This is a genomic window from Ruegeria sp. CDSB117, from assembly GCF_059611005.1.
Genome location: NZ_JBXWOS010000007.1, coordinates 55,704 through 110,439, shown reverse-complemented (window position 1 = coordinate 110,439; position 54,736 = coordinate 55,704). Strand labels below are relative to the sequence as shown.

General features: G+C 57.9%; 60 protein-coding genes (2 of these 60 only partly in view). 26 read left to right on the top strand and 34 right to left on the bottom strand.

What is annotated here, in order from left to right; all coding sequences use genetic code 11:
• The 4 genes in view from AC2FJC_RS10095 to AC2FJC_RS10080 are tightly spaced (at most 15 nt apart) and all read right to left on the bottom strand, a layout consistent with a single transcriptional unit that may run on beyond the window.
• Positions 1 to 1,159: the beginning of a GcvT family protein gene (locus tag AC2FJC_RS10095; protein ID WP_496739403.1), read on the bottom strand. 1,292 nt of this gene lie to the left of the window's left edge; 1,159 of the gene's 2,451 nt are visible here — the first part of the coding sequence; it begins with the start codon at positions 1,157 to 1,159; its stop codon lies beyond the left edge, outside the window.
• A 15-nt stretch (positions 1,160 to 1,174) separates the two neighbouring features.
• Positions 1,175 to 1,555: a GFA family protein gene (locus tag AC2FJC_RS10090; RefSeq protein ID WP_496739402.1), complete on the bottom strand. Its 381-nt coding sequence runs from the start codon at positions 1,553 to 1,555 to the stop codon at positions 1,175 to 1,177.
• Positions 1,556 to 1,559: 4 nt separating this feature from the next.
• Positions 1,560 to 2,183, bottom strand: a complete 624-nt coding sequence (locus tag AC2FJC_RS10085) for a LysE family translocator (protein ID WP_496739401.1) — start codon at positions 2,181 to 2,183, stop codon at positions 1,560 to 1,562.
• Positions 2,183 to 2,752, bottom strand: a complete 570-nt coding sequence (locus tag AC2FJC_RS10080; protein ID WP_472724551.1) for a helix-turn-helix domain-containing protein — start codon at positions 2,750 to 2,752, stop codon at positions 2,183 to 2,185. The genes AC2FJC_RS10085 and AC2FJC_RS10080 overlap by 1 nt, the downstream gene beginning before the upstream one ends.
• A gap of 96 nt (positions 2,753 to 2,848) precedes the next feature.
• Here AC2FJC_RS10080 and AC2FJC_RS10075 point away from each other — a divergent pair, with 96 nt between their 5' ends.
• Both AC2FJC_RS10075 and AC2FJC_RS10070 read left to right on the top strand, forming a co-directional pair.
• Complete coding sequence (locus AC2FJC_RS10075) at positions 2,849 to 3,151, top strand: DUF1294 domain-containing protein (protein ID WP_496739400.1); 303 nt, start codon at positions 2,849 to 2,851, stop codon at positions 3,149 to 3,151.
• 111 nt (positions 3,152 to 3,262) lie between these two features.
• Positions 3,263 to 3,652 carry an SHOCT domain-containing protein gene (locus AC2FJC_RS10070; protein WP_058279764.1) on the top strand — a complete coding sequence of 130 codons (390 nt, stop codon included), beginning with the start codon at positions 3,263 to 3,265 and terminating at the stop codon, positions 3,650 to 3,652.
• A 50-nt stretch (positions 3,653 to 3,702) separates the two neighbouring features.
• Here the strand turns inward: AC2FJC_RS10070 and AC2FJC_RS10065 are convergent, their stop codons facing one another.
• Together AC2FJC_RS10065 and AC2FJC_RS10060 are read right to left on the bottom strand one after the other, a co-directional pair.
• On the bottom strand, positions 3,703 to 4,155 hold the full coding sequence (locus AC2FJC_RS10065; RefSeq protein WP_496739399.1) for a GAF domain-containing protein: 453 nt from the start codon (positions 4,153 to 4,155) through the stop codon (positions 3,703 to 3,705).
• A 53-nt stretch (positions 4,156 to 4,208) separates the two neighbouring features.
• Positions 4,209 to 5,381, bottom strand: a complete 1,173-nt coding sequence (locus AC2FJC_RS10060; RefSeq protein ID WP_496739398.1) for a thiolase family protein — start codon at positions 5,379 to 5,381, stop codon at positions 4,209 to 4,211.
• Positions 5,382 to 5,483: 102 nt separating this feature from the next.
• On the opposite strand from AC2FJC_RS10060, the gene AC2FJC_RS10055 reads away from it, so the two are divergent.
• The 3 genes from AC2FJC_RS10055 to AC2FJC_RS10045 all read left to right on the top strand — a co-directional run bounded on the left by AC2FJC_RS10055 (position 5,484) and on the right by AC2FJC_RS10045 (position 8,086).
• On the top strand, positions 5,484 to 5,822 hold the full coding sequence (locus AC2FJC_RS10055) for an STAS domain-containing protein (protein ID WP_480792036.1): 339 nt from the start codon (positions 5,484 to 5,486) through the stop codon (positions 5,820 to 5,822).
• 28 nt (positions 5,823 to 5,850) lie between these two features.
• On the top strand, positions 5,851 to 6,312 hold the full coding sequence (locus AC2FJC_RS10050; protein WP_496739397.1) for an ATP-binding protein: 462 nt from the start codon (positions 5,851 to 5,853) through the stop codon (positions 6,310 to 6,312).
• 196 nt (positions 6,313 to 6,508) lie between these two features.
• The gene (locus AC2FJC_RS10045; protein ID WP_496739396.1) at positions 6,509 to 8,086 is read left to right on the top strand and encodes a gamma-glutamyltransferase family protein; all 1,578 of its coding nucleotides are present in this window, start codon (positions 6,509 to 6,511) and stop codon (positions 8,084 to 8,086) included.
• A gap of 34 nt (positions 8,087 to 8,120) precedes the next feature.
• Here the strand turns inward: AC2FJC_RS10045 and hspQ are convergent, their stop codons facing one another.
• Positions 8,121 to 8,447: a heat shock protein HspQ gene (hspQ, locus tag AC2FJC_RS10040; protein WP_058272652.1), complete on the bottom strand. Its 327-nt coding sequence runs from the start codon at positions 8,445 to 8,447 to the stop codon at positions 8,121 to 8,123.
• A gap of 80 nt (positions 8,448 to 8,527) precedes the next feature.
• On the opposite strand from hspQ, the gene AC2FJC_RS10035 reads away from it, so the two are divergent.
• Complete coding sequence (locus AC2FJC_RS10035; RefSeq protein WP_496739395.1) at positions 8,528 to 9,409, top strand: AEC family transporter; 882 nt, start codon at positions 8,528 to 8,530, stop codon at positions 9,407 to 9,409.
• 60 nt (positions 9,410 to 9,469) lie between these two features.
• Positions 9,470 to 10,051: a transglycosylase SLT domain-containing protein gene (locus tag AC2FJC_RS10030; protein WP_496726575.1), complete on the top strand. Its 582-nt coding sequence runs from the start codon at positions 9,470 to 9,472 to the stop codon at positions 10,049 to 10,051.
• Between the two features lie 12 nt (positions 10,052 to 10,063).
• Here the strand turns inward: AC2FJC_RS10030 and AC2FJC_RS10025 are convergent, their stop codons facing one another.
• From AC2FJC_RS10025 to AC2FJC_RS10010, 4 genes are all read right to left on the bottom strand, one after another.
• Positions 10,064 to 10,660 carry a LolA family protein gene (locus AC2FJC_RS10025; protein ID WP_282120310.1) on the bottom strand — a complete coding sequence of 199 codons (597 nt, stop codon included), beginning with the start codon at positions 10,658 to 10,660 and terminating at the stop codon, positions 10,064 to 10,066.
• A 40-nt stretch (positions 10,661 to 10,700) separates the two neighbouring features.
• A complete protein-coding gene (locus AC2FJC_RS10020; protein WP_496739394.1) occupies positions 10,701 to 13,598 on the bottom strand; it encodes a DNA translocase FtsK in 2,898 nt (965 codons plus the stop codon).
• A 14-nt stretch (positions 13,599 to 13,612) separates the two neighbouring features.
• Complete coding sequence (locus AC2FJC_RS10015) at positions 13,613 to 14,794, bottom strand: aminotransferase class I/II-fold pyridoxal phosphate-dependent enzyme (RefSeq protein WP_496739393.1); 1,182 nt, start codon at positions 14,792 to 14,794, stop codon at positions 13,613 to 13,615.
• A 108-nt stretch (positions 14,795 to 14,902) separates the two neighbouring features.
• Positions 14,903 to 16,231 (bottom strand): amidase, encoded by a 1,329-nt coding sequence (locus AC2FJC_RS10010; RefSeq protein ID WP_496739392.1) that lies wholly within the window; start codon positions 16,229 to 16,231, stop codon positions 14,903 to 14,905.
• Between the two features lie 53 nt (positions 16,232 to 16,284).
• Between AC2FJC_RS10010 and AC2FJC_RS10005 the strand changes: the two genes are divergently transcribed.
• Complete coding sequence (locus AC2FJC_RS10005) at positions 16,285 to 17,547, top strand: FAD-dependent monooxygenase (protein ID WP_496739391.1); 1,263 nt, start codon at positions 16,285 to 16,287, stop codon at positions 17,545 to 17,547.
• Here AC2FJC_RS10005 and AC2FJC_RS10000 read toward each other — a convergent pair.
• The 4 genes from AC2FJC_RS10000 to AC2FJC_RS09985 form a co-directional block, all read right to left on the bottom strand.
• Positions 17,544 to 17,729: a Trm112 family protein gene (locus AC2FJC_RS10000; RefSeq protein WP_058272562.1), complete on the bottom strand. Its 186-nt coding sequence runs from the start codon at positions 17,727 to 17,729 to the stop codon at positions 17,544 to 17,546. The two genes, AC2FJC_RS10005 and AC2FJC_RS10000, sit on opposite strands and share 4 nt — an antisense overlap.
• Entirely contained in the window at positions 17,726 to 18,367 is a 642-nt protein-coding gene (locus AC2FJC_RS09995) for an LON peptidase substrate-binding domain-containing protein (RefSeq protein WP_496722019.1), read from the bottom strand. Before AC2FJC_RS09995 ends, AC2FJC_RS10000 begins: the two co-directional genes overlap by 4 nt.
• A gap of 27 nt (positions 18,368 to 18,394) precedes the next feature.
• Positions 18,395 to 19,312, bottom strand: a complete 918-nt coding sequence (trxA, locus tag AC2FJC_RS09990) for a thioredoxin (protein WP_282120316.1) — start codon at positions 19,310 to 19,312, stop codon at positions 18,395 to 18,397.
• A 76-nt stretch (positions 19,313 to 19,388) separates the two neighbouring features.
• Positions 19,389 to 20,177 (bottom strand): exodeoxyribonuclease III, encoded by a 789-nt coding sequence (locus tag AC2FJC_RS09985; protein ID WP_496739390.1) that lies wholly within the window; start codon positions 20,175 to 20,177, stop codon positions 19,389 to 19,391.
• 484 nt (positions 20,178 to 20,661) lie between these two features.
• On the opposite strand from AC2FJC_RS09985, the gene AC2FJC_RS09980 reads away from it, so the two are divergent.
• Positions 20,662 to 21,462 (top strand): methyltransferase domain-containing protein, encoded by an 801-nt coding sequence (locus AC2FJC_RS09980; protein ID WP_496739389.1) that lies wholly within the window; start codon positions 20,662 to 20,664, stop codon positions 21,460 to 21,462.
• A gap of 294 nt (positions 21,463 to 21,756) precedes the next feature.
• Here the strand turns inward: AC2FJC_RS09980 and AC2FJC_RS09975 are convergent, their stop codons facing one another.
• Positions 21,757 to 22,443, bottom strand: coding sequence for a response regulator transcription factor (locus AC2FJC_RS09975; protein WP_058272567.1), 687 nt, complete (start codon positions 22,441 to 22,443; stop codon positions 21,757 to 21,759).
• A gap of 161 nt (positions 22,444 to 22,604) precedes the next feature.
• Here AC2FJC_RS09975 and ribA point away from each other — a divergent pair, with 161 nt between their 5' ends.
• Complete coding sequence (gene ribA, locus AC2FJC_RS09970) at positions 22,605 to 23,699, top strand: GTP cyclohydrolase II (protein ID WP_496739388.1); 1,095 nt, start codon at positions 22,605 to 22,607, stop codon at positions 23,697 to 23,699.
• Positions 23,696 to 24,196, top strand: a complete 501-nt coding sequence (locus AC2FJC_RS09965; protein WP_496739387.1) for a L,D-transpeptidase family protein — start codon at positions 23,696 to 23,698, stop codon at positions 24,194 to 24,196. The genes ribA and AC2FJC_RS09965 overlap by 4 nt, the downstream gene beginning before the upstream one ends.
• Here AC2FJC_RS09965 and AC2FJC_RS09960 read toward each other — a convergent pair.
• Together AC2FJC_RS09960 and AC2FJC_RS09955 are read right to left on the bottom strand one after the other, a co-directional pair.
• Entirely contained in the window at positions 24,180 to 24,839 is a 660-nt protein-coding gene (locus AC2FJC_RS09960) for a YggS family pyridoxal phosphate-dependent enzyme (protein WP_496726563.1), read from the bottom strand. The two genes, AC2FJC_RS09965 and AC2FJC_RS09960, sit on opposite strands and share 17 nt — an antisense overlap.
• Before the next feature lie 102 nt (positions 24,840 to 24,941).
• Positions 24,942 to 25,970: a porin gene (locus AC2FJC_RS09955; protein ID WP_496739385.1), complete on the bottom strand. Its 1,029-nt coding sequence runs from the start codon at positions 25,968 to 25,970 to the stop codon at positions 24,942 to 24,944.
• 283 nt (positions 25,971 to 26,253) lie between these two features.
• Here AC2FJC_RS09955 and AC2FJC_RS09950 point away from each other — a divergent pair, with 283 nt between their 5' ends.
• From AC2FJC_RS09950 to holA, 4 genes are all read left to right on the top strand, one after another.
• A complete protein-coding gene (locus AC2FJC_RS09950) occupies positions 26,254 to 26,742 on the top strand; it encodes a DUF3576 domain-containing protein (RefSeq protein WP_496726561.1) in 489 nt (162 codons plus the stop codon).
• Positions 26,743 to 26,814: 72 nt separating this feature from the next.
• Positions 26,815 to 29,367, top strand: a complete 2,553-nt coding sequence (gene leuS / locus AC2FJC_RS09945) for a leucine--tRNA ligase (RefSeq protein WP_496739384.1) — start codon at positions 26,815 to 26,817, stop codon at positions 29,365 to 29,367.
• Positions 29,354 to 29,845, top strand: coding sequence for an LPS assembly lipoprotein LptE (gene lptE, locus AC2FJC_RS09940; RefSeq protein WP_496739383.1), 492 nt, complete (start codon positions 29,354 to 29,356; stop codon positions 29,843 to 29,845). The genes leuS and lptE overlap by 14 nt, the downstream gene beginning before the upstream one ends.
• Positions 29,842 to 30,870: a DNA polymerase III subunit delta gene (gene holA / locus AC2FJC_RS09935; protein WP_496739382.1), complete on the top strand. Its 1,029-nt coding sequence runs from the start codon at positions 29,842 to 29,844 to the stop codon at positions 30,868 to 30,870. The genes lptE and holA overlap by 4 nt, the downstream gene beginning before the upstream one ends.
• On the opposite strand, the gene AC2FJC_RS09930 is transcribed toward holA, so the two are convergent.
• Complete coding sequence (locus tag AC2FJC_RS09930; protein ID WP_496739381.1) at positions 30,867 to 32,051, bottom strand: TIGR03862 family flavoprotein; 1,185 nt, start codon at positions 32,049 to 32,051, stop codon at positions 30,867 to 30,869. The genes holA and AC2FJC_RS09930 overlap by 4 nt on opposite strands.
• Before the next feature lie 48 nt (positions 32,052 to 32,099).
• On the opposite strand from AC2FJC_RS09930, the gene AC2FJC_RS09925 reads away from it, so the two are divergent.
• A complete protein-coding gene (locus tag AC2FJC_RS09925; RefSeq protein WP_282120326.1) occupies positions 32,100 to 32,396 on the top strand; it encodes an HNH endonuclease in 297 nt (98 codons plus the stop codon).
• Here the strand turns inward: AC2FJC_RS09925 and AC2FJC_RS09920 are convergent, their stop codons facing one another.
• From AC2FJC_RS09920 to AC2FJC_RS09910, 3 genes are read right to left on the bottom strand one after another with little or no spacing between them, the layout of a single operon-like run.
• Positions 32,397 to 33,134: a VOC family protein gene (locus AC2FJC_RS09920; protein WP_496739380.1), complete on the bottom strand. Its 738-nt coding sequence runs from the start codon at positions 33,132 to 33,134 to the stop codon at positions 32,397 to 32,399.
• Positions 33,131 to 33,739 carry an enoyl-CoA hydratase/isomerase family protein gene (locus AC2FJC_RS09915; protein WP_496739379.1) on the bottom strand — a complete coding sequence of 203 codons (609 nt, stop codon included), beginning with the start codon at positions 33,737 to 33,739 and terminating at the stop codon, positions 33,131 to 33,133. The genes AC2FJC_RS09920 and AC2FJC_RS09915 overlap by 4 nt, the downstream gene beginning before the upstream one ends.
• On the bottom strand, positions 33,736 to 34,485 hold the full coding sequence (locus AC2FJC_RS09910; protein ID WP_496739457.1) for an SDR family oxidoreductase: 750 nt from the start codon (positions 34,483 to 34,485) through the stop codon (positions 33,736 to 33,738). The genes AC2FJC_RS09915 and AC2FJC_RS09910 overlap by 4 nt, the downstream gene beginning before the upstream one ends.
• A gap of 132 nt (positions 34,486 to 34,617) precedes the next feature.
• Between AC2FJC_RS09910 and AC2FJC_RS09905 the strand changes: the two genes are divergently transcribed.
• From AC2FJC_RS09905 to lpxK, 5 genes are all read left to right on the top strand, one after another.
• Positions 34,618 to 36,141, top strand: a complete 1,524-nt coding sequence (locus tag AC2FJC_RS09905) for a DUF2125 domain-containing protein (RefSeq protein WP_496739378.1) — start codon at positions 34,618 to 34,620, stop codon at positions 36,139 to 36,141.
• A 175-nt stretch (positions 36,142 to 36,316) separates the two neighbouring features.
• Complete coding sequence (locus AC2FJC_RS09900) at positions 36,317 to 37,663, top strand: TldD/PmbA family protein (RefSeq protein WP_496739377.1); 1,347 nt, start codon at positions 36,317 to 36,319, stop codon at positions 37,661 to 37,663.
• Positions 37,650 to 38,450 carry a 3'(2'),5'-bisphosphate nucleotidase CysQ gene (locus AC2FJC_RS09895; RefSeq protein WP_496739376.1) on the top strand — a complete coding sequence of 267 codons (801 nt, stop codon included), beginning with the start codon at positions 37,650 to 37,652 and terminating at the stop codon, positions 38,448 to 38,450. Before AC2FJC_RS09900 ends, AC2FJC_RS09895 begins: the two co-directional genes overlap by 14 nt.
• Positions 38,447 to 39,682 (top strand): 3-deoxy-D-manno-octulosonic acid transferase, encoded by a 1,236-nt coding sequence (locus tag AC2FJC_RS09890; RefSeq protein WP_496739375.1) that lies wholly within the window; start codon positions 38,447 to 38,449, stop codon positions 39,680 to 39,682. The genes AC2FJC_RS09895 and AC2FJC_RS09890 overlap by 4 nt, the downstream gene beginning before the upstream one ends.
• Complete coding sequence (gene lpxK / locus AC2FJC_RS09885; protein WP_496739374.1) at positions 39,669 to 40,667, top strand: tetraacyldisaccharide 4'-kinase; 999 nt, start codon at positions 39,669 to 39,671, stop codon at positions 40,665 to 40,667. The genes AC2FJC_RS09890 and lpxK overlap by 14 nt, the downstream gene beginning before the upstream one ends.
• Positions 40,668 to 40,705: 38 nt before the next feature.
• On the opposite strand, the gene AC2FJC_RS09880 is transcribed toward lpxK, so the two are convergent.
• Together AC2FJC_RS09880 and AC2FJC_RS09875 are read right to left on the bottom strand one after the other, a co-directional pair.
• Positions 40,706 to 41,368 (bottom strand): DsbA family protein, encoded by a 663-nt coding sequence (locus AC2FJC_RS09880; protein WP_496739373.1) that lies wholly within the window; start codon positions 41,366 to 41,368, stop codon positions 40,706 to 40,708.
• Between the two features lie 14 nt (positions 41,369 to 41,382).
• Complete coding sequence (locus AC2FJC_RS09875) at positions 41,383 to 41,889, bottom strand: DUF721 domain-containing protein (RefSeq protein WP_496739372.1); 507 nt, start codon at positions 41,887 to 41,889, stop codon at positions 41,383 to 41,385.
• Between the two features lie 81 nt (positions 41,890 to 41,970).
• On the opposite strand from AC2FJC_RS09875, the gene mutY reads away from it, so the two are divergent.
• Together mutY and AC2FJC_RS09865 are read left to right on the top strand one after the other, a co-directional pair.
• Positions 41,971 to 43,026, top strand: coding sequence for an A/G-specific adenine glycosylase (mutY, locus tag AC2FJC_RS09870; protein ID WP_496739371.1), 1,056 nt, complete (start codon positions 41,971 to 41,973; stop codon positions 43,024 to 43,026).
• A 59-nt stretch (positions 43,027 to 43,085) separates the two neighbouring features.
• A complete protein-coding gene (locus AC2FJC_RS09865) occupies positions 43,086 to 44,222 on the top strand; it encodes an alkane 1-monooxygenase (RefSeq protein ID WP_496739370.1) in 1,137 nt (378 codons plus the stop codon).
• An 84-nt stretch (positions 44,223 to 44,306) separates the two neighbouring features.
• Here the strand turns inward: AC2FJC_RS09865 and AC2FJC_RS09860 are convergent, their stop codons facing one another.
• The 4 genes from AC2FJC_RS09860 to AC2FJC_RS09845 form a co-directional block, all read right to left on the bottom strand.
• A complete protein-coding gene (locus AC2FJC_RS09860; protein WP_496739369.1) occupies positions 44,307 to 45,689 on the bottom strand; it encodes an adenylate/guanylate cyclase domain-containing protein in 1,383 nt (460 codons plus the stop codon).
• A gap of 144 nt (positions 45,690 to 45,833) precedes the next feature.
• Positions 45,834 to 46,937: a site-specific DNA-methyltransferase gene (locus AC2FJC_RS09855; protein WP_496726544.1), complete on the bottom strand. Its 1,104-nt coding sequence runs from the start codon at positions 46,935 to 46,937 to the stop codon at positions 45,834 to 45,836.
• 107 nt (positions 46,938 to 47,044) lie between these two features.
• Positions 47,045 to 47,662 carry a ribonuclease HII gene (gene rnhB, locus AC2FJC_RS09850; protein WP_496739368.1) on the bottom strand — a complete coding sequence of 206 codons (618 nt, stop codon included), beginning with the start codon at positions 47,660 to 47,662 and terminating at the stop codon, positions 47,045 to 47,047.
• Between the two features lie 111 nt (positions 47,663 to 47,773).
• Positions 47,774 to 48,241 carry a hypothetical protein gene (locus AC2FJC_RS09845; protein WP_058279727.1) on the bottom strand — a complete coding sequence of 156 codons (468 nt, stop codon included), beginning with the start codon at positions 48,239 to 48,241 and terminating at the stop codon, positions 47,774 to 47,776.
• Between the two features lie 177 nt (positions 48,242 to 48,418).
• On the opposite strand from AC2FJC_RS09845, the gene AC2FJC_RS09840 reads away from it, so the two are divergent.
• The 3 genes from AC2FJC_RS09840 (at position 48,419) to AC2FJC_RS09830 (ending at position 51,056) form a co-directional block, all read left to right on the top strand.
• The gene (locus AC2FJC_RS09840; RefSeq protein ID WP_496726541.1) at positions 48,419 to 48,703 is read left to right on the top strand and encodes a hypothetical protein; all 285 of its coding nucleotides are present in this window, start codon (positions 48,419 to 48,421) and stop codon (positions 48,701 to 48,703) included.
• Positions 48,675 to 49,376, top strand: a complete 702-nt coding sequence (locus tag AC2FJC_RS09835; protein WP_496739367.1) for a winged helix-turn-helix domain-containing protein — start codon at positions 48,675 to 48,677, stop codon at positions 49,374 to 49,376. The genes AC2FJC_RS09840 and AC2FJC_RS09835 overlap by 29 nt, the downstream gene beginning before the upstream one ends.
• 108 nt (positions 49,377 to 49,484) lie before the next feature.
• Positions 49,485 to 51,056 (top strand): DUF427 domain-containing protein, encoded by a 1,572-nt coding sequence (locus AC2FJC_RS09830; protein ID WP_496739366.1) that lies wholly within the window; start codon positions 49,485 to 49,487, stop codon positions 51,054 to 51,056.
• An 85-nt stretch (positions 51,057 to 51,141) separates the two neighbouring features.
• Here AC2FJC_RS09830 and AC2FJC_RS09825 read toward each other — a convergent pair whose 3' ends face one another.
• The 6 genes from AC2FJC_RS09825 to AC2FJC_RS09800 all read right to left on the bottom strand — a co-directional run.
• Complete coding sequence (locus tag AC2FJC_RS09825; protein WP_496739365.1) at positions 51,142 to 51,933, bottom strand: DUF1217 domain-containing protein; 792 nt, start codon at positions 51,931 to 51,933, stop codon at positions 51,142 to 51,144.
• Positions 51,933 to 52,331 carry a flagellar biosynthesis repressor FlbT gene (gene flbT / locus AC2FJC_RS09820; protein WP_109310643.1) on the bottom strand — a complete coding sequence of 133 codons (399 nt, stop codon included), beginning with the start codon at positions 52,329 to 52,331 and terminating at the stop codon, positions 51,933 to 51,935. The genes AC2FJC_RS09825 and flbT overlap by 1 nt, the downstream gene beginning before the upstream one ends.
• Complete coding sequence (gene flaF / locus AC2FJC_RS09815; RefSeq protein WP_496739364.1) at positions 52,331 to 52,705, bottom strand: flagellar biosynthesis regulator FlaF; 375 nt, start codon at positions 52,703 to 52,705, stop codon at positions 52,331 to 52,333. The genes flbT and flaF overlap by 1 nt, the downstream gene beginning before the upstream one ends.
• Before the next feature lie 77 nt (positions 52,706 to 52,782).
• The gene (locus AC2FJC_RS09810) at positions 52,783 to 53,994 is read right to left on the bottom strand and encodes a flagellin N-terminal helical domain-containing protein (protein WP_170417286.1); all 1,212 of its coding nucleotides are present in this window, start codon (positions 53,992 to 53,994) and stop codon (positions 52,783 to 52,785) included.
• Between the two features lie 211 nt (positions 53,995 to 54,205).
• Positions 54,206 to 54,565, bottom strand: coding sequence for a flagellar biosynthesis protein FlgN (locus AC2FJC_RS09805; RefSeq protein WP_496739363.1), 360 nt, complete (start codon positions 54,563 to 54,565; stop codon positions 54,206 to 54,208).
• A protein-coding gene (locus tag AC2FJC_RS09800) for a rod-binding protein (protein WP_496726536.1) crosses the window boundary here: on the bottom strand, positions 54,549 to 54,736 show its 3' portion. It continues 94 nt past the right edge of the window; only the last 188 of its 282 coding nucleotides appear in the window; its start codon lies beyond the right edge, outside the window — the gene reads right to left on this strand; the stop codon is at positions 54,549 to 54,551. Before AC2FJC_RS09800 ends, AC2FJC_RS09805 begins: the two co-directional genes overlap by 17 nt.

The following is a 54,736-nucleotide window of genomic DNA, read 5'->3' as shown; positions in this document are numbered from 1 at the left end:
ATTCGGTCGCGCCATCGACGATCCATTCGGCCAGCACCTTGCCTGCACCACCGCCCTGAGCGATGCCAAAGGTGAATGTGTGTGCCTCGAACGCGTTTTTCACACCGGGCATTGGGCCGATCAGCGGCAGCCCGTCCGGCGCATAGGGGATCGGGCCGTTGATCACACGGCCAACTCCGGAGGTCGCCATCAACGGAACCCGCTCCATTGCGTCGGTAACGATGTCTTCGATGCGGTCCAGGTCGTCATTCCACAGCTGGAACGAGAAATCTTCGGGCATCGGGTCATCTTCGGTCATCCAATGGCCCTTGCAGTTGGGCTCATAAGGGCCGAGGTTGAAGCCGTGCTTCTCCTGCCGCAGGTAGTATGAGATATCCACGTCCCTCAGCAGAGGCAGCTTCTTGCCGCCATTCTCCTTTGACCATTCCTCGATCTCGGGGATCTCGTCGGTCAGCAGGTATTGATGGCTCATGACCATTGCGGGAACGGTACGGCCGCCGAAAGGCTTAAACCACTCGCCCACACGTTGTGCATAGTAACCAGCGGCATTGACCACATAATCACAGGCAATATCGCCCTTGTCGGTGTGCACGGTCCAGGTGCCGTCATCATGCTGGGTCACGCCGGTTGCAGGGCAGAAACGAATGATCTTCTGCCCCAAGTCCCGGGCACCCTTAGCCAGCGCCTGCGTCAACTGCGCCGGGTCGATATCGCCATCAGTCGGGTCATACAACACACCTTCAAGATCGTGCGTTTCCAGGAATGGATAGCGTTCCTTGGCCTCTTCCGGGGTCCACAACTCCATCGGGATACCCTGATACAGGCCCATCGACATCGCCCGCTCGAACTCCTGCATCCGTTCCTTGCTATGCGCCAGTCTGATCGAGCCGGACTGGTGATAGCTCATCGGGTAATCAACCTCTTCGCCCAGCCGCGAATATAGCTCGGTTGAATAGCGCTGCATGTTCATGATCGCCCAAGACGTAGAGAACGTCGGAACGTTACCCGCCGCGTGCCAGGTCGAACCTGCGGTCAGTTCGTTCTTTTCCAGCAGAACGCAGTCGGTCCAGCCTTTCTTGGCCAGATGGTACAGTGAGGAAGCCCCCACCACACCACCACCGATAACAACCACGCGGGCTTTTGTCGGAAAATCGCTCATTTGTCTTGATCCTTGTTACTGTGCCCGTTGGGGCAGATCGTCCGTGATGTCGTAGTAATCGCCCTTGTCGGCGACAAAGATATGCTTCGATAGCGTTAGACCCGTGGGCTCGCTGAGCGCACCCATGGAAATTGAAATCGTGTCCTCGTCATTGTGCTGCCAGAAGAGGAATGAACCGCACGACCGGCAGAACCCGCGACGGGCGGTGTCCGAGGCGCGGAACCAAGTCAGCGTATCGCTTGCGGTGAAGCTCAGTTTGTCCTGATGCGTCCAGGTCGAAGACCAGATATGGCCGGACTGTTTTCGGCACTGACCACAGTGGCAGGCCGAAGGCGGCGACAACTCTCCGTCAATCGTGAACGCGACTGCGCCGCAGAGGCAAGAACCGTTGTGCATCTGATTACCCCCTAGCTGCGGGCGTGGAGCTGGCACCCAGCAACACGCCATAGATTATGAAACAGGCGGCCATGACACGACGCACCCAAGTGTTGAAAACCGCTCCCAGCGCAGCCTTGCCCATCAGCGCGCCCAACACGGTGAACCCGGTATAGCTGAGCGTGGTGATAATCAGCGCCGTAGGCATGATGACGACCATCTGCTGCCAGATCGGAACATCAGGCTGCACAAACTGGGAAAAGGCAGCGAGGTACCCTGCCACGCTTTTAGGATTGATCGCAGCGACCGCCAATGCGTGCAGATACACATGGCGCGCGGGTCGTTCACTTGCCGGGGCCGGGCGCGTGGCATTCATCCAGCCGCGAACCCCAACCCAGATCAGGAACCCTGCCCCTACCAGTTTGGCGATAAAAAACCCGGTTGGGGATGCTGCGATCAACGCGGTCACACCCAGCGCTGACAGGACAAGAAACGTGCTGGCCTGCGTTAGAATCGCCAGCACGCCCAGCATCGCTTTGGGAAACGGCAGGCTCATCCCGTTTGAAATGCAATTGACCGCGTTCGGCCCCGGCGTGGTGACGAACACCACCCAAAACAGCGCGAATATGGTCCAGGCTTCAAAGCTCATCAGTACACCGGCGGAGCGATAACCCAGATGGCCACTGCGGGCTCATCATAGGGGTTCGACCATTGATAGGGTTCATGTTTGATCCGAAAGCTGTCGCCGGGGCCGACCGAAAACTGGCGCCCACTGATCGTCAGTTCCAACCGCCCTGACACCATGTACCCAACCTCCTGCGTTGGTCGGTTGGCCGGGGTTTGCATTTTCGATCGGGGCTTGAATGTGGAATGCACCATTTCGAAATCATCGGTCAGATCGGGCGACAGCAGTTCTTCGATCAACCCTTCCTCACCGGACCCCATCGGGCGGCGCGTTCCGGCGCGCACCACATACCCCTGCTCATCTGCCGGAGCGGAGGAATGCGCGAACAGCATCGACATCGGCACGCCCAGACATTCGGCAATCTGGCGCAGGTCGGAAATTGAGGGGTCGGACTTGTCGCGCTCGACTTGGCTAAGCCAACCAACAGAACGACCCAGACGTGCAGCGATCTCGGTCAGCGTCAACCCACGCGCCTTACGCAAAGCCCGAAGATCGGCTCCGAGTGTGGCGCTGTGCGGGGCTTGGCTGTTCACTGAACGCTCCGAAGTTTGGTGAAATTTTCTCCTCGTTTTTCACGATGCAATGATTCCGTGAAAAAACCAAGATTTTTTTCACTTGGGTCCACAACAATGTTTGGATATCCGTCCACCATGTGGATTGCGGTGATTTATCTGTGGGTCGTCAACACCCTGACTTTGCTTGCCTTTGGCTGGGATAAGCTGCGGGCAAGACGGCGGAAAAGGCGTATCCCGGAACGAAACCTATTGTGGTTAGCGGCGCTGGGCGGCAGTCCAGGCGCATTGCTGGGGCGGTGGATTTTCAGACACAAAACCCGCAAGCGGCTGTTTTCATACTACATCTTTGGGATATTCGGCATTCAAGCTGTGCTGGCCTATCTTCTAACGGTCATTGAATTACCCAGCCTGGCGTAGCGTAGTAAAACCATCAGAGAATTGACACTAACCAACCGGCAAACTGTCTGCTACAGTCCATGTTATCTGAATATGAATATTCTTAGGCATTCGCAAAGGGTTGGATGACAAATGGACAACGGTATCGGTTTCTTCGACATAGTCTGGTCAATCTTCTGGCTGTTCCTGATGGTGGCCTGGTTCTGGGTGATGATTTCGGTTGTGGCCGATGTCTTCCGATCCAAGGACCTAAGTGGCGGTGGAAAGGCAGTCTGGATCGCCTTTGTCATCCTGATTCCATGGATGGGCGTTCTGGCTTACTTGATCGTCCGCGGCGACAAGATGCACCAGCACAATGCCGAGGCCATGAGCCAGATCGAACAGGCGCAAAAGGACTATATCCGCTCGGTAGCCACAGTATCTGCTGCGGATGAGCTGGAACGACTTGCCGCGCTCAAGGAAAAAGGCGTTCTGACGGATGAGGAGTTTGCGGCGCAGAAAGCCAAGCTTCTGAGCACCTGACAGGAAGCACACACTAATCAAAATGGCCGGGGGTACGCCCTCGGCCATTGTTATTTGGCGAATACGCTGGACAGAATTCCGCTCAGTTGCCTTGCGTCTTGTTCATTGAACGCGTTGGGTTGATCACTGTCGATATCAAACACCGCAATGACGTCACCGGTGGCGTTGCGCACAGGCAGCACCACCTCGGATCTGGTCGAAGATGCGCAGGCGATATGGCCCGGAAACGCATCCACATCCGGCACCAACTGTACCTCGCCCGTACGGGCGGCAGCGCCACAGACACCGCGGTCGAACGGGATGACCAGACAGCCATGCCCACCTTGATAAGGTCCAATCTTCAAAAGCCCCGGCTCGGTGACACGATAAAACCCTGTCCAGTCAAAACGATCATCGGAATGATGCACCTCGCACGCGATGGTGGCCATCAGGGCCACGTCGTCGGTTTCACCCTCGGTCAGTGCGGCGATGGTCTTGGCGAGTGTATCGTAATCAGCTGTCATGTCGGAACTCGTGGCAGGGCTTTGCTCCGGAGTATTTGGAAAAAGGTGAAGCGTCAAACGCGTTCGATGGCTATCGCCGTGCCTTCGCCACCGCCGATGCAGATGGCCGCCACCCCGCGTTTCAGGTTTCGCTTTTCCAACGCGTTCAGCAGGGTGACCATGATCCGTGCACCCGACGCACCGATCGGATGCCCAAGTGCGCAAGCCCCGCCGTTCACGTTGACGATATCGCGGGGCAAGCCCATCTCGTGCATGAACGCCATCGGCACGACGGCAAAGGCTTCGTTGACCTCCCACAGGTCAACATCTTCTTTCGGCCAACCGATATTGGTCAGCAATTTTTGCGCGGCCGGGACTGGTGCGGTCGTAAACAGCGCTGGAGCCTGCGCGTGGCTGGCGTGGCCGACAATACGGGCGCGGACGCTCAGGCCCTGCGCCTGTGCCGCGTCCTCCGATGCCAGCACCAACGCGGCAGCACCATCTGAAATCGAAGAAGAATTTGCAGCCGTGACGGTGCCATCCTTTCGAAAGGCCGGCTTGAGCGTTGGGATTTTCTCGGGCCGCGCAGAAAGCGGCTGCTCATCCGCGGGCTGGGTGACTTCGCCCTTGCGAGTGCGGACCGAGACGGGAGTGATTTCATCCGCAAATGCACCATCTTCCTGTGCAGCCAGCGCATTCGACAAAGAACGCAGAGCGTATTCATCCTGCGCCTCGCGCGTGAACTGATAGGCCTCGGCGCAGTCTTCGGCGAATGTGCCCATCAGGCGACCTTTGTCATAGGCGTCCTCGAGCCCGTCCAGAAACATATGATCCATTGCCTGCGCATGACCCAATCGCGCGCCCTCGCGCATTTTGGGCAGAAGGTATGGCGCGTTCGTCATACTCTCCATCCCGCCTGCAATCACTGTGTCCGCGTGCCCCAATGCAATCTGATCGTAGGCCATCATGGCTGCTTTCATACCCGAGCCGCACATTTTGTTGAGCGTCGTGGCCGGAACGTCGTCGCCCAGCCCAGCTGCGAAACCGGCCTGACGGGCCGGTGCCTGGCCCTGCCCGGCAGGCAGGACGCACCCCATCAGAACTTCGTCGACGGTCTCTGTCCCTGCACCCTGCAGCGCGGCCTTGATCGCAACGCCGCCTAGATCGGCTGCTGTCACTGTATCGAACATCCCCTGAAACCCACCCATCGGGGTACGTGCTGCGCCAGCGATAACGACTTGTTTCATTTGGATGCTCCTCCGCTTCTCTACTGAGATGGATACCGAATGGTAAGAATTGCCGTCTAGCGTATTTCTACGAGTGATTTTTAGTTTAGAGAGCCCGCGCGCATGGCCCTGACCAGTAAAACAACAGACACAACGCAGATCATAACGGTGCATTCTGACCGTATCGATGCCGCAATGGCAATTCAGTTCAAGGAAGACATGCGCAATGAGGCCGACGGTGGCGCGCCGCGCGTTGTCCTGGACCTGACGGGTGTCGAATTCATCGATTCAAGCGGCCTGGGGGCCATCGTCGCGTCGATGAAGCAACTGGGCAGCGACCGCAGACTGGATCTAGCTGGGCTACACCCTTTTGTCGAAAAGGTGTTTCGGCTGACCCGTATGGATACGGTTTTCAATCTTTACCAGACCCTGGACGACGCCCTTGCACGGTCGGCGGAATGAATACACGGATTGAATAGGCGCGATGTCCATGGGGAATGGGAACTGCTTGGATCTGAGCTTTGCTGCCACGGAAACTGAAGCCAGCGCTGGCATCGCCCAGCTTAGCAAAGGGCTTGAGGTGCAGGGCCTGCCGTCACACAAGGCGAGCGATGTTAAAATCGCGCTGGCCGAGGCGATCAACAATGTGGTCGAGCATGCCTATGCGGGCGTCACTCCGGCCAAGGTCAGGGTGCATTGTCGGTTACATCAAAACTGGCTGGACATTTTGATCTCTGACACAGGGAATCCGTTGCCCGGCTTTCGCGTGCCGGATGGTGTGCCTGCGCCTTTGGGATCGACGCTCGATGAGTTACCCGAAGGCGGGTTTGGCTGGTTCCTGATCCATGAACTGACCAGCGACATTCGCTATGAGCATCGCAATGGCTGCAACCGGTTGTCACTGCGGTTTGACTTCCCAAACCGCTCCGCCGGACTCAAAAAGGCCACATAAAGGCCCCGATCGCACCATTGGCGCGCCGCAAACAAAGGGCAAAAAGATATCTGTAGCTCAGATAGCTTCCCTCGGCGCCTAGTGTCACAGCCCCCACCCAGTGAACGGCGCCGAGGATCTCCCTTCCCACTGATGTGACTAGACAATCCGTGACCGCGCTTTACGTTCGGCGTGTTCAAAAGGGGAAGGCAAAGCTATGCGGGATTTTCACACTCCGGGTCGGTCCGAAGTTTTGGCAACCGAAGGAATGTGCGCCACATCGCATCCTCTGGCCGCGCAGGTTGCCGTAAATATCCTGGAGCAAAGCGGAAATGCCATGGACGCCGCCATCGCAGGCGCTGTGCTGCTGGGCATTTGCGAGCCGCAGATGACGGGCATCGGTGGCGATTGCTTTGTCCTGTTCAACCGCGCAGGCGAAGATCAGATACGCGCCCTAAACGGGTCCGGACGCGCGCCGGCGGCGGCCAATGCGGACAAGTTGCGGGCCAAGGGGCTGGATACAGTGCCGTTGAACACACCCGATGCGGTAACAATTCCCGGTGCGATTGATGCCTTTTGCCATCTGGCAGAAACCGAGGGCAGGCTTGGGCTGGATGTGATACTGGCACCTGCCATTCACTATGCTGAAGCCGGTGTCCCGGTCGCACCCCGTGTCGCCTATGATTGGAAAACGGGGGCTGACACGCTGCAGGGGGCTGCACGCAGGCATTATCTGACTGACGGCAAAGCACCAAATGTAGGCCAGATCTTTCGCGCGCCGGGGCAGGCAGAGGTCCTGCGCCAGATTGCACGCAATGGCCGTGATGCCTTTTATTCCGGTGAAATTGCGCAGGATATGACCGACGCCCTGACGGCATTGGGCGGAGTTCACACGGCTCAGGATTTTCTGGCCACGCAATGCACAGAAACCCAGCCCCTCAGCGGAAGTTACAACGGCATTGATCTGGTCGAACACCCGCCAAACGGACAGGGTGCGACGTCGATCCTGCTTTTGAATATCCTGAAAAACTTTGACCTAGCGGGCCTTGATCCGTTTGGCCCAGAACTCATCCATCTTGAGGCCGAGGCCTCGAAACTCGCCTATGACGCGCGCAATCGGTTCATTGCGGACCCCGATCACACAACCCACGCTGAACGATTCCTCGACCAGAGCGTGGCGGACAAGCTGGCCGCGTTGATTGACCCCAAGCGCGCCATGCCAGCGGCGGCCCCACTAACCGAGTCCATTCATAAGGACACGGTCTATATCACGGTTGTTGACCGGGATCGGATGGCCGTTTCGCTGATCTATTCCATATTTCACAGCTTCGGGTCTGGCATCGCATCGGAAAAATACGGGATTTTGCTGCAAAACCGCGGCTCAGGCTTCAACCTGAGCGCCGGTCACCCAAACGAGCTTGGCCCGGGCAAACGCCCGATGCACACGATCATTCCCGGTATGCTCAAACAGGATGGCCGTGTGCTCATGCCATTTGGCGTGATGGGCGGAGCTTTTCAACCAACAGGCCATGCACGCCTATTGTCCAACCTCACTGATCATGGGTTGGGTTTGCAGGCCTCTGTGGACGCCCCGCGCGCCTTTGCAGACGGCGGCGTTCTGAAACTTGAACGCGGAATTCCGCCCAGAACATCTCAACAATTGAGCGATTTTGGACACAACGTTCAGGTTCCAGAAACGCCCCTTGGCGGAGCGCAAGCAATCCGAATCCGCACAGATGGTGTTCTGGAAGGCGCAAGTGACCCCAGAAAAGACGGTTGTGCGTTAGGTTACTGACCACCAGGGCGCGCAATCTGGCGCACCAAATCACTTAGTTCAAATTAAAGTGCAGCGGGTACGCGCCATTCTCGAAAGGACCGAACATGTCAGGAATATCAGGATGCTCCACCGGTTCCCCGGATTGGTCCGCAATCAGATTTTGTTCTGAAACATAAGCCACATAGAAGGATTGGTCGTTTTCTGCGAGCAGATGGTAAAACGGCTGATCCTTGATGGGCCGGCTGTCCTCGGGAATGGCCTGATACCACTCTTCTGTGTTGGAAAATTCCGGGTCCACGTCAAAAATCACCCCTCGGAAGGGATGCTTTTTGTGGCGGACCACCTGTCCCAGGCGGTACTTGGCATTTGTCTTCAGCATTATCTCAGCCCCCAGAGATCTTACTACCTCTTTCCGGGCCGGAATGCCAATCATTGATCGGAAATTAAAGGAAACAGTCTGTGAACATCTTACTGACAGTGTTCGAAATTGTGGCGCCGGTTTTTCTGCTGGCGGGCATTGGATTCACCTGGGTCAAACTTGGTTTTGAGTACCGTTTGGAGTTTGTGACGCGCCTTGCTGTGACGCTTGCCGTGCCCAGCCTGATCTTTGTGGCGCTGATGCAAACCGAGATCCCGGCAGGAGAGTTGACCCGCTTCACACTGGCCGCAATTGCGGGTTATATTGGCCTTGCCGTGGCCTTTGGCGTTTTCGTTCGACTTTCAAACCTGGACCGTCGGACTTACCTGTCGCCACTGATTTTTGGCAATACCGGAAATCTGGGCCTGCCGCTGTGCATTTTTGCGTTTGGTCAGGCAGGTCTGGGTTTTGCAGTCATTTTCCTGGCAATTACCGCCCTGTTTTCCTTCACCTATGGAATTTACCTCGTCGCTGGAAAGGGTGCATTCGGCAAAGTTGCGCGCGAACCGATGGTTTGGGCGACCCTGCTTGGGGCCTTATTCCTATGGCAAGACTGGGAAACGCCACTGTTCCTGACCAATACGCTAGAGCTGCTAGGCCAAATGGCCATCCCCATGATGTTGATTACAGTCGGCGTGGCAATTGCAAGGCTGACGACGCGCAAATTGGGTCAGGCGATCTGGCTGTCCGTCCTGAAGCTGCTGGTCTGTTTCGCGCTCGGCTGGGCAATAGCCCGCTTCTTTGATCTGGATTCCATCGCCTTTGGAGTACTGGTCCTGCAGATGTGCACCCCAGTCGCGGTTACATCGTACCTGCTGGCCGAGCGGTTTGACGCGGATTCGGACGCGGTTGCCGGGATGGTCATGGTATCAACGGTGCTGTCTGTGGGCGCTTTGCCCCTAATTCTAGCGATTGTTCTATAACGATTGTGATTTCCTAAACTCTCAATCTGCGCTAGAATAAAGAAAAAAGGCACGAGGCACATGAGCAGAATTTTCTTTGTACTCCTTGGGGTGCTGCTTTTGGCATCCTGTGGTGGCGGGTCCAAACAGCCACCGAGCAGACTGAACGACGCGTGCAGCATTGCGCGCGAACGGCCTGATTTTATCAAGGCGTTCAAAAGCACCGAACGGAAATGGGGCGTCCCGATTCACGTTCAGATGGCGACGATCTATCAGGAAAGCCGCTATAAACACGACGCACGTACGCCGCACCAATACGTTCTGGGTGTGATCCCGATGGGTCGTCAAAGCAGCGCCTACGGTTTCAGCCAAGCATTGGACGGCACATGGGATGAATACCGCAAGGAAACTGGCAAGCGCCGTGCCAAGCGGGACCGCATCCGCGATGCGTCAGATTTCATCGGCTGGTACATGAACAAAACCCATCAGCGGAACGGTATTCACCCCACAGATACGCGCAACCAGTATCTGGCCTATCACGAGGGGCACACCGGCTTTGCCCGCGGCAGCCATAACAGCAAATCCTGGCTGTTGAACGTCGCCAATGACGTGGATGCACGCGCCAAACTCTATCAGGCGCAGCTGGCCAATTGCCGCTACTGACAGGAGTGCGGGTCAGCGATTGCCTGACCCGCTTCTTTTTGATCTGGAAAACAGATCGTTGCTGAGATTTCCGCCGGTACTCAGCTGCCCCAGCAGAACGGTCGTCTGACTGCCGGCATTGTCGTGAATGACCCATTTGCGCAGCTCGATCGGGTCCCCCGTGAACATCAGTTCAATCCGGCCGGAATCGGGGTTCTTTGGGTCCCGAGCGGTAACAACCGTGGCCGTCCCGTCAAAATCATGGGCAACCACCATATTCGCCTGCCCCAGATTGACGTTGCGCGCCAGCACCAGCGACAACGGGGTACGTTTTAGCGGATACTGTTCGGGGGGCTGGTTAGATTTCGGATCAAAGATCTGCACCGTACCTGCGCGCGCCAGAACCACAGCGCTGTTGGGCGGGTCATATTCGAACCGCATCTTACCGGGGCGTTCTATCCACAGCTTTCCGGTGCTCAGCGAGCCGTCATCGTTGACTTGTGTGAACGTGGTCTCAACGGTTTTGAGGCCATTGAGGTAGTTTGAGATTTGGGACAACGGCAGCTTATCAGCCGCCCAGGCCGCAGGCGCGGCGAGTGTCAAAGCAAGGGCAAAGGCAATCTGTTTCATAAGTTCCCAGATAAGCGCTCTGCCCTTGTTATTAAATATCCTATTGTTCAGGTACGAGGATTTCGCGTTTCCCGACATGATTTGCCGACGAAACAACGCCTTCATCCTCCATTTGCTCAACAAGTCGCGCAGCTTTGTTATAGCCAATGGCAAGTTTCCGCTGAATGTACGAGGTCGAGCATTTGCGATCCTTAATCACGATCGCCACCGCCTGATCGTATAGCGCATCTTCCCCGTTGGTGTTGCCACCGGTGTTGAGGCCCAATACGGCATCGATGTTGTCGGCTTTATCCTCGGATGGGCCGTCCAGTACGGTGTTCACATAGTCCGGTGGGCCGAACTGTTTTAGGTGGTTGACGATTTCCTCGACTTCCTCGTCCGAAACAAACGGGCCGTGGCAACGGGTGATCTTGGCACCACCGGCCATGTATAGCATATCGCCCTGCCCCAGCAGTTGTTCGGCACCCATTTCACCAAGGATGGTGCGGCTGTCGACTTTCGAGGTCACCTGGAACGAAATCCGGGTTGGGAAGTTCGCCTTGATCGTACCGGTGATCACATCGACCGACGGGCGCTGTGTTGCCATGATCAGGTGAATGCCCGAGGCACGCGCCATCTGCGCCAGTCGCTGGATGCAGGCTTCGATCTCTTTGCCCGCGACCATCATCAGGTCAGCCATCTCGTCGACGATCACGACGATGTAGGGCATCGCCTCGGGCGCGAATTCCTCGGTCTCGAACGTTGGCTCGCCGGTTTCGTCGTCAAACCCGGTCTGTACGGTGCGACTGAACAATTCTCCTTTGGCCAGCGCGTCTTTTACGCGGCCATTGTAGCCCGCGATGTTGCGCACGCCCATCTTGGACATCTTGCGATAGCGGTCTTCCATCTCGCCCACGACCCATTTCAAGGCGACAACCGCCTTCTTCGGGTCGGTCACAACGGGCGACAGCAGATGCGGAATGCCGTCATAGACGGACAGTTCCAGCATCTTGGGGTCGATCATGATCAGGCGGCATTCGTCCGGCGTCAGCTTATACAGCAGCGACAGGATCATGGTGTTGATCGCGACCGACTTACCGGAACCGGTCGTCCCCGCAATCAGCAAGTGAGGCATCTTGGCCAGGTTTGCGACCATGGATTCGCCGCCGATATCTTTGCCCAGCGCCAGTGGCAGCGCGTGGTTGCCATCGCCGAAATCACGGCTGGCAAGGATTTCGCGCAGCACCACCATCTCGCGGTTTTCATTCGGCAATTCAATCCCGATCACCGAGCGCCCCGGCAGGGTCGAAACACGTGCCGACAGTGCCGACATCGAGCGCGCGATATCGTCGGCCAGACCGATAACCCGGCTGGCTTTCAGGCCCGGAGCGGGCTCTAGTTCGTACATGGTAACAACCGGGCCGGGGCGGACGCTGGTGATCTCACCCTTGACGCCATAATCGTCCAGCACGTTTTCCAGCATGCGCGCGTTTTCTTCCAAAGCCTCATCGCTAAGGTGATGACGTTGAATGCTGGAGGGGTTGGACAGCAGGCTCAGCGGCGGCAGCTCGAAGTCCGAATGCCGGTCTTCAAAGGACAGCCCAGGTTGCGCTTCGGCCTGTGCACGACGCGACGGCGCAGGCGCTCGGCGCACGGGCTGCGCCACCACGGGTTTGCGCGGTTCGGCCACTGGAATTTTCATCGCAGGAAGCGGGGTCGGTTCCGGCTCGGGTGCGTCTTCAAATACGGCCTCATCCTCATAGACGGGCTCGGGCGCAAAATCCTGATGCAGGGGTTCTTGCTGCCACTCGGGTTCGGGTTCTGCTGTCAGCATCGGCTCGGGTGGCAGTCCGTCCAAGGTCATCGGCGGCTCAGGCGGAAGCTCTTCCCCACCTCTGGGGTTCAGAATCAACGGGTCCGGTCCGCGGCCACGCCCCTTGGTCAAAGGCAGGGTTGGGTCGACTTCAGGTGCCATCTCACCGGTAACCACCTTACGGTTGCGCACGGCTGCGGAAATCTTGGACTTGATGCGATCTTCACCAGGCATTTCATCAAATCCGGCAACCGGGTCACGGTCGATCAGTTCCGGTTCCGGCATCGGATCCGGACGGCGGATCAGGCTGGGCATCCGTGCCAGAAGGCCAGGTTTGACGGGCTCGGGCTCTTCGAAATCCGGCTCTTCGAACATCGGATCGGCATAGGCCATATCATCGTCAAACACGGATTCAGCGGCCTCAGCGCGGGCGGCTTTACGCTCGTCCCACTGCGCCCGGCGATCGCGTGCGGCCTGCGCGGTGACTGATGCACTGCGACCCAGAAGGTTCATCAGCATGTCATAGGACATCACAAGACCCAGCAGGAAGGCGCGCAGACCCTTGCGCACGTCGGCCTTTGTGAACCCAAGAACGAATGTCCCTAATGCCAACATGCCAGCTGCCATCGCCAGCGACATCAGTTTGACCATGAAATGTGACGAAATCGGCAGCAGTGTCAGCAACGCACCCATTACGGTATCACCGAACAAGCCCCCCAGACCAAAGCTGTGGGTCGTGCGCCAGGCCTCGCCCGGTACCAAAGTCGCGGCGTAGACAGAAACGATGGCAATCCAGATCGGCGCAAAGATCAGGCGGGCCACTGCCCGTTCCTCACCAAAATGTCCGGCAAAGCGTATGCCCCAACCGATCAGCACCATTGCGATGCTCCAGCTGCCCCAGCCCACGATCATGAACAGTGGCGCGGCGATCGACGCACCGATCCGCCCCATCCAGTTCTGCACCGGCGCGTCTGTCGACACCATCCAGTTCGGATCAACCGGCGTGTAGGACCAGATCATCGCGGCTGAAGCCAGCCCAAGCAGGATCAGGGCGATCCCGATCAGTTCCTTGCTGCGCCGTTCGATGGCGGCCTGTGTCGTGCTGTCCAGCAATGGATCGCGGTTGCGCGCGTTATATGATGCCATTTTGCCCTCGTACCTCACGAATAGATGCAGTCGCGGAGCGTAGTCAGCCCCTGCCGCAACTCTGTTTTTGGGGCCACCATTGCGACCCGGATAAATTGTTCGCCCGGGTTTTGCCCCGGATCACCTTGAGAAAGATATGCACCAGGCAGAACCCGAACACCGGTTTCCTGCCACAGCCTTAGTGCGGTTTCCTCGCCATTTTCGACCGGCAGCCACAGGAAAAACCCGGCTTCAGGCGGCATATAGCCCTGCACGCCCGCGAAAACCTCATCCGCGATTGTGTATTTTTCCTGATACAGCGCGCGGTTCTCTAAAACATGCGCCTCATCTGCCCAAACTTTTGCGGCGGCAGCCTGCAAAGGTAGCGGTAAAGGCGCACCTGCGTAGTTGCGTAACTGCTTGACCCTCTTGATGGTCTCGGGACCACCCGCGATCAGACCCGAGCGCAGACCAGCCAGATTGGACCGCTTGGAAAGAGAATTGAACAAGGTGATCCGTTCCGGATCAGCCCCAAGTTCCTGTGCAACAGTCAGGACACCGACCGGTGCTATTTCGCGGTAAATCTCGGAATAACACTCATCCGCGAAGATGCGGAAATCATAGGTTTCGGCCAGTTGGATCAGTTCGACCCAATAGTCGCGCGAGGCGACTGCGCCCTGCGGATTGGCAGGCGAACAGATATAGGCCGCAACAGTGCGGTTCAGCACATCCGTAGGCAGGCTGGCATAGTCCGGCAAGTGACCAGTGGCGGCTGTTGCAGGCACAAAAAACGGCTCGGCCCGCACCGAAAGAGAGGCTACCATGTAAACCTGATAGAACGGGTTCGGGCACAGAATGGCAGGCTTTTCGCCATTCTTCTGCTCGGGGCACAGTGCCATCGCCGCGTTGTACAGGCCTTCGCGTGTGCCGTTCAACGCCATCACATTGGTGTCGGGGTCCATCGAAACGCCATAGCGGCGATCAATCCAGCCTGTAATCGCTGAGCGCAATTCGGGCGAACCTTCGTTTGGCGGGTATCCCTTAAACCCGGCCGCGTTTTCTGTGATCACATCGGTGACCCACGCCGGAAAATCATGCATCGGCGCACCAATGGTCATGTGAATCACTTCGCCACCCGGCTGGTGATGATCCAACAGGGTGCGCAGACGCGGGAATGCATATTCCGGTAGGTCCGAAAACCGTTCGGGGAAATTCATAACTACTGCCTCAATACCGGGATCATTTCGCCCCGTTTTAAGGACAGGTTACAGGCCGCACCCGGTTTCGTCCAGACAAAGAGGTGGCGAATCAGGGGATTGTGGCATTCAGGCCAACGCCACCTCGGCGGCTGATCCCAGCCGTAACAGGGCCTCTTCCGAGCCGGGATATCCCATCATCATCACGCCACACCCGGGCATTCCGGTCGGCAGTGTCAATGCAGCAAGTCCCATCAGATTGCCGATACGGGTGTTGCGTAGAGCCAGCAGGTTTTCCGTGACATAGTAGTCATGATCGTTCATCAACCGATCCAGATTCGGCGGCAGAATGGGCGCTGTGGGCGCAAGCACCGCATCAAACCCCGATGTTGCCGCATCCCATGCAGCCCTACAGGCTTTCAGCCTGGACCAGGCAGCGATGTAATCGGCACCCGTCGCGTTTTGACCCGACCGAAACCGTTCCAGAATCTCGGGATACATGGCATCGGGATTGGCTTCGATCACATCGCGCCACAACCCATAAGCTTCGGTCGTGTACAGAATGCCGGACAGCGCCATGGCGTCGTGCAGCTCGGGGACGTCCAGCGGAACGATCTCGGCGCCTGCCTCGGTGAGTTTTTGCAACCCATCCTCAAAGGCCTTGCGCGGTTCATCCCTCAGGTCGTCCTGCGCCACGGTCTGAAGATTGGCAAAGCGGCGGCCTTTCAGGCTGACACCGCGAAGATCCGGCGGAGAGCGCCCCTCCAGCAAGGCCAGCATATGAGCTGCGTCCTCGACTGAGCGGGTCAGTGGGCCAACAGTGTCAAACCGCAGACACAAGGGCACCGTTCCTTCAAGGCTGACACGCCCGGCGGTGGTTTTCAGCCCGACCAGATTGTTCCAGGCCGCTGGGATGCGCACTGATCCGCCCGTATCCGAACCGATCCCACAGGCGGCAAGGCCCCAGGCCACCGATGCGGCCGCGCCGGAAGAAGAGCCTCCGGATACGGCGTCTTCATCGTCAAGGCATGGGGGCGTGCCAGTGATCGGGTTCAGGCCAAGGCCTGAGAAGGCCAGCTCGCTCATATGCGTCTTACCCAGACAGACCGTGCCCATGGCGGTGGCGTTACGCACAACGACCGCGTCCATTTCGGGAACCCGGCCTTTCAGCAAGGCCGAGCCTGCCTCAGTCGCTGTGCCGGCGGTGTCGAACAGATCTTTCCAGCTGATCGGCACACCATCCAGCAGGGACCGCCGCAGGCCCAGATTGGCGCGCTCCTGCGCAGCCTGTGCCTCGGCCCTAGCACGATCATGCGTAACGCGGGCATAGATCCTGTCGCGGTGCGGATGCGCGTCGATGGCGGCCAGATAAGTTTCGGTCAATTCAACCGGATCGATCTGTCCCATGCCGATACCCCGCCCCAGATCACACGCCGTCATGGTCAGCCAGTCCTGCATCCCTGCCCCCTCTGGAAAAAGCACTTTGAGGGACGGTAGCGACAGGACCGCACATGGACAATCCCGAAAGGGCGCGCATATTGCAGGCCATGGAACACAACTCGGATATCCTGATCGTAGGCGGCGGCCTGAACGGCCCGGCCCTGGCACTGGCACTGGCCCAGACAGGGCATTCTGTCACCGTCATCGACGCATTGGCCGAAAAAGCCCGAAAAAACGCGGCTTTTGACGGGCGCGCCTATGCTCTGGCGCTGGCCTCGCAGCGGTTGTTGGATGCGGTTGGCGTCTGGGACAAAGTGGCAGAGCATGCCCAACCCATGCTTGAGATCAAGGTCACCGATGGGCATTCCGGTGCCGGCCCATCCCCGTTTTTCCTGCATTTTGACCATGCCGAGATTGAAGAAGGCCCGATGGGCTACATGGTCGAAGACCGCCACCTGCGCCGCGCGTTTTTGGACGCAATGGCCGAGCAAAGCGGCATCACACAGATCAGCGGCAAAACGGTTGTTGCACAAGCCACCAACGACACGGGCGCAACGCTGACGCTGGATGATGGCACGACCCTGACCGGCGGATTGTTGGTCGGCTGTGACGGGCGCCGCAGCGGCACAGCTGCACGCGCCGGGATCAAGCGCACCGGCTGGGATTACGGCCAAACCGCGCTGGTGTGTGCAATTGAGCATGACCTGCCCCACAATGGCGTGGCGCATCAGTTCTTCATGCCCCCCGGCCCCTTGGCGATTCTGCCGCTGACCGGCAATCGCAGCTCGATCGTCTGGAGCGAGCGCACCGCAATGGCGCAGCGCATCAACGCGATGCCCGAAACGGATTACCTGCAGGTCCTTCGCCCGCGTTTCGGGGACTTTCTGGGTGATATCCGTCTGCAGGGTGACCGATTCACCTATCCGCTGAACCTGACCATCGCCAATTCCTTCATCGGTGACCGTCTGGCGCTGGTAGGCGACGCCGCCCACGGCATGCACCCAATCGCAGGTCAGGGTTTGAATGCAGGTCTTCGCGACGTAGGCGCTTTGGCGGAAGTTCTGACACTGGCTGGACGGCGCGGCGAGGATATCGCATCAGTTCTGGTGCTGGAGCGCTATCAGGAATGGAGACGGTTCGACACGGCGGCGCTGGCCATGGCGACGGATGTGTTCAACAAGCTGTTTTCCAACGACAACCCGATTCTGCGCTTCGGGCGCGACATCGGGATGGAGATCGTTGGCTCAGTCCCTGGACTACGTCGCGGCTTTGTGCGTGAGGCGGCCGGGCTGACCGGAGACCTTCCGAAACTGCTGCAAGGGCGCGCGATTTAATCCAGCTGCCGGGCTTCGTCCACCAGCATCACCGGGATACCGTTGCGGATTGGAAAGGCAAGGTTGGCGGCCTTTGATACCAGTTCTTGCTTTTCGGCATCATAATGCAGCGTGGTGTGCGTTTGCGGGCAGATCAGCGCCTCAAGCATATGGCGGTCAAAGGGGTGTTCGGCTTCGGTCATTGCAGTTTTTCCTCGCTCGATCCGCCCCGCATGGCGAATTCAATCAATGTCACCAATGTCTCGCGGCGCGTGCGAAGGCAAGGTGCCTCAAGCAGCGCCTGTTTCTCTTCGGGATCGAAATCCAGCAGCATCGACAGGGAATTCACCAACAACTCGTCATCGGCATCCTTCAACGTGTCCCAGTCGGTCGAAAGCTGGCGCGAGGAAAAAAACCGTTCGAGCAAATCCAAAAACCGCGACCGATCGAACGCATTGTCCGCTTCGGCCTTGCCGAGATCGCGGTCAAACCCGTCCCATGAAACTGCACAGCGGCGATAAGGTGTAAACGCATCCAACTCGGACTTGATCCGAAAACGTGAGACGCCGGACAGTGTGATCAGGTACCGACCGTCTTCGGTTTCAGAGAACTGCGTCACACGCCCGGCACAGCCGATTTGATGCAGTTTGCTTTCGTTAGACTGACACGGATTCGGCTGGATCATGCCGATCAGCCGTTCAGGTGTTTTCAGCGCGTCGTCCAGCATTTGCAGGTAGCGCGGCTCAAAAATATGTAGCGGCAAGCGAGACCGGGGCAGCAAAAGCGCCCCGGGCAATGGGAAAACGGATACCGTCTCCGGCAGGTCAGCGGGATGCATCATGTACCCGAGTGTAGCCCTGATCAGGAATTAGGCAAATATCATCGAGCTGAGCTTGCGCCGTCCGTTCAGAACAATCGGATCATTGGCCTTCAGCGCGTCGAAAATGGTAAACAGTTGTGCCTTTGCGGCACCGTCATCCCACTCGCGGTCGCGACGGAACAGTTCCAGCAATTGCGTTACAGCCTCTTCAACTTCACCACTGGCGTGCAGCGCCTGTGCAAGATCGAACCGCGCCTGATGGTTGTCGGCATCTGCCTCAACCGCTGCTTTCAGTTCACCCACAGGACCAGCATCGGCAGCCTGTTTCGCCAGCTCCAGTTGGGCATGGGCGGCCTCAACCTCGGCCGAGGTTGAAATCTCTGCGGGTGCGCCATTCAAAATGGCCTCGGCCTGCTCCAGATCGCCTGCAGCAATATGGGCGCGCACCAGACCGCCATAAGCGGCGGCGTGGTTTGGATCTTCCCCCAGAATGGCGGAAAAGGTCTGCGCGGCATCCACAGCTGCGCCATCGGCCAGCATTTCTTCGGCGGCCAGAACAGCGTCATCCAGCTGCCCCCCGGGGCTTTCACCACCGGCGGCCTCAATCACTCGGTCCACAAACGCCTTGATCTCGGACCCTGGAACGGCACCCTGAAACCCGTCGACCGGTTGACCTTTGTAGAACGCGTATACGGTCGGGATCGACTGAACGCGCATTTGCGAGGCGATCATCTGTGCCTCATCCACATTGATCTTAACCATCTTCACCGCCCCTTTGGCGGCGGTCACAGCCTCTTCCAACAGCGGCCCAAGCGTTTTGCACGGACCACACCATGGGGCCCAGAAATCCACGATCACAGGGATTTCCTGCGAGGCCTCGACGACATCGGCCATAAAGGTGGCCTCGGATCCGTCCTTGATCAGATCGGCGGTATCGGGTCCGGCTGCGGCGTTCAGAAGGTCCATGGCATTCACTCTTTCGTTCGAATTTGGCCCCTATATGCAACTGCAAAGGGCAGAAACCAAGGGGAGAGTTGCAGGGTCAAAGGTCGAATGTCGCAAAGACTGGTGCGTGGTCGCTGGGTTTTTCCCACCCGCGCGCATCGCGCAGAACGCGGCTGGAGTGCCCTGCGTTCGAGATATCCTGCGTGGCCCAGACATGGTCCAGACGCCGCCCCTTGTCGGCTGCGTCCCAATCGCGGGCGCGATAAGACCACCAACTGTATAGCTGCCCGTCGGGGATGTCCTGACGGGTAATGTCCACCCATCCGCCTGCGTCCTGCGTTTCGGCCAGCGCCTCAACCTCGATCGGCGTGTGTGAGACGACCTTGAGAAGTTGCTTATGCGACCAGACGTCATCCTCGCGCGGGGCGATGTTCAAATCGCCAACCAGAATGGATTTTTCGGGCTTTTCGGTATGGAACCAGTCGCGCATATCTGTGAGGTAGTCGAGCTTCTGCCCGAACTTCTCGTTCTTTTCACGGTCCGGGATGTCGCCACCGGCTGGGACATAGAAATTGTGAATGGTGACACCATTTTCCAACCGCCCAGCGATGTGGCGGGCGTGACCGAGACCGGCGAAATCCTTGTCACCGACCTCTTCCATCGGCAGGCGCGATAGGATGGCGACGCCGTTATACCCCTTCTGGCCCCTTGCAACCATGTGGGTGTACCCCAGTTCGGCAAATCCTTCGGTCGGGATCTTCTCAACCGGAGACTTGCATTCTTGCAAACACAGAACGTCCGGTGCCTCTTCCTGCAGCAATTTCAGCACGATAGGCTCGCGCAAGCGGACCGAGTTAATGTTCCAGGTGGCAAGGGTAAAGGGCATGGGGGATTCCTCTGTCGCGGTTGGGCGGAGGTTAGCGTGGTGTGGATTGGGGTGCCATGGAAAAAGATCACCGAAGGGCGTGGGTTATTCGGTGGCAGTTAAGTGGGCGGAGCCGCCTTTGGTTTAACTGCACCCCTCCGAACCGCTTCCATCGGTTGTAGTATGGCGCATTGCTAGTCCCGACACTGCGACACGCAGATGCCACATCTTCGCCCACCGTCAATTTCAGCGCGATCTCCCATAGCAGATTCAAATATCTTTGTCCGGCTCGTGTCTTCGCGCCATCTGACTTTCGCTTGTCGCAGTTAGTCAAGTGGCACCGGTTCAGGGGCCTAAGAAAATATTCAGGGGCCTAAGAAAATACAAAGAGGGATAGATGGCAGAGCGAATGCTAAGTATCAGGTTTTTTTTGTTTAACTCGCCAAATGAGCGTGTATTAGGTTGAAGTTCTTCTGGCAGCCACAGCTTTCTAAGGGAGATCAAATTGACAGAGTATTTCGAAGATGAGCAAATCAGCTTCTGGCGCCAACAAAGCCACGATGAGTTGGCAGAAATAGCAGCTGCGCTACACGCACAACGTCGTCAAGCGGAACGAGTTGGGGCTGAAGTGGAAGTGGCTGCATCAAGGCGAACTCTCGCAGACATATTTATTTGTGGTACAGGTATAGAAGTCGGCGCCGGCACACGCCCGTATCCAATACCAAAGGATAGAGCGAAAATACAATACGGCGATGTTCGAAGCTCAGAGGAACTAGAGGAGTACTTTGGGGCAGCCGATTCACCAGACTCAAAAAATATCGATGCACAAACATATGATGGCATGAAAGACGGCTCTCTTGACTTCATAATTTCAGCACATGTTATCGAGCACTTGCAAGATCCTATTGGTTCAATCGAACAAGCTTTAAGAGTTCTAAGACTTGGCGGCGTGCATTTGATAACAGTTCCTGACATGCGGCATACATTTGATCATCGGCGCACGCCAACTTCGGTCGAACACCTGTTGAAGGATTGGTCGGATGGCGGCGCTTCGACAAAAGTTGCTGCGTACGAGGATTTCCTGCGTAGCGTTGCTATTCCTGAGAATTGGACGGAGGTTTCTCCAGACAATGTCGAAATAGAGGCAGTGCGGTTAGCTGCCGCAAATCACGACATTCATTTCCATGCATGGGATAGCGATGGATTTCGAGAGATGCTGGAGATGGTTAAGGCAGATATTGGATTTGAGATCCTGGCGCAGACTTCTGTGCTAAATGAAAATAGTTATGTGTTGAGGAAACGATAAGAAGCGCCTTGGAAAATTGATTTGTGAAATGCTCTGTGACTGCGGCACAAGAATGCAGTCGCACTAAACGGATGTTGGCATACCATCCGAATAACTTCTCAGATCGGCTGTTTCAGAAAACGGCTTTGGGCTCAATTCGGACCTCTGATCCCCACAACCCCCCAAAAAAGGCCGGGCCATAAGGCCCGGCAGTCCAACAGGGAGGTGCATGTCATAACCCGGACATGCGCGGGTTGGGAGTAATCTAATTACACATCCAGAGTATCACTTTGATCCACGTCAATCCACCCGGAGTTACGAGACCAAGCGATATCCGCCCGATTCTGTGACCAAAAGGCGCGCGTTCGATGGATCGGGTTCGATCTTTTGGCGCAGGCGGTATATGTGGGTTTCCAGCGTATGTGTGGTGACACCGGCGTTGTATCCCCAAACCTCGTGCAGCAGCACATCGCGCGCAACCACCCCATCGGCCGAGCGGTACAGGAACTTGAGAATGTTGGTTTCTTTTTCGGTCAGACGGATCTTGCGATCCTCTTCGGTGATCAACATCTTCATCGCAGGCTTGAAGGTATACGGCCCCAGCACAAAGACCGCATCCTCGGATTGCTCATGCTGACGTAGCTGCGCGCGGATGCGGGCCAGTAGGACCGGAAATTTGAACGGCTTAGAGACGTAATCATTGGCACCGGCATCCAAACCCAGAATGGTATCTGCGTCGCTGTCATGGCCGGTCAGCATCAGGATCGGGCTTTTGACGCCTTGTTTGCGCATCAGACGGCACAGCTCACGACCGTCCGTATCCGGCAGACCGACGTCCAGAATGACCAGATCGTAGATCGCCTCGCGTGCGCGCTCCATGGCGGATTGACCGTCTGCCGCTTCGAACACGTCGAAATCCTCGGTCATCACGAGTTGCTCGCTGAGCGCCTCGCGCAGATCTTCATCGTCATCCACCAGCAGGATTTTCTTGAGCTGAGCCATGTCCGGTCCTCCTAAGCCTTTTCCACCATTTGCGTGCGGAAGATGCAATCAACAAGATTTACTGCAATGGTCTCACGCCCTCGTGTCTGACGCAGAGGAATTGTTTCACTTTTTCTTCTGTTCGGGTTAGACGAAGACCAACACGTTATAGGGTAACATAGATGAGTCTTATCCCCGATATCTCGGAATTGCTGGCACGGGCCCGCGCGGATCTGCGTATGGGCGTTCCCGTCGTATTGACTGATGACAGCGGGTTCAGCGTCATTGCGATAGCGTCCGAGACATTAAGCGCACAACGGCTGGCCGATCTACGGAACTTCGAAGGTCAGCCTGTGGTCGCGATCACCGTAAGACGCGCGGAAACGCTGAAGGCACGCGCCTATGATGGCGACCTCGCACGAGTAATCATCCCATCGGACACCGACATCGCATGGGTTCAGGCGGTCGCCGACCCCTCGGATGATCTGAATACCCCGATGAAAGGCCCCCTGATGTCCGAGCGTCAGGGAAATGCCAACCTGCACCGTATTGCCATCGCTTTGACGAAGTCCGCACGCCTCTTGCCAGCTGCCGTGGTGGTTCCAATTGATGACGGTCGCGATTTTGCGGTGGCACATGGCCTGACCTGCATCGACCATACCCGCGCTGCGCCGCATCTGGCAGATCGAAGCGCCCTGCACGCGATTGCCGCCGCGCGCCTGCCAATGGAAGTGTCCGAGGCCGGTCGTCTGCATGTTTTCCGCCCCGAAGATGGCGGCGAAGAACACTATGCCGTAGAAATTGGGCGTCCGGACCGCAGCAAACCTGTGCTGGCCCGGTTGCATTCGGCCTGTTTCACGGGCGACTTGATGGGCAGCTTGAAATGCGATTGCGGACCCCAGCTACGTGGAGCGCTTGCCCAGATGGGGTCCGAAGGCGCGGGCGTGTTGCTGTATCTCAATCAGGAGGGACGCGGTATCGGCCTTGCCAACAAGATGCGGGCCTATTTCCTACAGGATCAGGGATTTGACACGGTCGAGGCCAATCACCGATTGGGATTCGAAGATGATGAACGTGATTTCCGACTGGGTTCGGACATTCTGAAAGAACTAGGATTTTCGTCGGTTCGGTTACTGACAAACAACCCGGCGAAAATCGCGATGATGGAAAAGACGGGCATCGCCGTGACTGAAAGAGTGCCGCTGAAAGTGGGTGAAACAGCCCATAATCGGGGATATCTGGCGACCAAAGCCGCGAAGTCAGGCCATCTGCTGTGACCCCTGAAGATCTGGTGCTTACGCCACGCGGCGTCCGGTTTGCCGGTCGACTCTTTCCCTGTTCGGTCGGAAAAGGCGGTCTGACAAATGACAAGCGCGAAGGCGATGGGGCCACGCCGATCGGGGTACACCATATTGTCGGTATGCTGTTTCGGCCGGACAGGCTCACAGCTCCGACCGCATGGTCCATCCCAATAGGCCCCGGAGATCTTTGGTCTGATGATAGCGCGGACGGTCAGTACAACCAGATGGTCTGCGCGCCCTACGCGCCCAGCCATGAAAAGCTGCGGCGCGCGGACCCCCTGTACGATCTTGTCCTGATCACAGACTGGAACTGGCCGAACTCGGTGCCGGGCCGCGGGTCCGCCATTTTCCTTCACCAGTGGAGACGCCCCGGCTACCCAACCGAGGGCTGCGTTGCGTTTCGCCGCGACCATTTGCATTGGATCGCGCGTAGAATTTCCCCCGGAACGCGTCTGATTATCCCGCAGGTTTGACTCGCTCGCCAAAGATGGCGGACCCCACACGCACATGGGTGGCGCCCAGTGCAATCGCCTGCTCGAAATCACCGCTCATCCCCATCGACAAGCCCTGTAACCCGTTGCGTTCGGCGATCTTGGCCAGCAACGCAAAATGCAGCGAGGGTTCCTCTTCAACCGGCGGGATTGCCATCAGACCCTGAACCGGCAAATCCAGTCCGCGACACTCGGCGATGAAGGCATCTGCGTCAACCGGCATGATCCCCGCTTTCTGCTCTTCTTCTCCGGTGTTGACCTGGATGAAAACATCAGGGCAGTGGCCAAGCTCTTGCGCCAACCGCGCAAGTGTTTTCGCCAGCTTGGGCCGGTCCACCGAGTGAATCGCGTTGAACAGCTCCATTGCCTGCCGGGCCTTGTTGGTTTGCAGCGGTCCGATCAGGTGCAGGTCAATCTCTGAGAATTTCTCTTTAAAGCCCGGCCATTTTTCGGCCGCTTCCTGCACGCGGTTTTCCCCGAAACAACGGTGGCCCTGGCTTAGCACAGCCTCAACACGTTCATTCGGCTGGACCTTTGAAACCGCGATCAGCTTTGTCGATCCCGCAAGTCGTCCGGCGGCGGATTCGGCCTTGGCGATGCGGGCAGTGATGTCGTGCAGCGACATGGAATTCCTTTCTCTGCTTTGAGGGCAGAAAAACACCAAGTCCGCGCAAAAGAAAAGGGCAGGTCCAAAGACCTGCCCTTAAACTTTGTGGTTCAGATCAACTTAGAAGTTGAACTGAGCACCGAAGTCAGCACGTACTTGGCTGTCGCCGTCGCCACGCTTCTGCTGGCCCAGACCACCGCGCAGCGATGCGCCGCCGCCCAGGTCGTACTTAACGCCGATACCATACTGCTGCAGGTCGTCATCCGCCGAACCGTCACCGTAAGCGGCGGTCAGAGTGGTTGCCGCGCCCAGGTTGTAGGCCAGCGACAGACCGTATGCGGTGCCGTTGCGAGCGTCGTTTACAACGTCATCGTCAGCTACAAACAGTGTGCCCGAGAAGTCACCGAATTCTGCGCCCAGGGTCAGAACGGCCAGCGACTGCTTTTCGCTCGCGCTGTTCACGTTCGCCTTGGTTTCACCATAGGCCAGCGCTGCGGTGATGTTGTTGAAGTTGTAGGTTACGCTAACGTCCCAGCGGTCTGCGTCCTGCGCAACACCGTCCAGAGCAACAGTTGCCTGGTCGTAAGATGCGCCGAAAGCGAAGTCGCCAACTGCGTACTGGAAGAACACAGCGTTCGCACCCGAACCGGTCGACGAGTAACCCAGGAAGCTGTAGTCAACGCCCGAGTACTGGCCGATGAAGCTTTCCAGGCCAGGCTCGTTACCGTAGTAGTTCGCCAGGTTGTCGAACGAACCCGCAACGTTGCCCGCGTCAACACGCAGACCACCGTAGATGACCGAGAAACGTGCGCCGTTCAGGCCAGCCGAGTTGGCTTCGCCGTTGCCGGCATTTTCGTCAGCCTGCAGACGAACACGAGCCGAGAACTCAACGCCGCCATCGGTTTCTGCGGTGCCGTCGATGTTCAGGCGGAAGCGCGAGACCAGGATGGTGTTGTCGGTGTCGACGGTCGCGGTGCCAGCGGCAGTAACTGCGCCAGTTGCCGGATCAACGGTGAAGTTGTCAACAGTGCCGGTACGGTCTTCAAGGTAGCCAATACCAAAACGACCGTAGCCGCTGAATTTAACGTCGGCCGCTGCAACGCTTGCGGTTGCAATCAGAGCGGTCGATGCGAAGAGAACTTTTTTCATCTTGTTTCCCTCGGTTTCAAAAGTTTTTCTACTCGACATATGCCTCAGCACATGTCTCAGCACGGGAACCGTTTCGCTCGGATTACCCCCAAAGCGCAAGCTTGCCTTAAATGTGAAGGGTGCATTGGCCCCAAATTGGTGCAAGGATGCCACAGTCGATATTTGGGGACTAAACTGCCGTCCACACTGACATGTGTAACAAGAATAGGGTTGTTGCTGAACAGGACCTTGTCTAGGAGTAACACTTAACAAAGTAGACCAAGTGAAACAGGACCAGTCGACAATGCGCCTGCAGACGATTTTCGGTTTGATCATAATAACTGCTGCCGTGTCGGCCTGCGGACAGAATCAGAGTGCGGCTCCTAATCCCGCATTGCTGTATACAGATAGCACACGTACAGAAGAACGAGAGCTGAACGATCCGGAGCGCACAACAATCTGGGACGTATTCAACCGCGGGAATGCCGAACAGATCGTCAATGTGAATCGGTATCTTTGGGCTGCCTCGCTGGATGTGCTGAATTTCCTCCCGATTCAGGAGGTTGATCCCTTTACCGGCGTGATCGTAACAGGTTACGGCACGCCGCCTGGTGGCGGACGCTCTTATCGCGCGACCGTGCATATAAGTGACCCGGCCCTGGCGGCGCGGTCGCTTTCGGTGGCACTGCAGACCAGCGGGGGCGCTCCGGTAAGCGCCGCGACGTCGCGGGCGGTCGAGGATGCGATCCTAAACCGCGCACGCCAGTTGCGCATTGCGGACAACAAACTCTAGCCACCCGCCGAAAATCACAATATTACCACGCCGGGTTCACGCCCGGCGTTTTCATTCACGAAGGACCGCACAATGTCGCGCTACTCGGCCACCGAAATCGAAGCAAAATGGCAAGAGGCCTGGGACAAGGCCGGGATCTTCACCGCCGACCACACGGCAGACAAGCCGAAATATTACGTGCTTGAGATGTTCCCTTACCCGTCGGGGCGAATCCATATGGGGCATGTGCGCAACTATACGATGGGCGACGTCATTGCGCGCCACAAACTGGCGACGGGGCACAACGTGCTGCACCCGATGGGCTGGGATGCTTTTGGAATGCCTGCGGAAAACGCCGCCATGGCTATTGGCGGCCACCCGAAAGACTGGACATACAGCAACATCGCCGACATGCGCGGGCAGATGATGCCGCTGGGCTTGTCGATCGATTGGTCCCGCGAATTCGCCACCTGTGACCCCGAATACTATGGCCAGCAACAGGCTCTGTTCCTTGATATGCTCGACGCCGGGTTGGTTTACCGCAAAAACGCCGTGGTGAACTGGGACCCGGTCGACATGACCGTTCTGGCCAATGAGCAGGTGGAAAATGGACGCGGTTGGCGCTCGGGCGCGCTGGTGGAACGGCACGAGCTGACGCAGTGGTTCTTCAAAATCTCGGACTATTCCGAAGAATTGCTGGATGCGCTTGATACGCTGGAGAACTGGCCTGCCAAAGTGCGGCTGATGCAGGAAAACTGGATCGGCAAGTCGCGCGGCCTGCAATTTGGCTTCGAACGTACTGATGGTGGTGAGCCCATCACCGTCTATACGACTCGGCCCGATACGCTGTTGGGCGCGTCCTTTGTTGGTATTTCGCCGGATCACCCGATTGCCAAGCAGCTTGAGGCCGAAAACCCCGAAGTTGCTGAGTTTGTTGCCGAATGCCGCAAGGGTGGCACCACGGAAGAGGCCATCGAGACTGCCGAGAAGCTGGGTTACGACACCGGCATTCGCGTGCGTCACCCGCTGGACCCGAATTGGGAACTGCCGGTCTGGATCGCCAACTTCATCCTGATGGATTATGGAACTGGCGCGATCTTTGCCTGCCCCGCGCATGACCAGCGTGATCTTGATTTCTGCCGCAAGTATGGCCTGCCGGTCATCGACACCTTCTTTGCACTGGATGACGATAAGCCGGTCGACAAGATCGCCTTTGTGCCGCCGAAAACTGAAAAAGTCCGCTGGGTGGACCACTTCGCAGGCCTGACCGAGGCCACGGGGGATGAGGCGATCAACGCCACCGTCGATTTCGCGGAAAAAGCAGGTTGGGGTGAAGGCGTCACCAAATATCGCCTGCGCGATTGGGGGCTCAGCCGTCAACGCTATTGGGGCTGCCCGATTCCGGTCGTGCATTGCGACAAATGTGGCACCGTGCCCGAGAAGAAAGAGAATCTGCCGATCGAATTGCCTTACGACGATGGCAACGGCAAACCCATCGACTTCTCGATCCCCGGCAACCCGCTGGACCGCCATGCCAATTGGCGTGACACCCCTTGCCCGTCTTGCGGCGCGCCTGCCAAACGCGAAACCGACACGATGGACACATTCGTCGATTCGTCGTGGTATTTCGCCCGTTTCACCGCGCCACGCGCTGACACACCCACCGATCTGGCCGAGGCCGAATACTGGATGAATGTCGACCAGTATATCGGCGGTATCGAGCACGCGATTCTGCACCTGCTCTATTCGCGCTTCTTCGCGCGGGCGATGAACATCACCGGACACCTGCCGAAGAAGGCCATTGAGCCGTTCAATGCCCTGTTCACGCAAGGCATGGTGACACATGAGATTTATCAGACACGCGACGCCAATGGCCGTCCGGTTTATCACCTGCCCGAAGATGTGAATGACGGAAAACTGGCCGACGGCACGGAGGTTGAGATTATCCCCTCGGCCAAAATGTCGAAATCAAAGAAAAACGTGGTCGACCCGGTCAGCATAATCTCGGCCTTCGGTGCGGATACCGCGCGTTGGTTCGTCCTGTCCGATTCGCCGCCAGAACGGGATGTGGAATGGACCGCATCCGGGGCCGAGGCTGCGTTCAAGCACCTTAGCCGTGTGCATCGGATCGCGACGGAAATCGCCGAATCGGATGTTCCGGCCAATGCCGAGGATGAAACCCTGCTGCGTGAGATGCACAAGGCCATCCATGACGTCACAGGCGGTGTCGAATCTTTCGGCTTCAACGCCTCAATCGCCAAGCTCTATGCTTTCACCAACACCCTGGCCAAATCCAAGGCGGGCACCGCAGCCAAACGCGAGGCCGCCAAAACGCTGGCACAGCTGATGTCGCCGATGACCCCGCACCTGTCCGAGGAGCTTTGGCAGCTGCTGGGTGGCGAAGGGCTGGTTGCCACGGCATCATGGCCGGTTGCGGATGCAGCTATGCTGGTGGACGACACCGTCACCCTGCCGATCCAGATCAACGGCAAGCGCCGCGCGGAAATCAGCGTGGCCAAAGATATGCCCAAGGACGAGGTTGAAAAAGTCGCGCTGAGCACCGAAGCTGTGCAAAAGGCGCTGGATGGCGCCACACCCAAGAAAGTAATCGTTGTACCGGGCCGGATTGTGAATGTCGTCGTTTAACCGCAGAACCTTGTTGCTGATGCCTTTGGCGCTTGCCGCCTGCGGGTTTGAACCTGTGTACGCTCCGGGCGGATCGGGCTCGGCGCTTTTTGGTCGCGTAGAAGTGTCGGCACCAAACACGGTCACCAGCTTTCTTCTGGTCGAAGATCTGGAACAAAAGCTAGGCCGTAGCGCAACATCCGGCAGTGAATACAGTCTGGACGTTTCCGTCGTGACCCAGACGGTGGCGGCATCGATCACCTCAACGAACGAAACCAACCGTCTTATCATCAACGGGACCGCCAACTATTCGCTTAGATCGAAAGCGACGGGGCAAGTTCTTGCCTCGGGCTCGGTGACGGACTTCGTGGGGTATTCGGCTGCCGGTTCCACCGTATCCACCCTGGCTGATGAGCGGGATGCAACGCAGCGCCTGATGGTGATTCTGTCCGATCAGATCATCAGTCGGCTGTACGCCACGCCGGACCTGTCCGCATGAAGCTGAGCCCGCGCGAGGCCGAGGGATATTTTTCGAGACCCGACGCGGACAAGACCGGGCTGTTGATCTACGGTGCGGATGCGATGCGCGTGGCGCTAAAGCGGCAACAGGTTTTGGCCGCTCTGCTGGGGGCAAACGCCGAAGAAGAGATGCGGCTGACCCGCCTACCCGGAAGCGATCTGCGTGGCGATCCGGCCTTGTTGCTGGATGCGGTCAAGGCGGTCGGGTTCTTTCCCGGGCCGCGCGCTGTATTCGTCGAAGACACAACCGACACGGCCGCCCCCGCAATCCTTGCCGCGCTGGAAGATTGGGTAGCTGGCGATGCCCAAATCATCGTCACCGCCGGGCAGCTCAAGGCCAGCTCCAAGATTCGCAAAGCGTTCGAATCGCACCGCTCGGCCTATGCGGTAGGTATCTATGACGACCCACCATCCCGGGCCGAAGTCGAACGAATACTTTCTGAGGCCGGTTTGCAAAACATCCCGCGCGATTCGATGGCCGCGATTGCTGAGCTGGCAACCGGTATAAGCCCCGGTGACTTTACCCAAACGATTGAGAAACTGTCGCTTTACAAGCGCGGTGACAGTTCCGAGCTGACCATTGAAGACGTCGAAGCCTGCGCGCCCCGCTCGACCGAGGCCGCACTGGATGATGTGCTGAACGTGGTTGCCGATGGTCGCGCGGGTGAAATCGGCCCGCTGATCCGACGTTTGCAATCACAGGGAACCAATGCGGTCAGCCTGTGCATCGGCGCGACAAGGCACTTCCGCACTTTGTACGCCTGCGCATCCGATCCGGGCGGAGCAGCACAGGGCATCGGAAAGCTGCGCCCCCCGGTTTATGGGAAACGGCGCGACCGCATTCTGCGTCAGGCCCAAGGGTGGGGTGCGCCAAAATTGCAAACTGCGTTGACGGTTCTGACAGATACGGACCTGTCGCTGCGCTCGGCCGGGCAAACGGCACCGGCCATGGCATTGGTCGAACGTGCCATGATCCGTTTGGCGATGCTGGCGCGGACCCGCTAACCGCTTTGATCCAACCAATATGCCGCCGAACGCCCAGCCCAACGGCCGGTCGCCAGGCAGGCTGTCAGAAGGTACCCCCCGGTCGGGGCCTCCCAATCCAGCATCTCGCCCGCGCAAAACACTCCGGGACATGCAGTAAGCATGAGCCACTCATTAAGCGCCGGACGTGGCACACCTCCTGCTGTGGAGATGGCCTCGTCCATCGGGCGCAGGCCCGAGTGTCTGATCTGCAGATGCTTGATCACGCTTACGTCTAGCGATGGAATCTGGCCATCGCGCTTGGACATTTCATGAAACAGGGCGACCTTTTGCGGAGACAGGTGCAGAGATTTCTTCAGCCACTGCGACAGGGTCGTTTTCGATTTCTTTGACGCAAAACGACTACGCAACGTATCGGCATCCAAATCCGGAACCAAATCGACAAAAAGCGGTGCTCTGTCACGCAAGGCCGGGGTCAGTGAGTACAATCCACCCCCTTCCAACCCTTTCGCCGAAACCGCAGCCTCGCCGCGACTTTCCAACTCTCCGGCCCTCCATCGCACCGATTTCAAAGCCGCGCCAAAATGCGGCTGCATATGGGGGCTCCATTCCACGGAAATGGCTGAGTTTGCGGGTGCGAAAGGTGTGAGGGGCACGCCTTTACCCGTCAGCACCGATGCCCATGCTCCGTCTGATCCCAACCGCGACCAGCTTGCCCCGCCCAGCGCAAGAACGGTCACATCGGGGAATAGCTTCTGCCTGCCATCAGCCGTGTCGAATACGGCTTGGGCACCTTCCCAACCAACCCACCGCCAGCGTGTTCTGACCTGAACGCCAGCCTCTGCCAGCCGTGCCAGCCACGCCCGCAACAGCGGAGAGGCCTTCATCGATGTCGGAAACACCCGCCCGGTCGAGCCTGTGAACAGCTCTTGCCCCAACCCTTGCGCCCATGTTTGCACGTCCGAGGCATCAAATTCGGCAATCATTGGTCGCAACCAGGTCGCAGCCTCACCATAGGATCCCAGCAAAGTCTCAAGCGGCTCGTCCTTGGTCAAATTCAGCCCGGACTTCCCGGCCATCAGGAATTTTCGCGCCACCGAAGGCTTGGCCTCGGCCACAACAACAGAATGCCCGGCTTTGGCCATTTCCTCGGCCGCCATCAGGCCTGCGGGTCCGCCGCCGATCACCAGTGCCTTTGCCATCCCTGCCCTCTTGCCTTTCGCGCCACCTGACGCAACCTTACCCTCGTCATGACGAACCGCGATCCGACCTGCCCGCTCTGCAACCGCCCGATCCCGGACGGGGGCGGAAGCCTGCACCATCTGATCCCAAAACTCAAAGGGGGCAAGGGCGGACCCACCGTCTTGCTGCACCAGATCTGCCATAAAGAGGTGCATGCGACCCTGACCGAGGCGGAATTGGCCCGTGAATTCAACAGCGTCGAGGCCCTGCGCGCCCATCCGAGGTTGGAGAAATTCCTGAATTGGGTTCGCAAACGCCCGCCCGGCTTTCGCTCGAAAGTTCCGGGCAAGCGTCGGGGTCGTTGATCAGCCGGGGTTTACCGGGTCGCCAAACGCATCCCGTGTCGGCGCGGCAAGCCCCTGAAACTCCAACCCGCGATAATCGGGAACATTGGAAAATTGTGCGCCGTCGACATGCTGGAACTCCAACGTTGTGTAAGGGCGTTTCCAAAGCCATTCGCGGTTTTCCACAGCCCAAGGGTCTGGTTTTGGCGGAACCTCGTCGGTGAACGCATAAAAATGCAAATCAAAGCCATACTGCCCGACGTCCTGCATCGAAAGCAGGCGCATACCCTGATCACGGCAGAATGCGTCCTCGGCTGCCATTTCCCCGGTGCGCAGGGTGATCTGACCGATACAGGCTTGTGCAAACGGCTCGTTCGGGTCTGCGGCATTTGCTGGCCGGTTGCCTTCGAAATCATGCTGAAGCAGCTCGATCACGAACCCCTCGGGGTCTTTGAGGTGAGACATGTACCCGATGTCCAAGAACTGTTTCGGGTCCGAGACCTCAACCCCCTTGCCCCGCAGGAACGCGGCGGCCAGATCAACGTCCGGTACGGTGATGCCGATCTTCCAATAGCGTTGTCCTGTGTCATGGGTGTATCCGCCGCCGCCGGGCATCAGCAGCAAATCGGCGTCCTGCCCCGAATAGCCGATGCGCAGGCTCACCCCCTGGGCCTGAACCGACATCCCAAGGACATCCGTATAGAATTTGCCCAGTTTTTCAGGATCGGCGACGCGCAGTCGCAAGCCAGACAGCCTCATCCGCACAGCCCGGCGATACCGGCAGCGATCTTGGGATCGGCGGCGGTGCTATCAGCGACCAGTTCACGCGCTGTCGGCATCAACGCGTCCGGCGCCACCACCCGGTCCACCAGACCAAAGGCATAGGCCTCATCCGCCGTGATCTTTTGACCGGCCATCAGGATCATCTTGGTGCGGGAGGGTCCGATCAGGGTCGACATGCGGGCGGGATCAGACGGTTGCGGCAGAAACCCCAGCTTCATTACGGGATAGAAAAACTTGGCGGACGGGACCGCAATGCGAATGTCACAGGCCAGCACCATCCCATTCGCGCCACCGGCCAGGGTGCCATTCAACGCGGCGACTGTAAGGCACGGCAGAGCGGCGATTGCGCCCGACAAACGCTCCCATACGTCTGAGGTTGCAAGACCCGCGCGCGCCTCATCCAGATCGGCACCGGCACTGAACACTTTGCCGGCCCCGGTCAGAATCAACGCGCGCGCCTCGGTGGCGGCTTCGGCAATCTCGGCCAGCTCAGTCAGCATCGCCCCTGTCAGCGCATTGGCTTTGCCCGGGTTGTTCAGGGTGACAATCCACAAGCCGTCTTCTTTGTTTAATTCGATCACGTCAGCCCAACCCTTTGTCGAATATCTTCACGCCGCAGCGAGATTTCGGTTCCCAAAAATTCATCCGTGTCTGCGGTACACATCCACAGCAGCGCCTTCGCCGGCCAGTCTGCAGGAATGTGATCGCTCCAGTCCAACTGACTGACAGCGTTGATGCCGCTGGTTTTGATGACCCGCTGCATGTCGGTCGCCACGGTTCCCGGTGACAGACCCATGGCGCGGATGCCGTGTATCGATTCCTCAAGGTGCAGGCATTCCGTCAGCATCTTGGCACCAGCCTTGGATGCGCAGTAATGGCTCCAGGCTTCGATCGGGTTCGAGGCCGCGCCGGATGATACGGTCAACACTGTGCCCCCGCCCGCCGCCCGCATAATGGGCAAGGCCGCGCGCATTCCGTAGAATACACCTTTGAGGTTGATATCGATCGCCTTGTCCCAAGCCGCAACATCCGCGTTCGAAAGATGGAAGATCGGATCGATGACACCGGCATTTCCGATCAGGACATCCAATCCGCCAAAGCGGTCGACGCAATCTGCCACAGCCTGTTCGACCTGCGCAAAATCACTGACGTCACATTCCAGCGCGATCACATTTTCGCCCAGCGCAGATGCCAATGCGGCGATCTGATCGCGACTGCGCGCGACCAGCGCCACGTTTGCGCCTGCTGCGGCAAAAACGCGCCCTGCCTCTGCCCCGATGCCGCGGCTGGCCCCGGTTATCAGTACGGTTTTCCCCTGCATTTGTATCCTCTACCTCTATCGGTTTGAAATTGTGTGAATGCTTACCGCGCGAAAGCGTAAAGGGTCCAGTCCTTGCCCCTTGACGCCCGACGCCACAAACACGACGATGCCCGCAAAATTATCTAGAAGGGTACTGTAATGTCCGTTTTCCTTCGCCGCAGTTGCGGTGCTGTTTTGGCTTATGCTGTTATCACACAAGGTGCACTTGCCGACCTGACCTCACAGGATGTCTGGAATGACTGGAAAACCTATCTGGGTCAGATGGGGTACACCGTTTCGGGCGACGAAACCGTTGCAGGAAATGTCACGACGATTGCCAACATGGCCATGTCCATGGACTTACCGGAAGAAGAGGCAACTTTTCAGATGGTCGTTCCAGAAATGACCCTGACGGAAAATGGCGACGGTACGGTGAGTATTGGTTTCCCCGAGAATTTTCCGATGACGATTTCCGGAGAGGGGGACGGCGAAAAGTTCTCGGTCAATGTCGATTATTCGCAGAGCGAGATGAACCTGGTCGTTTCAGGCTCGCCCGGCGAAATGACTTATGACTATTCGGCCGACACGATAGGCATCAAGCTGGATGGTCTGAATGTGGACGGCGAAAAGATGCCCGCTGATGCGCTGGCGCTCAGCCTGAACATGACAGATCTGGCCGGCAGCTCGGTCATGAAAATTGGTGAGAACCGTGACATAGATCAGAAGTTCACTGCGGGCGGGATGACCTATGATATGGCATTTCAGGACCCGGACAGCGGCGACACGGCTAGGGTTGACGGCTCGATGAGCCAGCTGGCGTTTGAAGGTACAAACGTTATCCCATCCGAATTCGACATCTCGGACCCGCAGGCCTTCTATAAGGCGGGCTTCTCGTTCTCGGGGCTGTTCACCTACGGATCCGGCCAGAACGCGATTGCAGGGACCAGCGAAGGCGAGGCATTCTCGGTCGGAAGCGAATCCCAAGGTGGCAAATTTGGCGCCAGCATCGACGCCGAGCGTCTTGCCTATGACATCGAGCAGAACAGCGCGAAAGTCGCAGTGACGACCGCCGACCTGCCCTTCCCGATTGAAATCGCGATGGAGAACGCCGGGTTCAAGTTTGAAATCCCGGTGCAGAAATCCGAGGAAATCCAACCGTTTGGATTCGCCATGAACCTGACCGACTTCACCATGTCGGATATCCTGTGGAGCATGTTCGACCCAGCAGGCGCCCTGCCGCGCGACCCGGCGACTATTGCGCTGGACACGACCGGGACCGCCAAGGTTCTGTTGAACATCTTTGATCCTACCGCAGTCGAAAACCTGGATGCATCTGATGCCGCACCGGGCGAGTTGCACTCGCTGAAGATCAACGAACTGCTGGTGTCTCTGGTCGGGGCCAAGCTGACCGGTGAAGGCGATTTCACCTTCGACAACTCCAACGTCTCAGAGTTCGACGGAATGCCCGCGCCGACCGGTGTTGCCAAGCTGAAACTGAATGGTGCCAACGCCCTGATCGACAAGTTGATCGAGATGGGGCTGGTGTCGGACAGCGATGCAATGGGCGCTCGGATGATGATGGGTCTGATGGCCGTACCGGGTGACGAGCCCGACACGCTGAATTCGGAAATCGAATTCACTGCGGATGGTCAGATTCTGGCGAACGGCCAGCGTATCAAGTAACACTTCGGGAAGGCGGCACCGCTGCCTTCCCAAACCTTCGCCCGTGGTGCGAACTCCGGCACCGGGCGCATCGTGCCGAATTCCCTTTCAATAGTTTGCTCAACCTAAAATAGCCGCAGGCCTTGCGAGACCGGCGGTCCAAGGCTAGGTCGAATGCACACAGACCGGAGGCCTCATGACCCGCACACCCGAAGAAATCAGCCATAACCTGCTGGACGCGGCCCGCAAAGCCGGAGCTGAAGCGGCGGATGCCATCGTTCTGGATGGCTCATCGGTATCGGTTGAAGTCCGCAGTGGCGCGCTGGAGCACGCGGAACGGTCCGAAGGCACCGACCTGGGACTGCGTGTGTTTCTGGGCAAGCGGCAGGCGATCGTCTCAAGTTCGGACAGTCGCCCCGAAACACTGACGGCGATGGCGCAACGTGCAGTGGCCATGGCAAACGAAGCTCCGGAAGATCCTTTTACAGGGTTGGCCACGCCCGACCAGCTTGCAAAAGACTGGGATATCGCGGCACTGGAACAATTCGACCCGACGCCCGAGCCATCGGCGGATGCGCTTTTGCAGGATGCACTGGCTGCCGAAGCTGCCGCTTTGGCAATTCAGGGTGTGTCCCAGGTATCGGACGCTGCGGCCGCCTATGGCACCCACCGCGTGCATCTGGCCGCCACAAATGGCTTTTCCGGCGGGTATTCTCGCAGCAGCCGCTCGACCTCTTGCGTGGCCATCTCTGGCGAAGGCACGGGGATGGAGCGTGATTACGACGGCGACAGCCGAACGTTTCAAAACGACCTGCGCAGCCCCGGTGAAATTGGCCGCACAGCAGGCGAACGCGCCGTTGCTCTGATTGGGGCACAAAAGCCCGCGACAGGCACGTTCCCTGTTCTGTTTGACGAGCGGATCTCGTCTTCGCTGATCGGTCATCTGTTGGCCGCCAGCAACGGCGCCGCCATTGCTCGTGGTGCGTCATGGCTGAAGGACAGTCTGGGAGAGCAGGTGTTGCCTGAACACTTGTCGCTTATCGAAGACCCGCACCGCCCACGTATCTCGGGCTCTCGTCCGTTTGACGCCGAAGGATTGCCAACACAGCGAAGGGCCGTCGTTGAAAACGGAGTGCTGACTGGTTGGACACTGGATTTGGCCAGCGCACGGAAATTGGGCATGGCTTCGACCGGAAATGCGGCGCGTGGCGTGTCTGGCCCGCCGTCGCCCAGCAACTGGAACCTGAGCTTGACCCAAGGCACGCACAGCCGGGACGATCTGCTGCGTGACATGGGAACCGGCCTGCTGGTGACCTCGATGATCGGATCGACGATCAACCCCAATACCGGCGACTACTCACGTGGGGCATCAGGCTTTTGGGTCGAAAACGGGGAAATCACCCACCCCGTCAACGAATGCACGATCGCTGGCAATCTGCGTGAAATGCTGAAACGGATTATTCCGGCAAATGACGCACGTACGTACTTGTCCCGCGTGGTGCCATCGATCCTGATCGAAGGAATGACACTTGCCGGCACCTGACCTGCAACTGCTGATTGACGCCGCATTAGAGGCCGGAAAGATCGCCACTCGGTTTTCGGGGACCACGGCGCAACGCTGGGATAAACCCGACGGAGCCGGCCCGGTGACCGAAGCAGATCTGGCCGTCAACGCGATGCTTGAGCAAATGCTGCCCGCAGCGCGTCCGGGGTATGGCTGGTTGAGCGAAGAGACCGAGGATTCAGCTGACAGGCTGTCGAAAGACCGTGTTTTCATCATTGATCCCATCGACGGCACCCGCAGCTTTGCCGAAGGCTCGCGGACCTGGGCCCATTCCTTGGCCATCGCCGAACAGGGCGAAGTGACGGCCGCTGTGATCTACCTGCCTTTGCGAAACCTGCTTTATGCCGCAGCAAAAGGTCAGGGTGCCACGCTCAACACCGAAAAGATCCGGGTCAGCGAACTCGGTGTGTTGGAAAGCGCCGAGGTGTTGGCCGCGAAACCCAACATGCAGCCGCAACACTGGCGTCAGGGGCAGGTACCCGAGTTCAAACGGAACTACCGGCCATCTCTGGCCTATCGCATGGCCCTTGTTGCACAAGGTCGATTTGACGGGATGATGACCCTCAGGCCCAGCTGGGAATGGGACATCGCCGCAGGTGATCTGATAATACGCGAAGCCCTCGGCAGGTGTTCGGACCGCGCGGGGCTGCCTCTGCGGTTCAACAATGAAACTCCGCGTCTGAACGGTGTGATCGCTGCGGGTTCAGGTGTTTATGGGCTACTGTCGGAACAACTCGAACCGGAAAGCCCTGGAATCGCACCATGAGCAAGCCACGCTCGTTAAGCCTTGCCGCCTATCGCGTGCTGTCCTGGGGTATGCAGAATACCGCCAGCAACGGCGATATTGCGCGCCCCGAGGGCGAGGTTCTGTGGTTGCACATAAATGCGTGGGAACGTCACCGCGCTATTGTTGATTTTTGCCAGCGGTTGCAGCAGACGCGCCCCAATCTGTCGGTGGTTCTGACCGCGCCACCCGATGCAGATCTGACAAGATGGGCCAGCAGCGGATACCCTTTGGTCAACCTGCCCGCCGAACAAACCGGGGCCGCGCGCGCGTTTCTGGACCATTGGCAGCCGGATATCGGAATTTGGGTCGGGGGCAGCCTGATGCCCAACCTGATCACACGCGCTGAGGAACGTGGGATTCCCATGATGCTGATCGAAGCACAGGCGGACGTGAAAATCGCGCGCGGCGGCCGCTGGCTGCCCGATATCACAAGATACACGATTGACTGTTTTCAGACGATCCTGTGTACGACACCGGAAATCGCCCGCCAAATTCGGCGATTGGGCATCGCTTCGAACAAGGTGCAAGAGGCACCGCCCCTTCATGTCAGCCCAAACCCGCGCCCATGGCCCGAGGACGAGTTGATCGAAGTAAACCATGCGCTGTCTGGCCGACCGGTCTGGTTGGCGGCGTGGGTCCAGGACAAAGAATTCATCTCGGTCCTCAGCGCCCATAGACAGGCAATGCGCATGCTGCCGCGTTTGGCATTGGTATTGCAAGTGGCCGACATTACAGAAGCCGGGCCGTTGCACCGGCGGCTTGAGGCGATGGATCTGCGATGCACCAACTGGGACGAAAGCGGAACGATCGAGGACATGACTCAAGTGATCCTGTCCGCCGTGCCCGAGGATCTGGGCCTGTGGCACCGTGTATCGCCGGTGACCTTCATGGGCAGCTCACTGGAACGCGGTGCCGGAGGCGCAGACCCGCTGGTCGCCACAGCGCTGGGCTCCGCCGTGATCCACGGCCCGTTTGTGCACAGCCAACAACAGCTATACGATCAGCTAGACCGGGCGGGGGCCGCGCGCACCGTCAGATCCGCCACCGAGCTGGGCGATGCAGTGGTGGAACTGTTGGCACCGGATCAGGCCGCCAATATGGCGCTGGCCGGGTGGCAGATCGTAACCGAAGGTGCGCCGCAAGCGGATCACCTGATCGACATGATTCAGGACTATCTGGATCAGCGGAGTGCAGACGATGCGAGCACCTGATTTCTGGAATACCGCCCCGGATCGGCTGGATTTGCGCGCTCGCATGCTGGCACCGCTTGGGCAGCTCTATGCCGGGGCAACGGCGCGTCGGGTCGCCTCGGAACCCGGTATTAACCCAGGCGTTCCTGTCATTTGCATTGGCAACCTGAACGCGGGCGGCACTGGCAAGACCCCAACCGTGATCTGGATGATCGAGCAATTGCGCGATGCCTGGCATGAGACACATGTGGTCACCCGCGGCCATGGCGGCTCGCTGGAAGGGCCGGTGCGCGTGGACCCCGGCAAGCATACCGCGGCGCAGGTCGGGGATGAGCCCCTGTTGCTGGCGGCTTTTGCCGATGTCTGGGTCGCCAAAGACCGCGCTGCTGGAGCAAAGGCAGCCGCCGCGGCGGGTGCCACAGTCATCGTGCTGGACGACGGCTTTCAAAACCCCTCGGTGGCCAAGGATTTCTCGGTCATTGTGGTGGACGCGGCACGCGGGTTCGGAAATGGACTGTGCTTACCGGCTGGCCCCCTCAGGGAACCGGTGGAAGTCGGGTTACAGCGCGCTGATCTGGTGCTGTCCCTTGGCGAAGCTGATGCCCAAATCGAGTTTGCCGAACGCTGGGGGAAAAAACTGTCCGTCCCACATGCGACCGGCGCGGTTGAGCCGCTGCAAACCGGCATGGATTGGAGCGATACGCCCGTTCTCGCCTTTGCAGGAATCGGACACCCCGAAAAGTTCTTTGCCACTTTGCGCCAACAAGGCGCGACCTTGCTGCGGGCCGAGGCATTGGATGATCACCAGCCGCTGACACCCGCCCTTATGACCCGTCTTGAAAACGAAGCCCGCTTGTTGCGCGCGCAAATGGTCACCACGGAAAAAGACGCCGTTCGCCTGCCCGCTACATTTCGCAGCAAGGTCATCACGCTTCCGGTTCGTCTGAAGGTCGATGAGGCGGACAAGGTCAGGCAGATGCTTCTGCAGATCGCCCCGTCGCCCTGAAGGACGACCGGCCCGGATTGAGCCGGTCGTAAAAGCAATTAGCTGCCCAGTTCGTCTTCGATCAGCTTTTTGAAGCCGTCATAGGACTGATTCTCTACCGGCTTGCCATTCACGATGAAGGACGGGGTCGCCTGAATACCATCGCGCTCGGCGTTTTCCTGATACCATGCGACCAGCGTCTGCGCCCGGGTGCCGTCCTGCAGGCAGGCTTCAAGCTGATCATTGTCGATACCAGCTAGACGCCCGATTTTACGCAGCTCGTCCACGATTTCAGCGGGACCACCGGCTTTGGTCCACTCGGACTGTCCTTCGTAGATCAGGTCGGAGATGCCAAAGAACTTTTCGGGCCCGCCGCAGCGCGCAACCATCGACGCCCACAGGCCATAACGGTCAAAGTAGACCTCGCGATAGATGAACTTCACCTTACCTGTGTCGATAAAATCCTTCTTGAGCTGCTTGTACGCTCCCGAGTGGAAATTCGCACAATGCGGGCAGGTATAGGACGCATATTCGATGATCTCGACTGGTGCGTCCTCGGCACCCAGAGTCATCTCGACGATGGTCGAGGTGTCCAGATTTGCCTCTTGCGCCTCGGCGCTGCTGATCAGCGGATAGGCGGGGTTGGAATTTGACTGCGACAGCCAATAACCGCCAGCGGCCACGGCGACGGCCGCACAAATTCCGGTTGCAATACGGCTCATTTCTCAGCCCTTTCTCAGCGTTTTTGCTTGGATAAAACGTTACGGCCCAGACGTTCAAGGGCTGCGCGCAGATCACCATCGTGAATTTCTTGCGCAGCGCGGTCTGCCTCGGCTGCTATTTCTGGTTCGATCTTGGGTTTCGCTTGTTTCGGCTTGTGGTCGAAACTGGCCTGCCCCTCGGCAAATCCTGTCGGAGCGGTCTGGGTGATGCGCACCCGGCTGATGGCGTTATAGCCATAAACCGCGTTCACCTTGCCGCGCAATTGTTCCTTCTGCATCTCCAGCATCGGGGCCTGCGGGCCGTTGGTCAGAACCGTCAGCGTGGCACCAATACCACCCTTCCCGTAACCCACTTTTACCGGTCGCGCGATAGCGGCCATATCCTGTCCAACGATCTCGGACCAATGGGTCAGCAGGCGTGATACGGCAAAGCCCCGGCTTTCACCGGCGCGCCTGATCTGGTCGTTCAGCAATGTCGCGGTGCGTTTGAACCCGCGGGTCGAAGAACGTCTGCGCTGCATCTGGTTTCCAACTCCTGCGCCGCTATTGTAAAGGGCAGAACAACAGGCGCCAGCGAAACCCGACAGGGAGATAGATAAAACTTGCGTGACTCCGGTGAATTTGACGTGAGCAGTGCGCTGCTGGATTGGTACGACCGCCATGCCCGCGAGATGCCTTGGCGCGTAGCCCCAGCCGATCGGGCTGCGGGCGTGATGCCCGACCCCTATCGCATATGGTTGTCCGAGGTCATGCTGCAGCAGACCACTGTTGCGGCTGTGCGCGACTATTTCGTGCGATTCACAACCCGCTGGCCAACGGTTGAAGCGCTGGCGGCGGCACCCGACGATCAGGTTATGGGGGAATGGGCGGGGCTTGGCTACTATGCTCGCGCCCGCAATTTGTTGAAATGCGCCCGGGTCGTGGCCGAACAGCATGGTGGAACGTTCCCCGATACCTACGACGCGCTCGTCAATTTGCCGGGGATCGGTCCCTACACCGCCGCAGCAATTTCCGCCATCGCCTTCGACCGGTCCGAAACCGTGTTGGACGGCAACGTGGAACGGGTTATGGCTCGCCTCTATGACATTCACGACCCTTTGCCCGGTTCAAAACCGCAACTGAAAAAGCATGCGGCTGCGCTTACGCCTATCACTCGACCGGGTGACTATGCGCAGGCGGTCATGGACTTGGGGGCAACAAACTGTACACCAAAATCTCCGGCCTGCGGTATCTGCCCGGTGCAAGCCGCCTGCGCCGCTCGCGCCGCTGGAACGCAATCCGATTTGCCACGCAAGACACCAAAAAAGCCCAAACCCACGCGATACGGCCATGTCTATATAGCCCAAGGCGATAACGGAGCCTTTCTGATGGAACGTCGTCCCGACAAGGGGCTGCTGGGTGGCATGCTGGGTTGGCCGGGATCAGAATGGTCAGACGGCCCGGCCGAAGCACCGCCCTTTCCCTGCGAATGGCAGGTGCTGCCGGGCGAGGTACGCCATACCTTTACCCACTTCCACCTGATCCTGCGCATCTGGACGGCCAAGCTGCCGGTCGGCTGGTCGCATGACGATCTGATTGTCATGGAAAAACACACTTTCCGACCCAGTGATCTGCCAACTGTTATGCGCAAGGCCTATGATCTCTGGCGCTCTACGTAACCCATTGTGTGGCATTGCCGGGTGGGGCTAGTCTGCCCACAGTTTCTCGGAGCGAAACGATGATCGCATCAGACAGTCTGTCACGCTGGCAAGCGGCATTGCCCTTCTGGATGTCCTTCCTGCTGATCCCCGTCATCTGGCTTACCGCCGTTGCCGGAGGCTGGTGGGTCTTGCTTGTGCCTCTTTCGACTTGGTGGGCGTTTGCAGTTCTGGATCGGCTAACGGGGCTGAACCTTGAAAATGCCGATCCGGACACGCCGGACGGCGGTCTCAAATGGTACATTCTGCTGACCAAGGCATGGGCCCCGATTCAGTTTCTCACGCTGTTTGGGTTGCTCTGGTACGCCACACATACCGATCACCTGTCTGTTTTTAGCAAGATTGGGTTGTTCTTCGGGATGGGTGTGATCTCGGGCACCATCGGGATTAACTACAGCCATGAACTGATGCACCAGAAAGGGCGGTCAGAACGTTGGCTGGGTGATATTCTACTAGCCATGGTGCTGTATTCTCACTTCCGGTCAGAACACCTGCTTGTACACCACCGCTATGTCGGGACGCCCCGCGATCCGGTCACTGCGCGGTATAACGAAGGATTTCACCGCTTCTATCCACGCGTCCTGTGGCAGTGCCTTCGCTCTGCTTTCCGCGCGGAGCAGGACAAACTGGCGCGCAAACAACGCCCTTGGATCGACCCGGCAAATCCGTTCTGGCGCTATTGGGCGTTGCAGACGGGCATGCTCGCGCTGGCCTTCGTGGTTGGCGGATGGTCGGGCGTCGCCCTGTTCCTGATACAGGCCGGCGTCGCCATTTGGCAGCTGGAGCTGGTGAACTACGTCGAACATTACGGCCTGACCCGCAAACACCTGGGCAAGGGCAAATACGAGCACGTCCAGCCGCGCCATTCCTGGAATGCCTCACAAAAAGCGTCGAATTGGCTGCTGATCAACCTACAGCGCCATTCCGACCACCACTACAAACCAAACCGGCGCTTTCCGTTGCTGCAGCATCACTCGGAAGATGCAGCCCCACAACTGCCCTACGGCTATCCGATCATGACGGTTGCTGCGATGATCCCACCGCTGTGGCGCCGCGTCATGAACCCCCGCGTCAGGGCATGGCGGCGTCAATATTATCCAGAAGTCACCGACTGGAAGCCGTACAACAAATCGCTCAACCCGTTGCCGCGGTCCTGACCGCAGCGCGCGCCAGCGCGCTGCCCGGCCCAACGGGATGACCCGCATCTTTGATGCGTGGCAGATCGGCGGGAGCCACCCGTCCTACCGCACCCAGATATCCATAGAGCCCTGAACCCCACGGACCGGCTGGTTCTCATGCCTCACGAAACCTGCTGTCAGGTCGGTAGCGTTGTTGCCTTCTTGTATCACCTGTGCCCGCACCGCATCACTCAGCACCACGCGCGCGCCCAGTTCCCGCGTCAGCGCCTCAAGTTTGGCAGAGACATTCACCGCATCCCCGATAACCGCAAATTCCAGTCGGTTCGCTCCGATGTCCCCCAAAACCACCGAACCGTAGTGAACACCGATCCCCACGTGAATCTCGGGCTCGCCCGCGCGCCGCCGTTCAATGTTCCAACGATCGATCACGCCCACCATATCACGGGCACAGGCGACCGCGTTGCTGGCATCCAATGGGGTCGGCACCGGTGTGCCGAAAGTCGCCATCAATCCGTCCCCCAGATATTTGTCCAACGTGCCATGATGGCGAAACACTTCGGTTTCCATTCGGGCGTGAAACCCGCGCAAAACTTCAATGACGTCATAGGGGTCGCGCCCGGCAGCGAATTTCGTGAACCCCACGATGTCGATGAACAAAACGGCGATGTCTTCTTTGCGAACCTGCTTGAGCGGCTCATCATTCTGGCTGAGCTCGTCCACAACGTTCGGAGAGAAATATCGCGACAGGTTTGCCCGTTCCCTTTCAAGCCCGGCATTTGTCATCAACAATCGATTGAGCCGCCGCATCGAGATACCAAGCGTAACCGCAACCATCAGGAATACGATCACCTGCTGAATACGCTGAGGGACCATAAAACTGTTGGGATCCAGCAGTTCCGCAACATCCGGATATCCGGCCAATGCCTCGTACACGCGCTCACTGATGCCCGGAATTGGCGTAGCCACCCACCAGGCGATGATCCAGCCTACCGTCCACATCGTCGCTGTCCATGTGCCGATTGCCACGACCGTGCGCCACGAATAGGCCAGAGTTCCCGCTGCCAGAATGATGAAGAAATACTGGAAGTTGTCGAACCGGTATTGCATTGCCAGCGGTCGAACATCATCGCTGAACGGGTTCGGCACGATCATCCCCAAAGTCATGATCAGCAAGTCGACGAAGATCAGCAAAAGCTCGACCCGTGACTGGCCCACGCTGCCAGCCCGCCGGATCAGCCAGCCATTGGCGCAAATCAATAACAGGATGAAGTGATACCACAGAACGTCCCAATGGGGGTTCAGGTAGATCAACAAAATGCCAGTCAGGCCCATCGCTACCCAGCGGGCGCGGACAGCCAGTTCCAACCCTTCGCGCTTGTGCCGTTCCAGCGCAGCCTCGGTGTACTTGTTGTCCAGATCATATTTGTCGGGCTGTGTCACAAAAAACCGCCCAAATCGGGTTTCGCTGGCTGTGGTATCCGACATTGCCAAGGTTCCTTCCGTGAGCAGCAGGACAAGGAATCTAATATCGGAACTGAATGAAGAATAAAACAAAAGACCCCGCCGAGATCGGCGGGGCAAGGCGTAGTGCCTTGTGTCAGGCCACAGGCACCGGCGGTATTCTTGAAATCAGTTGTGCATCTCGGACCGGATCTGCTGACGCAAAACGTCGATCGGCACCGTTTTGCCATCGCGTTTGAAGCACCAATAGGTCCAGCCATTGCATGAGGGCGCGTTTTCCAGATGCGCCCCGACCTGGTGGATCGAGCCTTTGACGTTGTCGCCCACCAGCGTTCCGTCCGCACGCACTTTGGCTTTGTGACGCTGATTCATGGAATAAAGCTCTTCACCCGGACGCAACATACCGCGTTCAACCAATTGGCCAAAGGGCACGCGCGGCTCAGCGCGTTTGCTTGCGCTGACTTCCAGCGCTTCCCGGTCGAATTTGCGGACTTTCGAGATACGCTTCTCGGCAACCTTGCGATAGCTTTCCTCGCGCTCAATCCCGATAAATTCGCGGCCCAGCATCTTGGCAACGGCACCGGTTGTGCCCGTCCCAAAAAACGGGTCCAGAATAACATCACCGGGGTTGGTCGAACCAATCAGGACACGGTGCAGCAGCGATTCCGGCTTTTGCGTCGGGTGCGCCTTGTCGCCGTTTTCATCCTTGAGGCGTTCATGTCCGGTGCAGATCGGCAGAACCCAGTCGCTGCGCATCTGCACGCCTTCGTTCAGCGCCTTCAGCGCTTCATAATTGAACGTGTACTTAGCACCCTCACGCTTTGAGGCCCAAATCATCGTCTCATGCGCATTGGTAAACCGCTTGCCACGGAAATTCGGCATCGGGTTCGATTTGCGCCAGACAACATCGTTCAGAATCCAGTATCCGGCGTCCTGCAGGGCTGTACCGACGCGAAAAATGTTGTGGTAGGACCCAATCACCCAAATCGCGCCATTGGGCTTGAGGAGACGATGCGCCGCTTTCAGCCATTCGCGGGTGAACTGATCATAAACACCAAAGCTTGAAAACTGATCCCAGTGATCGTCGACCGCATCAACCTGGCTGTTATCGGGGCGGTGCAACTGGCCTTTGAGTTGCAGATTATACGGCGGATCCGCGAAAATCAGATCAACCGACTCCGCAGGCAGACTGTTCATCACATCGATGCAGTCGCCAGACAGAATCGTGTTTAAAGGGAGCGTTTTCACGCCCTTTTTGGTGGTTGTTGTCATTTTACTGCCTCAAGTATCCACGGCGCTTTTGCGCTCATTTGGTTGAGACAAGGATGAGTCAAAGTCGATTCGCCGTCAATTTCTTTTTTGAATCAGCGGCTTACGATTTACTCTTGATACAAGATATTGTGTACCGGCTTGAATGAACGCCTATGATGTGGGGTCACACCAAGATTTCGCAGCGCTTCTCTGTGTTGTTTTGACGGATAGCCTGCGTTCTTCTCCCATCCGTAGCCGGGATGCTGTTGCGCCAAATCCACCATCAGTTGATCGCGCCAGTTTTTGGCAATGATAGAAGCCGCCGCAATCGACACCGAATGCGCATCCCCTTTGACAACTGCCTGCGCCGGGATCGTCAAACCGCGAGGGATCATGTTTCCGTCAATCAGCAGATAGTCCGGCGGAGGATCAAGGGCCGCAACCGCTCGTTCCATCGCCAGATGCGAGGCACGCAAGATGTTGTGTTCGTCAATCTCGGCAACCGAGGCTTCAGCTATCGCAAATTCAGCCCGGTCGCGAACCGCGATATCCAAAACAGCCCGTCGTTTCGCCGTCAGTTTCTTGGAATCGTTCAGCCCCTCGGGAATATCTTCGGGGTTCAGGATCACGGCGGCGGCAACCACAGGCCCGGCCAATGGCCCACGGCCCACCTCATCCACACCGGCAATGCGCAGATATCCTTGCGCCACTGCCGCCTGTTCAATCGAATAATCTGGCGTTGTCATACCAACCGAAAACCGCGTTTCGCGCCCCACCGCAAGACAAAAAAGAGAGGGCGGCTTGTGCCACCCTCTCCTGCGCGGCGCTTCTGTGGCACCGCTCCTGCTCGAAAGTGATTACTTGTAAACGACGCGGTATCCCTTCTGGCGCAGGCATGCGGGTTCATATGCCCGATTCACCTTATTGCCGTTCCAGAAACCGACCTTGCACTCTTGCGGCAGGCTGTTGGCATGTTTGTAGTGCTTCTTGAGGCATTTCGGAGCCAGAAGCGGGTGATTGTTCGAATAGGCGCTATACTTGCGCAGGCATTTCTGCGGCAGATCATACCGCGCGACGTGTTGCGGCAAGGGGCGCACTGGGTAACTGGGCTGGGCCACATAAGGCTGAGGCGTATAGGTCTGATGACGCGTCGTCCGGTCCTTGCGTTTTTCCTTGTTATAGTAGTGGACCCCGGCACCGATGATCGCGATGGCAGCAAGCCCGCCAAGGATGTCCTTGGCATCCGCCGCCCGCGCCTGCGAGGCTGAGACGCCGGTGATGGTGATAGCGGTGGCAACGATAAAAGCGATGAACTTCCGGTGCATGATGCGTGTCCTTCCTGGTGTTTCGGGGCGATCCGGCACAGACCGCAAACGTGATGCCCCAACACTGGGTCCGCACCCTTCGGACAAGCAATAACGGGCGGTTGTTATCCGATATCACGCCCCTCAAACCCCTTAGGTTATTGAATATCGTGCAAACCCATGCGCAGGATGCAGCCTATGAAACCGATCCTCTCTTCTCTGGCCGTTGCGGCCCTGATATCGCTTGGTACCGCCGCGTCGGCAGAGTGCTATGCGGACTACAAGGCCAAGCAGGACAACCCCCTGCGGCTGCATTATGGCGTGATGCAGGTTTCGGCCTGTGACAAAGGCCAGGCCCAACAAGAAGTCGCGCAACGCCTTAGCGCGTCGGGCTGGACCTTGTTGAACGTCATGTCTGTCTTTGGGCCGGAAGGATTGGATAAAAGGAAGGCCAATGCCGGACAATTCTATCTCCGTTACTGATACCCGGCGTTCTGGTACTAGACTGGTTGGCGCAGGCATCGCGGCGATCATCCTGATTCTCGTCACTGCCGCCATCTTTTTGTTCTGGACCCTGCCGGACGCCAACGCCTTTAACGCGCGCGTTGAACGGCTGTTTGTCGAAAGCGATCTGACCTCGCAGACTGAAATTCGCCTATTGGAGATATTGGCTCAGTCCGGCACCGCCTTTGCCGATACACTGTCCAGCTATCGTATGGTGATATTTGTATTGCTTGTCTTTGCCAGCGCCATGCTTGTGACGGCGCTGGTTTTTCTGGTGATGCTGGTGATGCTGAACCGCCGGATGGCGCAAATTGAACGAACTGGTATTCAAGTGACATCCTTGCTGATCAGTCGCGAGGAAAACACCGTCTACCTGAACAATATGGATTTCAAACTGACCCCCGCAGCGATGGAGACATTGTCCGTCCTGGCGGAGTCTCGACTGGACGATGAGGTTCTGTCCGGTGTTCAGATCGAGGCGATGATCTCGGGCAAAAGCGCCGCCGACTGTGACGAAGCTGCCGGTGCTACCCGGATCAAAAGGTTGCGTGATGCCCTGGGTAATCAGATGGTCAGCGAGTTGCTGGTCAAGAACATCGCCAAGAAAGGCTATATGCTGTCCATCGAAAAGGATGTAATCCAGATGGTCTGATCCGACGGGGTTTCGCAGCTATCGAACAATAAAAATGCCGAGACCGCCCCTTGGAAATCCCCTTCACAAGGCCCATCCTATAGTGACCCCGGGCCAGGGAGGAGGATGATGAACGTCCACGCCACAGCAAGACCAAAAGGCTATGGGATCTCGGTCGAACGGTTAAGCGGTAAAATTGCGATTTACCGGGACCAGGACCTTTTAGCCGAAAGCAGCAACGCCAAAGTCATGTACGAAACGCGGCTTCCGCCGACGATCTACATCCCGCGCGAGGACGTGCTGGTGGATCTCAGCGACGAGACCGAACTGCAAACGTTTTGCCCCTTCAAGGGCACTGCGACCTATCACGACATCATCCTGGATGGTGAGCGGCTGGCCAATTCCGTTTGGGCCTATGAGGAGGCCCTTCCAGAAAGCGCCGCCATTCAGGGGCATATCGGATTTTTGCCCAACGCGTATACCCGGATCGATTTGGGCGATAACCAGCTCCGAGAACCCGAAGACGGCAATATCAGTGGTCCTTTGATCGATTGGCTGATGCGTGGGGCGTCTGCGAATGACACGCCTGAGGCATTCACCAAAGCGCTGGCCGAGAAAATGCTGGAACATGGGATCGCCATCCAACGTCTGAGCATCCTGACATGGTCCCTGCATCCGCTGATAGCGGGCAAGCACTACATCTGGGAAAAGGGCGAGGCCGAGATATCGACCAATGTTCCGACCTACGAAATCCACGACCACCCGGCATATATCAACAGCCCATTACGTCATGTGTCGAACGGGCTGGGCGGCGTGCGGCAGCGGCTGAACGAGGAGAACCCCCACAATAGCTTTCCAATCATGGAGGACTTGCGTGAAAAAGGGGCGACCGACTATGTCGCCATGCCGTTGCCGTTCTCGGATGGACGTACCAACGTTCTGACCCTGACCTGCGATCACCCGGACGGGTTCACGACGGAAAACCTTGGGCTGGTGTTCGAATGCTCGCTGGTCATCGCCCGGTTTTATGAGGTCTTCATGCAGCGCGAGAACGCTCAGGTTCTGCTTGAAACCTATGTTGGCAAACGCTCGGGCGCGCGCGTCTTAGGGGGTGAGATCCGGCGCGGTGACGGGGATGAAATTGATGCCGCCATCATGTTCTGTGATCTGCGCAATTCGACCAGCTTGGAAGAGAAACTGGGACGCACCGATTACATAAACCTACTGAATGACTTTTTTGAAACCGTTTCTGGTATCGTGCACGAAAACGGCGGCGAAGTCCTGAAGTTCATCGGTGACGCGGTCCTTGCCGTATTTCCAGCGGGTGAGGATTCAAAAAACGCCCGCGAAAACGCACAGCGAAGCGCCATCAACATCGTAGAAAAGTTGGGAGAGTTGCGCCAGTCAGGTTCCGACAACCATTGTGATTGCTCAATCGGGGTTGCCTACGGGCGCGTGACCTACGGCAATGTTGGCTCACGTGAGCGGCTGGACTTTACCGTGATCGGACAAGCCGCGAATATCGCTGCGCGTCTGGGTGAATACGGAAAAACCAAAAACCACAGGATTGTGGTATCTGCCGATATTGTGCCCGCCTGCGCCAATGCCCTGCCGCTTGGCGACGTCAAGCTGCATAACGTTTCCCAACCGGTCGAGTCTTATGCTCTCAGAACTTCCGCAGATGCCGTTCTGAACGCTTAATATACAAAAAGCGCGCAGTTCAATTCAATCAGGGCCACCCGACATTGTTTCTGGTGGTAGTCGCGTGTCCGAAACACTTTTTGCCTTAGACACCAAGCAGGATCAGCGCGGTCTGCGCCGGGGAAATCGCGCTTTCAAGCTGAGCGATTTGACTACGGGCAAGAAATTGATCTGTCAGCCGCTCTATGGCGGCCTTTTCCTCGAATTGGGCCAGATCATCGGACCCGGTCAGCCCTGACAACCTGTCTTTGAATACTTCCAACTGTCTGTCGATGTTCAACTGGCCAAAGCTGGACGGCAACCCAAGTGCCGTCTCCATCATGCGCCGCAGCGGTGGCAGGCTCATCAAATCGAACCATTTGGTATCTTTGCTGCCCGTCTTTTGCGCCAGATCACCCAGCGCATGCTGGGCATACAAAGCGATACGCATCGTTTCATCTGATTCACCCACAGCAATTTCAAATCGCGACACAACACTGTCACGTGCAATCTCTTCCATGTTGGTGATCAGACCGGTTTTGCGCACCTCGCCCGGCCCAAACCCAAACGCCTCGGAAAACTGCCGGTACCTTTTGTCGGACAGACGATTGGACAACGCATCCTGGGCCTTGGTCCCGTCGGAAAGGATCTTCTGGATGAAATAGCGATTGTCCAGGTCGGATTCCAACCCAAAGGCGCCTAGTGCAACTTGCAACAGCCGGCGATCGGACACCAATTCCTCCGCTGTTTGGACCTTTTTGATCTTCTCCAAAAAGTACTCACTGTCCCTTTTGTTGACAGAGGACGAAGAAAAACTGTCGATCTGCGCGTCATATGTCCGCTGCAGGATTCGCCAGCCGACAATGCCGCCCGAAGGTATGACCGGCTGGAACGTCATTACTGGTAGGCCATGAGCCGCTCTTCGCGGGGCAGCAGCGCGCGCAAGGCTTTAAGGCATTTGTAAAACTGCTGATCCAGAAGCGCCTGCGTTGCCTCGGACAGAACCCGGCGACTGTCGGCGTCAGTAAAGACCTGGCTCAGCTCTTCGACGCGCCGTAACAATTGTTGGCGTGCCTGATCGGGTTCCATATCTCCAGACAGCACAAGTTGAGCAGCATAGCAGACACGTCGAACCGGAGTGTTCACCTGGTCCGGGTGGATCGCATCCCGCAGGCGCAGTACATTTGCCTCAGGTGTCATGATCGAAAACCGACTACGGCGGTCTCCATTTTCCACGACTACACCGTTGATCAAAACCCGTTCTTTCGGCGCCAATTTCAAAACCAACCCTGCCATCAGGTAGCCCCCGTTTGGCGAAGACCGCGCAGAACCGCCATGTTGATCTCCAACAATGGCTCAACCGAGGCTTTGTTCCCCAATACCTGGCTACTGTGCTGTTCGGTGAATTCCGCCAGATAGAATATCCGCGCACGCAGATCATTTGGCAGCGCATTGTCTGAGTCCGTGACGCCACTGGCCAGAACGGTCCACAGTCGCCGGTTTTCGTGCAAAGCCTGCACAAACGCGCCGAAATCTGATTTTTGACGGGCCGCGGCGGCCTTGAGACTGCGCGTGATTTTCGAGATCGCTTCGTATTCCGTATCGCGCGGGGTGCGCGTTGGCGCGGCGGTCTGTGCATATGCTCGTTGTGCGAGGGCTTGCGGGGTCACTTAATATCCTTCCGGTAATCTGCCACTTGGCGGTCAGTATCGGGGCGCGTTGCCGCGCCCCGACCATGTTCCTTAACTTAGCGGAACAGTGACAGAATCGACTGCGGTGCCTGATTTGCGATCGACAGCGACTGGGTTGCCAGCTGTTGCTGAACCTGAAGCGCCTGCAGACGTGCCGAGGTTTCTTCCATATCCGCATCGACCAATGACCCGATTCCGGATTTGAACGAATCCGCCAGGTTCGAAATGAACTCCTTCTGCGTTTCGATCCGACCTTGCGAAGAACCAAAAGCCGCCGATGCATCGATCGATGTGTCAATCAGCGTCTCGATTGTGGCCAACGCGGCCGTAGCACCTGCACCGGTTGAAACATCAATGCCCGTCAATGCGCCAAGACCGCCTGAACCCGCGTTCACATACTGAGCCGAGAACGAAATGTCCGTGCCGGTGGCATTGGCAACGGACAAGGTGCCCGCGGTGCCCGAGTCATAATCAACAGTCAGACCCGTGATACCAAGTTCATCAATTTTCGCCTTCAAACCCACTGCAACGATATCGCCGGTCGTAGAGGCCGCAGCATCCGTTGCAGAAACCGTGTAGGATACGACCTGATCGTCGATCGCCAACACAACCTTGTCACCTGCAGCAAACGCACCACTGGATTCATCCGTTACCAGCGCAGTTGCCGAAGTTGTGCCGTTGTCAATCGTCGCACCAACGCGGTCGTTGCCGGTGGAAGACCCGGTCGAACCGTCAAACACCTGAGCCGCCGTGTACCCGCCGGTAGAAAGGTCCTGACCCGCAACAGTGATAGACGACGCGGTCACGTTGCCAGAGTTGTCCCGGTCAAGAGACGCCAGGATCGAAGCGGAACCCGCCGAGCCGTTAACCAGGTTGAGGCCGTTGAATTGCGCGGCGTTAACAACCGAGTTTATCTGGCCCTTTAACGCGGTGACATCGTCGTTGATCTTGTCGCGATCTACGTTGTCTTCCTGTGCTGCAACGATCTTGCTTTTCATCTGAGACAGCAGATCGGTGACCGTTTCGGACGCGTTACGCGCAACCGCTACGGTGGACTCACCCAGTGCCAGGCTGTCTTTGATCGCGTTGAAGCCTTTGACATCCGATTCCATGACCTTGGAAATCGCCCAGACGGCCGAGTTGTCTTTCGCAGTCGCAACGTCCTTACCGGTGGAGATCGCGTTCCGCGTTGCCCCAAGATCCTTGTTGACCGACTTGAGAGTTTGCAGCGCAACCATGGCGCCATTGTTTGTCAGAATGCTGGACATTAGCTTTCTTCCTTTTCCGTTCGGGCCCTTTTCGCCCATGCTCATCCCGCCACTGGTGCGGGCTTTGACGTCTTTCTGATCGGTGCGATCCGCCGTCGGGCTGTTCGCGCCACCTGATTTGTCCAGGTGCCCGAACACCTTTGACGTCGATCCCCTAACGGAGTGCTAAAGCGCGGAATTCAGAAACCTCGGATTTGAATTAAACCCGTATCTATGCCCGTTTTTCCAGCTTGGCTTGATGGCGGACGGCGAATTCGCTGCGCTGCCCGTCCGCACCATAGGTGCTGAATTCCTGCCGCACGCGCCGTAACTCGGCCATGCGGTTGGCCACCGCGCGAATCCCTTCGGCGGCGCTGTTTAGTAACGCCTGATTCCGCTCGACCTTTCTTTGCAGGCGGATCAGCTCATCACTATCAGGGACATCAAGATCATTGAGTGCCCCAATCAGCTTTTCCTTTTCCGGAGCCGTATGATGCAGACAATCCAGATCGCCCTGCACCAGCGCGTTTCGCTCAAGCTCAAGAACGTCTTCGAGTGATTTTACTAGGTCGGTTTCAGACGTCTTTGGCATCGGTTTTCTCCATCATGGATTGGAACAGGGTTTCGGACAGGCCAACGCCACCGGATCTGGCCAGCGCACGGGCCTGATGCTGAACAAGAAATGAGGCAAACTGATCTTCGCCCGCACCGCCGCCAAAGGATTGGCGCGCTTTGCCCAGCCCGGCCGATTTCAACATCTCAC

Excerpts from the sequence above, each read along its gene's own strand:
- AC2FJC_RS10090 (WP_496739402.1), bottom strand. The coding sequence starts at position 1,555 with ATGCACAACGGTTCTTGCCTCTGCGGCGCAGTCGCGTTCACGATTGAC.
- AC2FJC_RS10085 (WP_496739401.1), bottom strand. The coding sequence starts at position 2,183 with ATGAGCTTTGAAGCCTGGACCATATTCGCGCTGTTTTGGGTGGTGTTC.
- AC2FJC_RS10075 (WP_496739400.1), top strand. The coding sequence starts at position 2,849 with ATGTTTGGATATCCGTCCACCATGTGGATTGCGGTGATTTATCTGTGG.
- AC2FJC_RS10070 (WP_058279764.1), top strand. The coding sequence starts at position 3,263 with ATGGACAACGGTATCGGTTTCTTCGACATAGTCTGGTCAATCTTCTGG.
- AC2FJC_RS10065 (WP_496739399.1), bottom strand. The coding sequence starts at position 4,155 with ATGACAGCTGATTACGATACACTCGCCAAGACCATCGCCGCACTGACC.
- AC2FJC_RS10060 (WP_496739398.1), bottom strand. The coding sequence starts at position 5,381 with ATGAAACAAGTCGTTATCGCTGGCGCAGCACGTACCCCGATGGGTGGG.
- AC2FJC_RS10055 (WP_480792036.1), top strand. The coding sequence starts at position 5,484 with ATGGCCCTGACCAGTAAAACAACAGACACAACGCAGATCATAACGGTG.
- AC2FJC_RS10050 (WP_496739397.1), top strand. The coding sequence starts at position 5,851 with ATGGGGAATGGGAACTGCTTGGATCTGAGCTTTGCTGCCACGGAAACT.
- AC2FJC_RS10045 (WP_496739396.1), top strand. The coding sequence starts at position 6,509 with ATGCGGGATTTTCACACTCCGGGTCGGTCCGAAGTTTTGGCAACCGAA.
- hspQ (WP_058272652.1), bottom strand. The coding sequence starts at position 8,447 with ATGCTGAAGACAAATGCCAAGTACCGCCTGGGACAGGTGGTCCGCCAC.
- AC2FJC_RS10030 (WP_496726575.1), top strand. The coding sequence starts at position 9,470 with ATGAGCAGAATTTTCTTTGTACTCCTTGGGGTGCTGCTTTTGGCATCC.
- AC2FJC_RS10025 (WP_282120310.1), bottom strand. The coding sequence starts at position 10,660 with ATGAAACAGATTGCCTTTGCCCTTGCTTTGACACTCGCCGCGCCTGCG.
- AC2FJC_RS10020 (WP_496739394.1), bottom strand. The coding sequence starts at position 13,598 with ATGGCATCATATAACGCGCGCAACCGCGATCCATTGCTGGACAGCACG.
- AC2FJC_RS10015 (WP_496739393.1), bottom strand. The coding sequence starts at position 14,794 with ATGAATTTCCCCGAACGGTTTTCGGACCTACCGGAATATGCATTCCCG.
- AC2FJC_RS10010 (WP_496739392.1), bottom strand. The coding sequence starts at position 16,231 with ATGCAGGACTGGCTGACCATGACGGCGTGTGATCTGGGGCGGGGTATC.
- AC2FJC_RS10005 (WP_496739391.1), top strand. The coding sequence starts at position 16,285 with ATGGACAATCCCGAAAGGGCGCGCATATTGCAGGCCATGGAACACAAC.
- AC2FJC_RS10000 (WP_058272562.1), bottom strand. The coding sequence starts at position 17,729 with ATGACCGAAGCCGAACACCCCTTTGACCGCCATATGCTTGAGGCGCTG.
- AC2FJC_RS09995 (WP_496722019.1), bottom strand. The coding sequence starts at position 18,367 with ATGATGCATCCCGCTGACCTGCCGGAGACGGTATCCGTTTTCCCATTG.
- trxA (WP_282120316.1), bottom strand. The coding sequence starts at position 19,312 with ATGGACCTTCTGAACGCCGCAGCCGGACCCGATACCGCCGATCTGATC.
- AC2FJC_RS09985 (WP_496739390.1), bottom strand. The coding sequence starts at position 20,177 with ATGCCCTTTACCCTTGCCACCTGGAACATTAACTCGGTCCGCTTGCGC.
- AC2FJC_RS09975 (WP_058272567.1), bottom strand. The coding sequence starts at position 22,443 with ATGGCTCAGCTCAAGAAAATCCTGCTGGTGGATGACGATGAAGATCTG.
- ribA (WP_496739388.1), top strand. The coding sequence starts at position 22,605 with ATGAGTCTTATCCCCGATATCTCGGAATTGCTGGCACGGGCCCGCGCG.
- AC2FJC_RS09960 (WP_496726563.1), bottom strand. The coding sequence starts at position 24,839 with ATGTCGCTGCACGACATCACTGCCCGCATCGCCAAGGCCGAATCCGCC.
- AC2FJC_RS09955 (WP_496739385.1), bottom strand. The coding sequence starts at position 25,970 with ATGAAAAAAGTTCTCTTCGCATCGACCGCTCTGATTGCAACCGCAAGC.
- AC2FJC_RS09950 (WP_496726561.1), top strand. The coding sequence starts at position 26,254 with ATGCGCCTGCAGACGATTTTCGGTTTGATCATAATAACTGCTGCCGTG.
- leuS (WP_496739384.1), top strand. The coding sequence starts at position 26,815 with ATGTCGCGCTACTCGGCCACCGAAATCGAAGCAAAATGGCAAGAGGCC.
- lptE (WP_496739383.1), top strand. The coding sequence starts at position 29,354 with ATGTCGTCGTTTAACCGCAGAACCTTGTTGCTGATGCCTTTGGCGCTT.
- holA (WP_496739382.1), top strand. The coding sequence starts at position 29,842 with ATGAAGCTGAGCCCGCGCGAGGCCGAGGGATATTTTTCGAGACCCGAC.
- AC2FJC_RS09930 (WP_496739381.1), bottom strand. The coding sequence starts at position 32,051 with ATGGCAAAGGCACTGGTGATCGGCGGCGGACCCGCAGGCCTGATGGCG.
- AC2FJC_RS09925 (WP_282120326.1), top strand. The coding sequence starts at position 32,100 with ATGACGAACCGCGATCCGACCTGCCCGCTCTGCAACCGCCCGATCCCG.
- AC2FJC_RS09920 (WP_496739380.1), bottom strand. The coding sequence starts at position 33,134 with ATGAGGCTGTCTGGCTTGCGACTGCGCGTCGCCGATCCTGAAAAACTG.
- AC2FJC_RS09905 (WP_496739378.1), top strand. The coding sequence starts at position 34,618 with ATGTCCGTTTTCCTTCGCCGCAGTTGCGGTGCTGTTTTGGCTTATGCT.
- AC2FJC_RS09900 (WP_496739377.1), top strand. The coding sequence starts at position 36,317 with ATGACCCGCACACCCGAAGAAATCAGCCATAACCTGCTGGACGCGGCC.
- AC2FJC_RS09890 (WP_496739375.1), top strand. The coding sequence starts at position 38,447 with ATGAGCAAGCCACGCTCGTTAAGCCTTGCCGCCTATCGCGTGCTGTCC.
- lpxK (WP_496739374.1), top strand. The coding sequence starts at position 39,669 with ATGCGAGCACCTGATTTCTGGAATACCGCCCCGGATCGGCTGGATTTG.
- AC2FJC_RS09880 (WP_496739373.1), bottom strand. The coding sequence starts at position 41,368 with ATGAGCCGTATTGCAACCGGAATTTGTGCGGCCGTCGCCGTGGCCGCT.
- AC2FJC_RS09875 (WP_496739372.1), bottom strand. The coding sequence starts at position 41,889 with ATGCAGCGCAGACGTTCTTCGACCCGCGGGTTCAAACGCACCGCGACA.
- AC2FJC_RS09865 (WP_496739370.1), top strand. The coding sequence starts at position 43,086 with ATGATCGCATCAGACAGTCTGTCACGCTGGCAAGCGGCATTGCCCTTC.
- AC2FJC_RS09860 (WP_496739369.1), bottom strand. The coding sequence starts at position 45,689 with ATGTCGGATACCACAGCCAGCGAAACCCGATTTGGGCGGTTTTTTGTG.
- AC2FJC_RS09855 (WP_496726544.1), bottom strand. The coding sequence starts at position 46,937 with ATGACAACAACCACCAAAAAGGGCGTGAAAACGCTCCCTTTAAACACG.
- rnhB (WP_496739368.1), bottom strand. The coding sequence starts at position 47,662 with ATGACAACGCCAGATTATTCGATTGAACAGGCGGCAGTGGCGCAAGGA.
- AC2FJC_RS09845 (WP_058279727.1), bottom strand. The coding sequence starts at position 48,241 with ATGCACCGGAAGTTCATCGCTTTTATCGTTGCCACCGCTATCACCATC.
- AC2FJC_RS09840 (WP_496726541.1), top strand. The coding sequence starts at position 48,419 with ATGAAACCGATCCTCTCTTCTCTGGCCGTTGCGGCCCTGATATCGCTT.
- AC2FJC_RS09835 (WP_496739367.1), top strand. The coding sequence starts at position 48,675 with ATGCCGGACAATTCTATCTCCGTTACTGATACCCGGCGTTCTGGTACT.
- AC2FJC_RS09830 (WP_496739366.1), top strand. The coding sequence starts at position 49,485 with ATGAACGTCCACGCCACAGCAAGACCAAAAGGCTATGGGATCTCGGTC.
- AC2FJC_RS09825 (WP_496739365.1), bottom strand. The coding sequence starts at position 51,933 with ATGACGTTCCAGCCGGTCATACCTTCGGGCGGCATTGTCGGCTGGCGA.
- flbT (WP_109310643.1), bottom strand. The coding sequence starts at position 52,331 with ATGGCAGGGTTGGTTTTGAAATTGGCGCCGAAAGAACGGGTTTTGATC.
- AC2FJC_RS09810 (WP_170417286.1), bottom strand. The coding sequence starts at position 53,994 with ATGTCCAGCATTCTGACAAACAATGGCGCCATGGTTGCGCTGCAAACT.
- AC2FJC_RS09805 (WP_496739363.1), bottom strand. The coding sequence starts at position 54,565 with ATGCCAAAGACGTCTGAAACCGACCTAGTAAAATCACTCGAAGACGTT.